The 57671-nt window shown below is 43.7% G+C and carries 51 protein-coding genes (2 of these 51 cut by a window edge); 14 read left to right on the forward strand and 37 right to left on the reverse strand.

The genetic code is table 11. The features are described from left to right. The 3 genes from AB3489_RS10845 to AB3489_RS10855 form a co-directional block, all read right to left on the reverse strand. Nucleotides 1-5, reverse strand: the beginning of a protein-coding gene (locus tag AB3489_RS10845; protein ID WP_368292886.1) for a M23 family metallopeptidase. 703 nt of this gene lie to the left of the window's left edge; only the first 5 of its 708 coding nucleotides appear in the window; it begins with the start codon at nucleotides 3-5; its stop codon lies off the left edge, out of view. A 116-nt stretch (nucleotides 6-121) separates the two neighbouring features. Then, nucleotides 122-667, reverse strand: a complete 546-nt coding sequence (locus tag AB3489_RS10850) for a hypothetical protein (RefSeq protein WP_368292888.1) — start codon at nucleotides 665-667, stop codon at nucleotides 122-124. Between the two features lie 232 nt (nucleotides 668-899). Beyond that, the gene (locus tag AB3489_RS10855) at nucleotides 900-1439 is read right to left on the reverse strand and encodes a hypothetical protein (RefSeq protein ID WP_368292889.1); all 540 of its coding nucleotides are present in this window, start codon (nucleotides 1437-1439) and stop codon (nucleotides 900-902) included. A 186-nt stretch (nucleotides 1440-1625) separates the two neighbouring features. Here AB3489_RS10855 and lexA point away from each other — a divergent pair, with 186 nt between their 5' ends. Then, a complete protein-coding gene (gene lexA, locus AB3489_RS10860) occupies nucleotides 1626-2252 on the forward strand; it encodes a transcriptional repressor LexA (RefSeq protein ID WP_368292890.1) in 627 nt (208 codons plus the stop codon). A gap of 86 nt (nucleotides 2253-2338) precedes the next feature. On the opposite strand, the gene AB3489_RS10865 is transcribed toward lexA, so the two are convergent. Beyond that, the gene (locus tag AB3489_RS10865) at nucleotides 2339-2533 is read right to left on the reverse strand and encodes a hypothetical protein (RefSeq protein ID WP_020492187.1); all 195 of its coding nucleotides are present in this window, start codon (nucleotides 2531-2533) and stop codon (nucleotides 2339-2341) included. A gap of 319 nt (nucleotides 2534-2852) precedes the next feature. Continuing rightward, nucleotides 2853-3728, reverse strand: a complete 876-nt coding sequence (locus AB3489_RS10870; protein ID WP_368292891.1) for a methylenetetrahydrofolate reductase — start codon at nucleotides 3726-3728, stop codon at nucleotides 2853-2855. Nucleotides 3729-4071: 343 nt separating this feature from the next. Here AB3489_RS10870 and carB (AB3489_RS10875) point away from each other — a divergent pair, with 343 nt between their 5' ends. Together carB (AB3489_RS10875) and AB3489_RS10880 are read left to right on the forward strand one after the other, a co-directional pair. Further along, complete coding sequence (gene carB, locus AB3489_RS10875) at nucleotides 4072-7296, forward strand: carbamoyl-phosphate synthase large subunit (protein ID WP_368292892.1); 3225 nt, start codon at nucleotides 4072-4074, stop codon at nucleotides 7294-7296. 308 nt (nucleotides 7297-7604) lie between these two features. Then, nucleotides 7605-7922, forward strand: coding sequence for a hypothetical protein (locus tag AB3489_RS10880; protein WP_368292893.1), 318 nt, complete (start codon nucleotides 7605-7607; stop codon nucleotides 7920-7922). Nucleotides 7923-7934: 12 nt separating this feature from the next. Here the strand turns inward: AB3489_RS10880 and AB3489_RS10885 are convergent, their stop codons facing one another. The 11 genes from AB3489_RS10885 to AB3489_RS10935 all read right to left on the reverse strand — a co-directional run bounded on the left by AB3489_RS10885 (nucleotide 7935) and on the right by AB3489_RS10935 (nucleotide 20855). After that, the gene (locus AB3489_RS10885; protein ID WP_038603138.1) at nucleotides 7935-8342 is read right to left on the reverse strand and encodes a response regulator; all 408 of its coding nucleotides are present in this window, start codon (nucleotides 8340-8342) and stop codon (nucleotides 7935-7937) included. Between the two features lie 64 nt (nucleotides 8343-8406). After that, nucleotides 8407-12231: a PAS domain S-box protein gene (locus AB3489_RS10890; RefSeq protein WP_368292894.1), complete on the reverse strand. Its 3825-nt coding sequence runs from the start codon at nucleotides 12229-12231 to the stop codon at nucleotides 8407-8409. Between the two features lie 13 nt (nucleotides 12232-12244). Continuing rightward, nucleotides 12245-13264: a chemotaxis response regulator protein-glutamate methylesterase gene (locus AB3489_RS10895; RefSeq protein ID WP_368292895.1), complete on the reverse strand. Its 1020-nt coding sequence runs from the start codon at nucleotides 13262-13264 to the stop codon at nucleotides 12245-12247. 22 nt (nucleotides 13265-13286) lie between these two features. Then, a complete protein-coding gene (locus AB3489_RS10900) occupies nucleotides 13287-14102 on the reverse strand; it encodes a protein-glutamate O-methyltransferase CheR (RefSeq protein WP_287895335.1) in 816 nt (271 codons plus the stop codon). A gap of 103 nt (nucleotides 14103-14205) precedes the next feature. Beyond that, entirely contained in the window at nucleotides 14206-15876 is a 1671-nt protein-coding gene (locus AB3489_RS10905; RefSeq protein ID WP_025205330.1) for a methyl-accepting chemotaxis protein, read from the reverse strand. Then, on the reverse strand, nucleotides 15873-16382 hold the full coding sequence (locus AB3489_RS10910) for a chemotaxis protein CheW (protein ID WP_015044367.1): 510 nt from the start codon (nucleotides 16380-16382) through the stop codon (nucleotides 15873-15875). The genes AB3489_RS10905 and AB3489_RS10910 overlap by 4 nt, the downstream gene beginning before the upstream one ends. A gap of 19 nt (nucleotides 16383-16401) precedes the next feature. Further along, nucleotides 16402-18549: a chemotaxis protein CheW gene (locus AB3489_RS10915; RefSeq protein WP_368292896.1), complete on the reverse strand. Its 2148-nt coding sequence runs from the start codon at nucleotides 18547-18549 to the stop codon at nucleotides 16402-16404. Nucleotides 18550-18579: 30 nt separating this feature from the next. Next, nucleotides 18580-18945: a response regulator gene (locus AB3489_RS10920; protein WP_368292897.1), complete on the reverse strand. Its 366-nt coding sequence runs from the start codon at nucleotides 18943-18945 to the stop codon at nucleotides 18580-18582. Beyond that, nucleotides 18938-19555 carry a TetR/AcrR family transcriptional regulator gene (locus AB3489_RS10925; RefSeq protein WP_368292898.1) on the reverse strand — a complete coding sequence of 206 codons (618 nt, stop codon included), beginning with the start codon at nucleotides 19553-19555 and terminating at the stop codon, nucleotides 18938-18940. The genes AB3489_RS10920 and AB3489_RS10925 overlap by 8 nt, the downstream gene beginning before the upstream one ends. A gap of 301 nt (nucleotides 19556-19856) precedes the next feature. Then, complete coding sequence (locus AB3489_RS10930; RefSeq protein ID WP_015044371.1) at nucleotides 19857-20063, reverse strand: hypothetical protein; 207 nt, start codon at nucleotides 20061-20063, stop codon at nucleotides 19857-19859. A 243-nt stretch (nucleotides 20064-20306) separates the two neighbouring features. Then, nucleotides 20307-20855: a Gx transporter family protein gene (locus AB3489_RS10935; protein WP_368292899.1), complete on the reverse strand. Its 549-nt coding sequence runs from the start codon at nucleotides 20853-20855 to the stop codon at nucleotides 20307-20309. A 117-nt stretch (nucleotides 20856-20972) separates the two neighbouring features. Here AB3489_RS10935 and AB3489_RS10940 point away from each other — a divergent pair, with 117 nt between their 5' ends. The 5 genes from AB3489_RS10940 to AB3489_RS10960 all read left to right on the forward strand — a co-directional run bounded on the left by AB3489_RS10940 (nucleotide 20973) and on the right by AB3489_RS10960 (nucleotide 26302). After that, nucleotides 20973-21770, forward strand: coding sequence for an energy-coupling factor transporter transmembrane protein EcfT (locus AB3489_RS10940; RefSeq protein WP_368292900.1), 798 nt, complete (start codon nucleotides 20973-20975; stop codon nucleotides 21768-21770). A 16-nt stretch (nucleotides 21771-21786) separates the two neighbouring features. After that, nucleotides 21787-22626, forward strand: a complete 840-nt coding sequence (locus AB3489_RS10945; protein ID WP_368292901.1) for an energy-coupling factor transporter ATPase — start codon at nucleotides 21787-21789, stop codon at nucleotides 22624-22626. Next, the gene (locus tag AB3489_RS10950) at nucleotides 22611-23477 is read left to right on the forward strand and encodes an ATP-binding cassette domain-containing protein (RefSeq protein WP_368292902.1); all 867 of its coding nucleotides are present in this window, start codon (nucleotides 22611-22613) and stop codon (nucleotides 23475-23477) included. Before AB3489_RS10945 ends, AB3489_RS10950 begins: the two co-directional genes overlap by 16 nt. Nucleotides 23478-23659: 182 nt before the next feature. Further along, nucleotides 23660-25879 carry a hypothetical protein gene (locus AB3489_RS10955; protein ID WP_368292903.1) on the forward strand — a complete coding sequence of 740 codons (2220 nt, stop codon included), beginning with the start codon at nucleotides 23660-23662 and terminating at the stop codon, nucleotides 25877-25879. Nucleotides 25880-26071: 192 nt separating this feature from the next. Beyond that, nucleotides 26072-26302 (forward strand): hypothetical protein, encoded by a 231-nt coding sequence (locus AB3489_RS10960; RefSeq protein ID WP_368292904.1) that lies wholly within the window; start codon nucleotides 26072-26074, stop codon nucleotides 26300-26302. Between the two features lie 107 nt (nucleotides 26303-26409). Here AB3489_RS10960 and AB3489_RS10965 read toward each other — a convergent pair whose 3' ends face one another. The 8 genes from AB3489_RS10965 to AB3489_RS11000 all read right to left on the reverse strand — a co-directional run bounded on the left by AB3489_RS10965 (nucleotide 26410) and on the right by AB3489_RS11000 (nucleotide 35399). Next, nucleotides 26410-27627 carry an FMN-binding protein gene (locus AB3489_RS10965; RefSeq protein WP_368292905.1) on the reverse strand — a complete coding sequence of 406 codons (1218 nt, stop codon included), beginning with the start codon at nucleotides 27625-27627 and terminating at the stop codon, nucleotides 26410-26412. A gap of 350 nt (nucleotides 27628-27977) precedes the next feature. Further along, nucleotides 27978-29297, reverse strand: a complete 1320-nt coding sequence (locus AB3489_RS10970; RefSeq protein WP_368292907.1) for a reductive dehalogenase — start codon at nucleotides 29295-29297, stop codon at nucleotides 27978-27980. A gap of 17 nt (nucleotides 29298-29314) precedes the next feature. Continuing rightward, the gene (locus AB3489_RS10975) at nucleotides 29315-29608 is read right to left on the reverse strand and encodes a hypothetical protein (protein ID WP_368292908.1); all 294 of its coding nucleotides are present in this window, start codon (nucleotides 29606-29608) and stop codon (nucleotides 29315-29317) included. A gap of 558 nt (nucleotides 29609-30166) precedes the next feature. Continuing rightward, on the reverse strand, nucleotides 30167-30862 hold the full coding sequence (locus AB3489_RS10980) for a Crp/Fnr family transcriptional regulator (RefSeq protein WP_368292910.1): 696 nt from the start codon (nucleotides 30860-30862) through the stop codon (nucleotides 30167-30169). Nucleotides 30863-30894: 32 nt separating this feature from the next. Beyond that, nucleotides 30895-31842: a trigger factor gene (locus AB3489_RS10985; RefSeq protein ID WP_368292911.1), complete on the reverse strand. Its 948-nt coding sequence runs from the start codon at nucleotides 31840-31842 to the stop codon at nucleotides 30895-30897. 125 nt (nucleotides 31843-31967) lie between these two features. After that, a complete protein-coding gene (locus AB3489_RS10990) occupies nucleotides 31968-33230 on the reverse strand; it encodes a 4Fe-4S binding protein (protein WP_368292912.1) in 1263 nt (420 codons plus the stop codon). A 157-nt stretch (nucleotides 33231-33387) separates the two neighbouring features. After that, on the reverse strand, nucleotides 33388-33705 hold the full coding sequence (locus AB3489_RS10995; protein WP_368294626.1) for a tetrachloroethene dehalogenase: 318 nt from the start codon (nucleotides 33703-33705) through the stop codon (nucleotides 33388-33390). A gap of 44 nt (nucleotides 33706-33749) precedes the next feature. Then, nucleotides 33750-35399, reverse strand: a complete 1650-nt coding sequence (locus AB3489_RS11000; protein ID WP_368292913.1) for a reductive dehalogenase — start codon at nucleotides 35397-35399, stop codon at nucleotides 33750-33752. Between the two features lie 324 nt (nucleotides 35400-35723). On the opposite strand from AB3489_RS11000, the gene AB3489_RS11005 reads away from it, so the two are divergent. Genes AB3489_RS11005 through AB3489_RS11015 form a run of 3 tightly spaced genes read left to right on the forward strand, consistent with a single transcriptional unit; the run spans nucleotide 35724 to nucleotide 39585 of the window. Then, on the forward strand, nucleotides 35724-37334 hold the full coding sequence (locus AB3489_RS11005; protein WP_368292914.1) for a spore germination protein: 1611 nt from the start codon (nucleotides 35724-35726) through the stop codon (nucleotides 37332-37334). Continuing rightward, the gene (locus AB3489_RS11010) at nucleotides 37331-38428 is read left to right on the forward strand and encodes an endospore germination permease (protein ID WP_368294627.1); all 1098 of its coding nucleotides are present in this window, start codon (nucleotides 37331-37333) and stop codon (nucleotides 38426-38428) included. Before AB3489_RS11005 ends, AB3489_RS11010 begins: the two co-directional genes overlap by 4 nt. Continuing rightward, nucleotides 38425-39585, forward strand: a complete 1161-nt coding sequence (locus AB3489_RS11015) for a Ger(x)C family spore germination protein (RefSeq protein ID WP_368292915.1) — start codon at nucleotides 38425-38427, stop codon at nucleotides 39583-39585. Before AB3489_RS11010 ends, AB3489_RS11015 begins: the two co-directional genes overlap by 4 nt. A 42-nt stretch (nucleotides 39586-39627) precedes the next feature. Here AB3489_RS11015 and carB (AB3489_RS11020) read toward each other — a convergent pair whose 3' ends face one another. Both carB (AB3489_RS11020) and AB3489_RS11025 read right to left on the reverse strand, forming a co-directional pair. After that, a complete protein-coding gene (gene carB / locus AB3489_RS11020; protein ID WP_368292916.1) occupies nucleotides 39628-43695 on the reverse strand; it encodes a carbamoyl-phosphate synthase large subunit in 4068 nt (1355 codons plus the stop codon). Then, on the reverse strand, nucleotides 43686-44885 hold the full coding sequence (locus tag AB3489_RS11025; protein ID WP_368292917.1) for a carbamoyl phosphate synthase small subunit: 1200 nt from the start codon (nucleotides 44883-44885) through the stop codon (nucleotides 43686-43688). The genes carB (AB3489_RS11020) and AB3489_RS11025 overlap by 10 nt, the downstream gene beginning before the upstream one ends. A 297-nt stretch (nucleotides 44886-45182) precedes the next feature. Here AB3489_RS11025 and AB3489_RS11030 point away from each other — a divergent pair, with 297 nt between their 5' ends. The 3 genes from AB3489_RS11030 (at nucleotide 45183) to AB3489_RS11040 (ending at nucleotide 48136) form a co-directional block, all read left to right on the forward strand. Next, on the forward strand, nucleotides 45183-46082 hold the full coding sequence (locus tag AB3489_RS11030) for a glycosyltransferase family A protein (protein ID WP_025205317.1): 900 nt from the start codon (nucleotides 45183-45185) through the stop codon (nucleotides 46080-46082). Between the two features lie 170 nt (nucleotides 46083-46252). After that, on the forward strand, nucleotides 46253-47365 hold the full coding sequence (locus AB3489_RS11035) for an LPS biosynthesis protein RfbU (RefSeq protein WP_368292918.1): 1113 nt from the start codon (nucleotides 46253-46255) through the stop codon (nucleotides 47363-47365). A gap of 51 nt (nucleotides 47366-47416) precedes the next feature. Beyond that, entirely contained in the window at nucleotides 47417-48136 is a 720-nt protein-coding gene (locus tag AB3489_RS11040) for a glycosyltransferase family 2 protein (RefSeq protein ID WP_025205315.1), read from the forward strand. Here AB3489_RS11040 and AB3489_RS11045 read toward each other — a convergent pair whose 3' ends face one another. From AB3489_RS11045 to AB3489_RS11095, 11 genes are all read right to left on the reverse strand, one after another. Next, entirely contained in the window at nucleotides 48137-50005 is a 1869-nt protein-coding gene (locus AB3489_RS11045) for a hypothetical protein (protein WP_368292919.1), read from the reverse strand. Between the two features lie 3 nt (nucleotides 50006-50008). Continuing rightward, nucleotides 50009-50782, reverse strand: a complete 774-nt coding sequence (locus AB3489_RS11050; protein WP_019225059.1) for an ABC transporter ATP-binding protein — start codon at nucleotides 50780-50782, stop codon at nucleotides 50009-50011. A 75-nt stretch (nucleotides 50783-50857) separates the two neighbouring features. After that, nucleotides 50858-52021, reverse strand: a complete 1164-nt coding sequence (gene dinB, locus AB3489_RS11055) for a DNA polymerase IV (protein ID WP_020492161.1) — start codon at nucleotides 52019-52021, stop codon at nucleotides 50858-50860. Nucleotides 52022-52217: 196 nt separating this feature from the next. Beyond that, nucleotides 52218-52562, reverse strand: a complete 345-nt coding sequence (locus tag AB3489_RS11060; RefSeq protein WP_020492160.1) for a twin-arginine translocase TatA/TatE family subunit — start codon at nucleotides 52560-52562, stop codon at nucleotides 52218-52220. Further along, on the reverse strand, nucleotides 52563-53306 hold the full coding sequence (gene tatC, locus AB3489_RS11065; RefSeq protein ID WP_368292920.1) for a twin-arginine translocase subunit TatC: 744 nt from the start codon (nucleotides 53304-53306) through the stop codon (nucleotides 52563-52565). A gap of 85 nt (nucleotides 53307-53391) precedes the next feature. Next, the gene (locus tag AB3489_RS11070; RefSeq protein WP_368292921.1) at nucleotides 53392-54420 is read right to left on the reverse strand and encodes an FAD:protein FMN transferase; all 1029 of its coding nucleotides are present in this window, start codon (nucleotides 54418-54420) and stop codon (nucleotides 53392-53394) included. A gap of 50 nt (nucleotides 54421-54470) precedes the next feature. Then, nucleotides 54471-54656, reverse strand: a complete 186-nt coding sequence (locus AB3489_RS11075) for a twin-arginine translocase TatA/TatE family subunit (RefSeq protein ID WP_287895378.1) — start codon at nucleotides 54654-54656, stop codon at nucleotides 54471-54473. A gap of 423 nt (nucleotides 54657-55079) precedes the next feature. Beyond that, a complete protein-coding gene (locus tag AB3489_RS11080; protein ID WP_368292922.1) occupies nucleotides 55080-56447 on the reverse strand; it encodes a reductive dehalogenase in 1368 nt (455 codons plus the stop codon). A 17-nt stretch (nucleotides 56448-56464) separates the two neighbouring features. Beyond that, nucleotides 56465-56776, reverse strand: a complete 312-nt coding sequence (locus AB3489_RS11085) for a dehalogenase (RefSeq protein WP_368292923.1) — start codon at nucleotides 56774-56776, stop codon at nucleotides 56465-56467. Between the two features lie 727 nt (nucleotides 56777-57503). Continuing rightward, entirely contained in the window at nucleotides 57504-57647 is a 144-nt protein-coding gene (locus tag AB3489_RS11090) for a hypothetical protein (RefSeq protein WP_368292924.1), read from the reverse strand. Nucleotides 57648-57665: 18 nt separating this feature from the next. Next, nucleotides 57666-57671, reverse strand: the final stretch of a protein-coding gene (locus tag AB3489_RS11095; RefSeq protein ID WP_368292925.1) for a uroporphyrinogen decarboxylase family protein. 1164 nt of this gene lie beyond the right edge of the window; 6 of the gene's 1170 nt are visible here — the last part of the coding sequence; its start codon lies beyond the right edge, outside the window; it ends in the stop codon at nucleotides 57666-57668.

Genomic DNA, 57671 nt, shown 5'->3' on the forward strand with positions numbered 1-57671 from the left:
ATCATCCGCCTTTCCACCTTTCCGATAGACCAAAGAAAATAAGACCTGTCCTTTATTAGATAAATATTCATAAAGTCTCAAGTCTTATGCATAATATGTGGCTTGTCTCATTTTTGTGCTATTAGCTGGATTTAACGAGATGTTTTACCTTCAAATAATCGCTGAGTTTCTGGTTAATATTTTTCCGGCGATATCTTATGGTCTTTTCGTCCATATTCAACGCCAGTCCAATTTGCAAATTACTTTTTCTTTTTAAACCATAATACTGTTCACAAATCATCCGTTCCACAGAATCCAGCAAGTTCAGCGCAAAACCAATTCCCTCAATGGAGGATTCCAGATGCATGATCTCCATTTTTAGCCTAATCTTTTTTTCAAGCAAAATCACAAGCTCCCTTTGCGATTTTTCCATGGAGCGTGTAAATTCCGCATAGGCTTGCGCTGTTGGATCACAGACCAAGCCGCTTCCTCCTCCCGTGACGGGCCGATAACTCGAAACTGTTCCTTTCGAAGGAATAAGCTGATTTACATCCAATAATATTCTTCTGATATCTTCGGCATTCTTTTCCACCGCTTCCAAAGCTCTTTTTTTGACCTGCAGTTCATCTAATTTCCGGTAATAGCTTCGCAAGGCGGTTTCCATACCTTTCATAGCGGTGTCGTTCATATTCACCCTCCTCTCCAGTTGTTCCTGTATATTCTTTATGGAGAATACTTCCACTGTAATAAGCATACGTTACTTTCAAGGATTAATTCGGCAAAAGCCAGGAAAAAATTCGGAAATCTCTTTGCATGTCTAGCACCTTGTCAACCCTAAAATGATTATATAATGACGATAACGCAGTATTACAAGAAATCTGCCGCCAGGGTATATAAGGTTCAGGGCTGACCGGTACTGGTTATTGATTCACACACAAATAATCCTGCAGGTAAAGATTGAGCTTCTGATTAATTTTTTTCCTTCTGTACCGAATCGTTTTTTCGTCCATCCGAAGTTCTTTGGCAATTTGAAGATTGCTGTGCTCCTTTAGGCCATAACACTTCTCACATATTGTCCGGTCAACAGGATCAAGTAGACCTAAGGCATAAGTAATCCCTTCAATGGCTGATTCAAGATAGATGATCTGACTCTTCAGTTTGACACCGCGATGCAGTAACGCGGCTAATCTTTTCTCAAATTTTTCTACGGATGAAGTAAATTCATAATAGTTTTGCGCAGACCTGTCGCAAACGTACACACAACCACCTGAAACAGCCATATATTGTGTAACAATCCCTCTGGAAGGCACCAGTTCGTTGACATCCAGCAAAATATTCCTGATCTCATTAGCATTTTTTCTAAGGTTTTCAATAATCGCCTTTTTTACCCACAGTTCGTTCAAGCTTCGATAGTAATTTTTCAGCATGTTCTCCGTGTCTGTCATCTGTGATTTTTGCAAAGCCTCACACCCCTTTTTTGCCCGCAACCAAATGTCCTTACGCTTTAATTCAAAGCGTATATTAATTATATTGCTACATTACGTAGCAGTCAACTTCTATTTTTGGAATTTTATATTGTTATTTATATTTTGTCCTATTGAATTGCTACTTATTGTAGAGTAGAATATTTTCTTAGAGGTGATGATGTGAGTTTTGGTGAAACTTTAAAATATCTGCGCCGGACGAAGAAAATTACGCAGAACCAGTTGGCCTTACACCTGGAGGTATCGCGTTCAGCTTTGTCTTTGTATGAGCTTGGTTTAAGAGAACCGGATTATAAATTTCTGCAGAAAGTCTCCGATTTCTTTGAGATTTCTCTGGATAGTCTGCTGGGCAAAAACCCTGCGATGAACGAACTGCCGAATTCTTATAACGGGCATACCATTCCTGGTCTTGCTATGGTTCCGATCGTCGGCCGAGTCCCCGCCGGAACCCCGGCTATTCCTTTCGAAGACATTGAAGATTATTTGCCGGTTCCCAGTTCGTTTGTCCGCGAAGATGAATTGGTCTTTGCCCTGAAGATTAAAGGCGATTCGATGATTGATTTAGATATCAATAACGGCGACCTTGTGCTGGTAAGAAAACAGCAAACGGCCCAAAATGGGCAGACAGTAATAGCCAGGATCAACGGGGAAGAAGTGACCTGCAAAAGGTTCTACAAGGTTGATAATAGAATTACGCTTGAACCGGCCAACCCTACCTACCGGGCGTTGGAACCTGATCATGTCGAAATTGTTGGTGTTGTGTTCAAAGTCATCAAAGATATCTTCTAAAAAGGAAGTAAAGAAGAATAAAAAAGCAAAGACTTCGTTTCATTTAATTCGAAACGGAGTCTTTTGTTTGAGGAATAAGCTGTTAACTATTGATCCATCAGCTTATTTCTAGATAAGTATTTTCTTGCTTCCTTTTTTGTATAGATAATTGCTTCAACAAGCATTTTTTTATTTTCAAAGACTTTTGGTCCTGCTAATATTTCCGGCGTATTGTCATCCTCAGACAGGCAGAGTCTGGCTTTTTCCCCCATGCAGTCAATGATCCAAACTCTTATCTTCATAATGATTTCCTCCTCCTGATGTAAAAGAAGATCACGAAAGGAAATATTAATGGTTTTACTGCCGTGAAGTTATAACTTTTTTATTAATGTCAATTTTGTTAAGACAGATCTTCATGTTGAAATTGACTAAAAATTTATATGTTATCTCCTCCCTTTGTATTTGGCTCAAAATCTTAATGAGTAAAAGTAATTATACCATTTACTTCCTGCGAAAATTGTAGAAATACTTGATTATCATAAAAAAATGACCTTAGGATAGTACTTTCGTCCTAAGATCAATCTTCGGAATAGAATAAATAAATCTATTCAAAAATCATATTTACAGCAAGCCCTTCTCTCGCAGGATTTTAACAATACCGGCTGTTGATTCGCTTCGGTCCATCGTGTAGAAATGGAGGCCGCAGGCTCCTTCTTGGAGGAGTTCTTCGCACTGTGCCACAGCGTATTGAATACCAAATTCCAACAAGGCATCCGCATCACCTTCCGGCAATGCAGCGATTCCTCTTTTCAATTGTTCCGGTATGGTAGCCCCGCAGTTTGTTGCAAGCATTTCCATCATTTTGACACTATAAACAGGCATCAGACCGGGAATAACAGGAACGGTAATGCCGCTCTTTTGGCAGCGCTCCAGCAGATGATAGAAGTAAATATTGTCATGAAAGAAGTTGGCAATGACAAAATCCGCGCCTTGATCCACCTTATACTTTAAATATTCAATATCCTTTTCCAAGCTTGGCGCCTCAAGATGACCTTCGGGATATCCTGCTACCCCTATACAAAAGTTATAATTCTTTTTGGCAAACGTTACGAGTTCATAAGCGTAGTGAATGGTATCCGCAGGAATTTCCTTCGCTCCGTCTTTGCCCAGATCTCCGCGCAATGCCAGGATGTTCTCAATCCCAAGGTCCTGGTAAGCATCCAGCACTGCAGCCACTTCGTCCGGCCTTAAACCATAAGCCGCCAGATAAGCAACAACTTCGAGCTTTTTCTCCTGCTTCAATTTCTTGACCAGTTCATAAGATCCTTCCCTTGTTGACCCACCTGCCCCGAAGGTGATCGAAACAAAACTCGGATTAAGGCTTGCTAAGACATCGAGTGTCTTTTCGAGTGTTTCCGCATTTTTTTCCGTCCGTGCGGGAAAATATTCAAAAGACAAGGTTGGCTTGCCAGTTTTGAATAATTCAGATATTTTCATACTTCTCTCCTTATCCATTTTCTTATTGTTATTACTGCGTCAAGCATATTGCGTTAAGGTTTAGCCGGTTGCCAGATCATGGTGATTGACAGCTGCTAGTGATATATTAATTCAGAACGATGATTTCTGCAAGCATATACTCTTATAACAAATACTTTTATGCAGATACTTTTATAGCAATACTTTTGGACATTAACGGCATTTCATTATTATGTATATAGAATACATAATTCTTTATATAAAGCATCATCTTGTCTTCTTTTTTCTGATAAAATGGCTGTGAGGCTCTTACATCAAAATACACTATTTCAGCTTTATTTTTTATAAAGAAAGGAAATACAACATGCCAAAAAGAACCGATATTAATAAGATCCTGATTATTGGGTCAGGCCCCATCGTGATCGGACAAGCCTGCGAGTTTGACTATTCGGGAACCCAGGCCTGTAAAGCGCTTCGCAAACTGGGATATAAGATCGTACTGGTCAATTCCAATCCTGCCACCATCATGACAGACCCCGGAATTGCTGATGTCACCTATATCGAACCATTAAACCTTGAAAGTCTGACAAAGATCATTGCCAAAGAACGTCCCGATGCCCTGCTGCCGAATTTGGGCGGTCAGTCGGCCTTGAACCTTTCCTCCGAGTTGCACCAGGCAGGCGTCCTTACGAAGTATAACGTCAAGGTCATCGGCGTTCAGCTGGACGCGATTGAACGTGGTGAAGACCGGATTGCTTTCAAAGAGACCATGAATAGGCTCGGCATTGAAATGCCCCGCAGCAAAGCAGCCTACAGCGTAGAAGAAGCTGAAACGATTGCCCAGGAACTCGGGTATCCGGTGGTTATCCGCCCGGCCTACACCATGGGCGGAACAGGCGGCGGTCTGGTTTACAATGCTGAAGAACTGACCGTGATTGCGAGCCGCGGTATTGCCACAAGCCTGGTCGGTCAGATCCTGGTGGAAGAATCCGTACTTGGCTGGGAAGAACTCGAGCTCGAAGTCATCCGTGATGCCAAAAACCAGATGATCACCGTATGTTTTATTGAAAATATTGATGCGATCGGTGTCCACACCGGCGATTCCTTTTGTTCGGCCCCAATGCTGACGATCAGTCCCGAGCTTCAGGAGCGCCTGCAAAAATATTCTTATTCTGTCGTCGAAGCCATTGAAGTTATTGGCGGCACCAATGTGCAGTTTGCGCATGATCCGAAGACCGGTAGGGTCGTCATCATTGAGATCAACCCGCGTACTTCCCGATCCTCAGCATTGGCCTCCAAAGCAACAGGTTTGCCGATTGCGCTGATCTCTTCCATGCTGGCGGCAGGGCTGACCCTGGACGAAATACCGTACTGGAGAGACGGCTCTCTGGACAAATACACACCTTCAGGCGACTACGTTGTCATCAAGTTTGCGCGCTGGGCCTTCGAAAAATTCCCGGGTTCAGTGGACAAGCTTGGAACTCAGATGCGCGCCGTCGGTGAAGTCATGAGTATCGGGAAAAACTACAAAGAAGCGGTGCAAAAGTCTATTCGCTCTCTCGAGATCAACCGTTACGGCCTAGGCTTTGCGAAAGATTTCCATCAGCGGTCTCTGGAAGAACTGATGGCCATGCTGGCCGAACCGACCAGCGAGCGTCAGTTTATCCTTTACGAAGCGCTGCGCAAAGGCGCAGATATCCATGATCTATACGCTTTGACCTATATCAAGCCTTACTTCCTGCAGCAAATGAAAGAACTTGTACTGCTGGAAGAAGAGATCTTAAAATACAGCGGCCAAAAGCTGCCGGATGAACTGCTGACTCAGGCCAAAAAGGACGGCTTTGCAGACCGCTACCTTGCAATGCTCTTAAACTTAAGTGAAGTGGAAATTCGCAAACAGAGAGTTGCCCTGGGGGTAGTGGAAGGTTGGGAAGCTGTTCCGGTAAGTGGCGTTGAAGATGCCTACTATTATTTCTCTACCTATAATGCTCCCGACAAGACCACAAGCAGCAACCAGCCAAAGGTAATGATCCTCGGCGGCGGACCGAACCGCATCGGTCAGGGCATAGAGTTTGACTACTGCTGCGTGCATACCGCCTTTGCGCTGCGTGATCTTGGCTATGAGACCGTCATCGTGAACTGCAATCCCGAAACGGTCTCCACGGACTACGATACTTCTGATAAACTTTATTTTGAACCGCTTACCGTCGAAGATGTCCTGAGCATCTACGAAAAAGAAAAACCGCTCGGCGTAATCGTGCAGTTTGGCGGCCAGACACCACTGAACATTGCAGATGAGCTCAAAAAAGCCGGTGTCAAGATTCTCGGCACAACCCCGGAAACTATCGCGCTGGCTGAAGACCGTGATTTATTCCGTAAGATGATGGAAAAGCTGGATATTCCGATGCCGGAATCCGGAATGGCCGTCAACCTGGAAGAGGCGCTTGTTATCGCTGACCGGATTGGTTACCCTTTGATGGTTCGTCCTTCATTTGTTCTAGGTGGACGCGGAATGGAAGTTGTTCACGACGCAGAGATGCTAAGCCGCTACATGGCGGCTGCGGTAGGCGTGACGCCCGACCGGCCGATTCTGATCGACCGTTTTCTAAGCAATGCGATCGAAGCGGAAGCCGACGCGATCGCGGACGGAAAGGATGCTTTTGTACCGACCGTCATGGAACATATCGAACTGGCCGGTATCCACTCCGGAGACTCGGCCTGCGTCATCCCGCCGATCAGCATCCCTGAAAGACACCTCGCGACGATTGTGGAATACACAAAAAAAATTGCCCAAGAGATGAACGTTATCGGGCTGATGAACATGCAGTATGCGATTGCCGACGACAAGGTTTATGTTCTGGAAGCAAATCCTAGAGCCTCAAGGACTGTACCGCTCGTATCCAAAGTCTGTAATATTTCCATGGCCCGGATCGCGACCGAAATTATGATGGCTGTCAATGACGGTAAGGAAACATCCGTTAAAAACTTGACTTCCAAAACAGTACCTTATTACGGAGTCAAGGAAGCAGTCTTCCCGTTTAATATGTTTACCGAAGTTGACCCTGTGCTCGGACCGGAAATGCGTTCAACCGGTGAAGTGCTCGGCCTAGCCGATTCGTTTGGTTTGGCTTACTACAAAGCGCAGGAAGCAACCAAGTCCCCACTGCCGGAATCAGGTACTGTGCTGATCAGCGTCAATGACGACGATAAGCCCGCAGCGCCCGAGATAGCCAGGAATTTTACCCAGATCGGCTTTAAGATTATGGCTACGGAAGGGACCCACAAATTCCTACTGGAAAACGGAATCGAAGCCGAAAAAATTAAGAAGCTGTATGAAGGCCGTCCGAACATCGTGGATAGCATCACCAACAAGGAAATCCATCTGGTGATCAATTCGCCATCCGGCAAACGCAGCAAACATGAGGATGCCTATATCCGCAAAGCGGCGATCAAGTATAAGGTCCCGTATATCACTACGATGACCGCTGCAGCGGCAAGCGCCAAAGGCATTGCCGCCTATGACGCGAATGGTGCATCTGGAATTACCTTAAAGTCCCTGCAGGAATATCACGCTGAGATTAAAAGGTAATACAGGTTCCCTGTCAAATATTGAAGTTCCAATAACACCAAATTACTCTCCGTATAATTTCAGAAGTGAAGCAAGTGTATAACAAGAAATCCTCAGCGTTAGATATGCCAACGATTTCCGCTCATAACCGTCCTACTGTCGCGGTGCCATGGATGATAAGGAGCGGCGGCTTGCAATAAGCCCAGAAGTTTTGGCATATTTGCTGAGGATTATTGTCCAAGAAAAAAAGTACTTGTTGCGTTTATCTTAAGCTTAATTTATACTTATTTACAACTAATAATAATTCTAATATATAAGGATGTGAAGCCATGATCAAGGTATCTGTTAACGGCGGCGCCTGCGGCTTTATGACCAATATTGAAGTCAACGCTGAGCGCAGGAATGCGAATATCAAGATTATTACGGAATGCCCCAGCCTGAAACCTTTAAGCGAAGAACTGAAAACAGTCAATGGTTATGAAGAATGCTTCGGCAAAATCGGTGATACCTCTGTCTTTCAAATCGCGCGCCAATACTGCAAGCATGCCGCCTGCCCAGTTCCTACCGCAATTATCAAAGGTGCGGAAGCAGCCTGCAGCCTTGCTTTGCCCAGAGATATTGAGATTAAGATCACCAAGGAAGACTAGCTCATCAAGCACCTATTTCGTATTCTTCACCACTCCGAGCTTTTCCATGACCTCCAGAAATTTGACGGAATCGATGGGTTTGGATGCATACGCGTCACACCCATATTCAAAGGCCTTTTGCACATAATCCGATTCAGCCAGAACGGTCGTCATAATGATCTTGGCTTGTTTTTCACACGGAATCCCTTTTTGTATTTCCAGATCCCGAATAGCCTTTAACGCCCTGACTCCATCGACCTTCGGCATCATGACATCGAGACAGATCAGCTCATAAGGGCTCTCTTCCTTGAGCGACATCAGATAAGCATCGATTGCTTCCAGTCCGTCAACAACCAGATCGCACTCACCATATTCTGATAATAATTTGTACAAATATTTTCTGCTGGCTAAATCGTCTTCAGCTATGAGTATCTTTAACATCCGAATCCCTCCTATTACGTCGTTACGTCGTTATTTTGTACTTCATTGCCAAATAGCTTATAACTCAATTATTGCTAAGTGACTTTTTAAAAACATCATACGCTTCTTTAAATAAGCTGAAATACTCAATCTCATCTCCAATATTATTTTTTCTTCTCGCCAGTTCGATTTTAAAAGCACAGAATTTCAATTCATCTGCTTCAATCTGATTGCACAGGTTTTTCAGCCGGTTGGCAATCGATTCTATCGCTTCATATTGCATGCTTTCGAAATGATCGTCGAGTTCTTTGATGCAATGCTCGATTTCCTGCATTACGGAAGTATAATGTTCAGTGTCTTTATTCTCAGATTTACTTGTAAAAATAATTTCGCCGTGATCCCCCAGCTCAACCTTATCCGGAAATTCTTGCCGGTTTTGACCCACCGAACCAATTTTTTTCATTAGATCGTTGATGTCAATCGGTTTTGCCAGATAACTATCCATTCCCATCGCCAGAAACCTTTGTTCGTCACCCTGCAACGCATAGGCAGATACTGCAATGATCGGTGTATGGGTTCGGCAGCCTTCAGATTCCCTGATAATTTTCGTTGCTTCTATCCCGTCCATCACGGGCATCTGGATATCCATCAGGATCAAGTCATATTTTTTTTTCTTAAAAAGATCCAGGACCTCCAAACCATTGTCTGCAGTATCAACCTGATGGCCCCTTTCCTTCAGCATGCGGCGAAGAAAGACTTGACTTACCTTATCATCCTCAGCAAGAAGAACATGCAAGGGCCGGATCATTGGGCTGATGTCAGGTCTAAGGAACGGCACTGTTTCGCCTTGTTTTCCTATTTTAAATTTGATCGGAAAATAGAATGTGCTTCCTCTTCCTTTTTGACTGCTAACCCGCATGGTTCCACCCATCAGCTCGACTAGCTGCTTGGAAATTGCCAACCCCAGGCCTGTTCCGCCATATTTTCGGGTAATAGAGCTGTCGACTTGGGTAAATGTTTTGAACAGGAAGGTCTGATCTTCTTCGGAAATACCAATTCCGGTATCCTGGACAGCAAATTTCAGTTCAATGTCCTGATCTGTCTTCAGAACGTTGTTTACAGTGACAGATATTTTACCGGTGTCCGTGAATTTTATTGCGTTATCAACCAGGTTATTCAGGACCTGCCTAAGTCTGTTCGGATCACCGATCAGATACTTCGGGATGCTGGGATCGAGATCATACGTTAATTGAAGCCTCTTTTTACTGGCCCGCAGCGTATGCACCTTCGAATTCTTCTCAACCAGATCATGCATGTCAAAATTGATGTTCTCAACAACGAGTTTCCTGGCCTCAATCTTGGAGAAATCAAGGATATCGCTGATCAACGCCAGCAGGGAATTGGCACAGATTTTGGCCGTTTCGAGATTATCCCGCTGTTCAGGATTCAAGTCAGTGGCCAGCGTTAAATCAATCATGCCGTTGATGCCGTTCACCGGTGTCCGGATCTCATGACTCATATTGGCGAGGAATTCACTTTTGGCCCGATTCGCGGCTTCAGCTTCTTCTTTAGCCGTGATGAATCTCTCCTCATTCTTTTTTCTCTCCGTAATATCCCGTGCAATGAGAATGAGATAGTCTATATGATTAAGTTTAAATTGCCGTATATTGATCTCAACGGGAATCTCTCTGCCATTTTTGGAAATGTGGATATCTTCAAACACATAGGTTTGATAGTTTCGAACTTGAGTCATCAATATATCCACTTCCGCTTTGCCTATTCTGGAGATCATCTTTGGCGAATGTCCGATCAGCTCATCCCGCGTATATTCGAGTCCTTTGCAAGCGACTTCATTTACTTCGACAATCGTGACTTCACCTTTTTCATTAAACTGCTCCAGGAAAATGGCATCTTTGGCATTTTCAAAAACGCTTCGGAATTTTTCTTCACTCTCGATTAGTGCCCGCTCCGAAGCTCTCCGCTCGGATATATCCCGTGCCAGGCAATATATGCACGTTTTGCCGTTAATATTTATCAGATGCATACTGACTTCAACCGGGATCTCCCTTCCGTCTTTAGTGACATGCACATGTTCGGCTGTATCGAATCCCTGCTGTATCAGCTTTTCCAATTGTTCAATTTGATCTTTCGTATCGTATTTAACGATATCCGGCAGATATAGCTGAAAGAGTTCCTCTCTCGTATAGCCGAGTCTTTGACAGGTAATATCATTGACTTCAATTATTTTCCCAATCCGGTCATCATTCTCGATAATTTCAACGATGTAGATTGCATCCGTGACATTGTTATATAAATTTCGATACCGGGTTTCACTGTCCAGCAGCTGTTTTTCAATTTTTTTACGTTCGGTTATTTCTCTAAGCACGCACAACAACACCTGTTGGCCATTGATCATCGTGGTCTGTGCACTCACTTCAACAGGAACTATACTTCCATCTTTCCGTTTGGTGTTTGTTTCAATAAAGAATCCTTTTTCCACGGCAATCTTCAGTTGTTCTCCGGCAAACGTCACATCTTCTGCAAAATCAAAAACTGTTTTTTTCACAATTTCAAGATCATCATAGCCGTAAGCTTTCAAAGCTGCTTTGTTGGCTTCGAGAATTTTCCCATCCTGTGAGACGAACATAATCATATCCCTGGCATTTTCCGACAACAGTTGATAGCGCTTTAAAGCGTCTTCAGCAATCTTTCTGTCGGTGATATCCAGTATAATGCCGATTAGGCCGGCATACTCTCCTTCAAGATCATAATATGGGCCGCCTGAACTGAGACACCATCGATACTCCACGTCATGATATCTTAAGCGATGCTCATATTCAAAAGATGTATGGTTCGCTTCTGCATTTTTTAGTATTTCTTTATAAGCGGCTCTGTCTTCGGGATGTATGACTGATAACCAGTGAATATTCATGCACTCTTCAAAGTTCATACCCAAAAAATCCAGCAGATTTTTATTTACGTAAGTCATTTCTTTTTCTGCGGAACGCCAGATAGAAACCGGGAAATAATCCAGCAGCTTCAGCTGGAAATCGCGGGACTTAATCAGTGACTCTTCAAGTATCTTTTCTTCGGTGATGTCATTTAACGCAATAACAATATTTCTTTTGCCGTCTACGATCAGCGGGGAGATGCTGACATGAAACCATAATTGTTTTGTCTTGCCGTTAAGGATAAATGATTGGGAGAACTCCAACCCCTCGATAGATTCATTGTTTTTAAGCGCCCGCAAGCCGGCATGTGTAATCTCACACTGCTTACATTTCGCTGCGTAGCCGCAACCCCTGGGATGTTCCAAGCTGGCTGCACATTTGAAAGCTTCGCCAAATGTTTTACCAAGCACATCTTGTTTTTCCACATGCATCAGTTCGAGCGCTGCGTTATTTACGCAGCTAATGTGCGCCAGTTCATCAATAATAACCATATTAACTGGAGACGAATAAAAGATTGTCCTAAAATTTTCTGCTTCATTTTTATAGTCGTTTTCAATTTCTTTGATTCTGGTGATGTCCCTGAAGACAAAGATGACCCCTCTGACTTGGCCGTCTTGTTCGATCACTGGGGAACTGCTGGCCGAAATGCAGATGATTTGGCCATCTTTTTTGATCAGTGCCGAATGGTTTTTTAAGCCCAGAGCTTTCTTTTTTTTAATGGTCAGCTCTATCGGAGAATCCATTATTTCTTCGGTTTCTTTATTAATAACTGGAAAGACTTCTTCAAATATTTTACCCCGAGCCTCTTCTGGCAACCAGCCCGAAAGCCTGGCAGTGGAATCATTGATGTATAAAATGGTTCCCAGATGATCCGTATACACGACACCATCTCCGATGCACGCCAAAGCCAACGCCATTTCATTTGTTGTGACATTGTAGCTCTTTTTGCTTTTATTCATTGGCCTTCATTCCTTACTTCAGCATCGTACAAATTAACTGAGGGATGTTCATTAAAGAAGTTTGTCTTTCAACGGCCCCGATATCATGAGCAACTTTCGGCATGCCGTAGACCACACAGGAATCCTGATCCTGACCGATCGTTCTGGCCCCTTTTCTTCTCATCTGCAGGAGTCCCTTGGCCCCGTCATACCCCATACCGGTCAAAATGACACCCAGCGCATTTTTGCCTGCTTCCTTGGCCACAGATTCAAATAAGACATCAACGGAAGGACAATGACCGTTGACCTTTTCTCCTGCGAAGCACTCAATCCTGTATCGATTGGCTATCTTTTTGATTCTAACATGCTGGTCTCCAGGCGCAACTAAGGCCACTCCCTGTTCCAGGTAATCCCCGGTCCGAGCTTCCTTGACCTTCAGTTTGGTCTGATTATTCAGCCGCTCGGCAAACATCCGGGAAAAAACAGGAGGGATATGCTGGACGATAACGATCCCGGGCATATTCGCAGGCAGTCGCTTCATGATATTGCAGACGGCTTCCGTTCCGCCGGTGGAAGCGCCGATCGCAATGATTTTTTCCGAATTCTCGGCATGCTGACTTTCAACTTTTTCAGTCGTATCCTTCATCGACGGGATAATCCGGGCGACGGAGGCTACCTTGATCTTAATCTTCAACTCATTCAAAAAGGTTTCCACTCTCTGCGCAGCCTTCATATCCGGCTTGCCGACAAATTCGACAGCCCCGGCATTCATCGCATCAAAAACAGCATCGCTCACCGTACTGATCACAATCACCGGAATCGGATATTGCGGCAGCAGCTTGCAGATAAATTCAATCCCGTTCATTTTGGGCATCTGGACATCACAGGTCATGACGTCCGGTTCAACTTCCAGGATTTTATCCCTGGCTTCAAACGGGTCTGCGGCCATACCCACGACTTCGATCTCCGGGTCACTGGCAATTCCTCTGGCCAGAATCTCCCGGAAAACGATGGAATCATCTACAATTAAAACCCTAATCTTTTTTTTGGCCATGATATCAACCTACTTCTAAATATTATTCTTTTCTGTATACGGCTGGCATGACATATTTATATTGGGTTGTATCTTTGTTGAGTGATTCCGAATGACCGATGAACAGGTAGCCGCCATACTCAGTCATGTCATAAAATTTCTGAACAAGCTGTTCTTTGGTTGGCCCGTCAAAGTAAATCATCACATTTCGGCAAAAGATCACATGGAACTTCTTTTTAAAAGGAAATACCTTTTCCATCAGATTAAAGTTGCGGAAGATCACTTCATTCTTAATTTTTTCTACAACAATTGATTTTTCCCTGTCGAGCTTTTTAAAATAATTTGTTCTCCACAGCGCTGGCAGCGCCGCAACCTTATCATTGGCGTATTCGCCATTTCTGGCAATCGTTAAGGCTTTATCGGAAATGTCCGTTGCAAGAATCTTCGTATCCCACCAGACTTTTTCTCTGCCAAAAAACTCATCAATGATCATCGCGAGGGTATACGGTTCTTCACCACTGGAGCACGCCGCGCTCCATATCCGTAGATCCTTATCCCGGCAATGGGCCGCCAGCACAGGCAGAACGTTCTCTTTTAAGAAAGTAAAATGCTCCGCTTCCCGCATAAAAAACGTATGGTTGGTGGTAATCTTATTAATAAAGGTGGTCATGGCCTCCCCGCCGTTATGTGAAGTAATGAAATCGTAATATTCCGAGAAACTTTTAAAGCCGTTCTCGATAAGGACACCCTGCAGTCTGCCGTTAATCAGCGATTGCTTTTCTTTTTTTAGATGAATCCCATAATTAGCTTCGATATACGCTGCAAACTTCACAAATTCTTTTTCCGTTATTGTTATCATAACAGACCACCATCTTCTTCAGGCGTTTTTTATAGAAACTTCTAATTTCTGTTATTCTGAAGAGAGAGCCTCGAATCAGGCCCTCTCTTCTCTTGCATTTCACTTAGTACTTGCCGAATTCGTCGTCACTCAGAACAATTTTCTTTTTTGGCTTTTCCTTTGGTGCAAGAGTCGGACTACTACTGTTCATATTCTCGAGCATTTTCAGAATATCCGGGCTCATGTTTTCGATTCCTTTTAAGGAAGCGTACTGGCCGTTTTTCCGCAGTTTGAATTTGGCAACCTGAACATTCAGCAGCTCGGACTGGCTCGCCAGTTCCTCACTTGCAGCGGCACTCTCTTCAGCAGTTGCCGAGTTGGTCTGAACGACTTCCGCGACCTGAGCAATACCCTGGTTGATTTGGTTGATGCCAATGGCCTGTTCATTGGAAGCCACTGCAATGTTGTTCACCAGGTTGGCTACCTTCGAAATTCCTTCGACAATGTTGTTTAATTCTTTTGCCGTGTCGCTGGCAATCCGGGTGCCGTTATCAACATTCTTGATCGAACCCTCGATCATATCCGTTGTTTCCTTAGCAGCGTTGGCTGAGCGAGCTGCGAGGTTTCTGACTTCTTCTGCCACAACGGCGAACCCTTTGCCGTGCTGTCCTGCCCTTGCAGCTTCAACAGCAGCATTCAGGGCCAAGATATTGGTCTGGAAGGCAATATCGTCGATGACTTTGATAATTTTGGAGATATTATTGGAAGAATTATTGATTTCATCCATTGCGCTAAGCATTTCCTTCATCTGGCTGTTGCCCTGGGCCGCATTCTTCTTGGCTTCTTCCGCCAGCTGGTTTGCTTCATTGGCATTTTGGGCATTGAGTTTGGTCTGGGAACTGATTTCTTCCAGAGAGGCCGTCAGCTCTTCAATCGAACTAGCCTGCTCGGTTGCGCCCTGGGAAAGGGCCATACTGGAATCGGACAGTTGCTTCGAGCCTGAAGCGACCTGCTCGGAAGCACTGTTGATATTACTGATCACTTCATTCAGGGTCAGCGTCATGGTCGAGAACGATTTGGCAAGCGCTCCGATCTCATCTTTGCCGTGGACATCGATATCGACATTCAAATCGCCGTCAGCAATTTTATCGGAAACTCCTACCAGTTTGCGGACAGGGTTTGTGATCGAGCGAGCCATAAAAAATCCGAGGATGATCGACAGAACGATTGCGGTCAAGGTGGAGACGGCCAGTATAATTATAGTTCTGGTTTCTTTGGATGCAATACGATCCTTTGCCGCACCAATGTTTTGAGCTCTTTGCTCTGCCATTTGCGTATTTAATTCGATTAGGGCTTTTGTTTCCGGTGCAATTTTTGCTCCAACTGCCGTGATTTGTGCAGCATTGCCTCCTTTGACTGCCGCAAACAGCTCTCCACTTACTGCAGCGGTCCAGGCGTTGCTTCTCTCTACCATGGCCTTGTTCTCAGGCGTATTCTCCATGGCTAACAATTCCTCTTGCAGTTTGGTGCACTTCTGGGAAATCGCATTGAAATCGTCAACATAGGACTGTTTTCCATACAACATGTAGGCTCTGGCAAGACTTGCTCCATCGGTGAAGCTTAAGGCCAGGTCTTCATTAATTTGGAATTTCACAAATTCGACTTCGGTCATCTGATTAACATCTTTGACCATAGAATTAACCTGGGTATAAGTGACTACAGAAATGACTGCCAGGATGACGACAATGACAATATAGCCAGCTAAAATCTTGGTTTGAAGCTTGTTGAAATTCATGATATTACCCCCTCACTAAGTGTAGATGTCAGATTAGACAGTTCTTCTTCTTTTAATAATTTGTCGCAATCAAGAATGAGCTTGATACTGTTATCGACCTTGCCGATTCCTTTAATGTATTTGTTACTGGCACCTCCGTTAACACTGGGAGGAGGCACTATTTCGTCTTCAGGGATGACAAGCACCTCGCATACGCTGTCCACGATCAGACCAATTGATATTTCCTGAATGTCGATCACGATGATACAGGTCCGGTCACTGTATTCCATAAATGGCTTTTTGAAACGCAGGCGCACATCGATGACCGGAATGATCTTCCCTCTCAAATTGACAATTCCACGAACATAATTGGGCAGCTCCGGCACTTCAGTAACCGGCTGGATACCGATAATTTCTGTCACGTACTTAATTTCAATCCCGTAGATTTCGTTGCCTAGAGAAAAGGTCAAAAACTTGTTTTTCTGAGTATCTTCTTCCAAATAATCTTCTGCAATCATTTCTGCCATTAAAATCACTCCTTTCTTGTTATTTCTTCACAAGTCTGGTTATACTCTGGATGTCAAGGATTAAACTAATGCTTCCGTCACCTAAAAGCGTACACCCTCCTAACACGTTATCTTTTTTAAAATTTTGAATGTAATACGGCAGTGCTTTAACAACGACCTGTTGTTCTCCAAGCAGTTCATCAGCAAATATACAACAAGATGTTTCTTCATCTTCAACCATGATAAATATGCCCTGGCTTAATTCCGTAATTTCAGTTTTGACTTTGTACAGCGTATGGAGCCTGATAACCGGATAACACTCACCCCTTACCATAATCATTTCATTTTCGTCAGGGTCTCTGATAATATCGGATTCTTTCGGCCTGAATGATTCTCTGATGGATATTGTCGGTATGGTATACCTTGAATTTCCGACTTTAATATTCATTCCGCCGATAATCGCCAATGTTAATGGGATCTTCATCGTAATGGCAGTGCCTGCACCTTCAGTGCTGTCTACCGAAACGGATCCGCCTACCGTCTGGATATTCTTGGAGACGACATCCATGCCGACGCCTCTTCCGGAAAATTCCGTGATGTTCTCTTTGGTTGAAAATCCGGGCAGAAAGATCAGATTAAAGATTTCGCGGTCGCTTATCTCCTGTTCCGATTTGGTCAGAAGGCCATTCTGTCTGGCTCTGCCCAGGATTTTTTCTTTATTCAGTCCTTTACCATCATCCCTGACAATGATCAGAACATCGCTTCCAGCGTTTTTTGCTTCCAGGGTGATTGTCCCAGCTTTGGACTTCTCTGCCGCAACCCGTTCCCCAGCCGCCTCAATCCCATGATCAATCGCGTTGCGGATCAGATGCATCAGCGGATCAGAAATATGTTCAATGATATTTTTGTCAACTTCCGTTTCCTCACCGATGATCTCTAAACGCACTTCTTTGTTCAACTTCTTACTCATATCGCGTACGATTCTGTGCATTTTGTGAAAGGTTGTCGACAGCGGAACCATCCGGATCGCCATGACCATATCCTGCAATTCCCCGGTGATTTTTCCGAACTGCCGGGCTGCCTTATAGAAATTATCTAGCTGCAGCCCTTTAAGGTCAGGGTTTTGGGTAACCATGGCCTCGGCAATCACCATTTCTCCGACCAGGTCCATCAGTCTGTCCAGCTTGGCGACATTGACACTGATGATGCTCTGCTGGGCAGAAGAAAGAGAGACTTCCTTCTCGGCCTTTTCCTCCCTTTCAACTGCCCGTAGGACAGGAATCTGTGGGGTTAAAGCATTCTCATGCTGATTCATCACCGGTTCGTCTTCCTGATCTTCGATCTGCTCCAACTTCAGCTCTCTGAGGAAAATCGTCTGCATGAAGAATTCATGCATTTCTTCATAGCTTTTATCTGTCCTTAAGACTACTGTAAAGCCCTGTTCTTTAATGACCTGAGCACTCAGATCATTTTCAATAATATCTTCCGGGGTGAAAATGTACTTGTCCACAATTTCTTTCAAATTATGGATGACGGTGTAGGCTCTGATATTTTCCATTTCACAGCCGTCCTGATAGAAAATTACAGCCTTGTACCAGTTCTTTTTAGACAGGGCCGCTGGGGGCTCTGTTATGTTCGGGGCAATATAATATCTGGGTTTTTCTTCAGGTATTTTTTCAGTTATTTCTTCTATGTCTTCTGGTATGTCCTTCAGATCTTCTACTGAATTTTTCTTCGTTTCTTTCCTGGATGTAAATACTTTTTCTGCTGAAGAATTTTGTAATTTCAGTTTGTTCAGGAAATCTGCAATCGTCTCTTTCAGACGCTGTGCATCTCCGTCAACGGGGTCTTTGGCTTTGACTTTTTCCAGTTCGACTTTGAGAAAATCGACACCTTCGAGCACAATATCCGAAAGCGCGGAGCAGTCGACCTCCCGTGGATCGTTTTCGCGGATGAAATAAAACAAGTCCTCGATTGAATGGGCGAGAGAAGCGATGTTGTCAAAAAGCATCATTGCAGATGAGCCCTTAATGGTATGCATGATCCGGAAGATCTCATTGACATCATCTTTGGAAATATGATTGGATTTTTCACTGGCCAGAATGGAATGCTCTAGCTGTTCAAGCAGATTGGACGTTTCGAAAATATACAGGTCTAACATGGATTCATTGGAATAATTACCAGCCATTTTTATCTGCCCCCCAAACATATCAACTGACTATTTTAATGCATTCACCTGATTTAAGGTTTTGACTACGACATCCTCTTTGAACGGTTTGATAATAAAGGACTTCGCACCAAGCGCAACAGCCTGCCTTACCATACTTTCCTGTCCCATCGCGGAAACCATCACGACCTTGGCTTTCGGATCAAATTTCATGATTTCAGGTAATGCTTCCAAACCGGACATTTCAGGCATCGTAATATCCATGGTAACGACATCAGGTTGCAATTGTTTATAGCTTTCCAGGCCTTCCAACCCGTTCGCAGCCTCACCGACGACCTCAAAACCGTTGTTCTGAAGCATATTTCTGATCGCCAGCCGCATAAATGCCGCATCATCTACAATCAGTACTTTAATCAATGGACTCCCTCCTTTGAGGATTAATCTTGTCTTGAATGAAAGAACCCAGGATCGTGTTAACTGCCTCCAGGCATTTTCCCCGTAAAGAGAAAGAATACTGCTGTAGTCTCCACCTCGCACAAAGCGCTACGCAGGTTCCGATAATAATATCAGTTAGCATCTCACTCGATAGTTTCGGAGATATTTCCCCTGTCTCCTGGCCTTTCTGAATAATTTTCTTTAAAAAAACAAATCGCGTTGAATAAATGTCTTGGACTTTTGATTTTAACGCTTCGTCATAGCGCATAATTTCCAAAGATAGAAGTACTGCGGTGATTGACGGGTAATTTTCGTAATACGAAGAAAGTGATTCGACAAGAAAAATAATCGCTTCTTCCGTGGTTTCTTTCTGCTGGGCCGTAAGGAACAGGTCGCTGTCATACTGCGAGAAATAATCCAGGACGCCGAGCATCAGTTCATTTTTGCTTTTAAAATGCTTATAGATGGCTCCCTCAGTGATATTCTGCTTTTTTGCAATCTCGCGTGTCGAAATTTGGTGGATTCCGTATTTATCGATCAGATCAATTGTCGTTAAGATGATGCTTTCTTTCCGATGTATTAGTAAATTCATATGGTAATAAACTCCTTCCTTGGAAAGTAAGTGTTTACTTACCATCTTTTACACCTAATATACTGCATAATTTGTCGAATGTCTACAATTTTTGACATAATATTTTAAATATTTTGATATATTCTTCGTATGGCTAAATATATTTGGATTGGCTTACATACAATTTTAGGGAATAAAAAAAGGCTTCCTGTTAAATCAGATAAGCCTGTTTCCCTATTTAATATTTTTTCGTTGGATTTGGATTAAAGGAATCAAAAAAGAGATTGATGCAATTTGATTGATTCAATCTCTTTTTTGAGCTTTATGATTCGCAGCTTCCGGAACTGCAGTCCGATCCGCACTCACCTTTTAAGGGTGATTTGATTTCAAATTGATCCCCATCGGGGGTGTCAATATAATTGATTACAACACCCTCAAGAACTTCTGTAAATTGCTTGTCTGCGACAATTTTTAGTCCATGCTGTTCATCAAATATATCGTCAGGGGTCTTTGACTCATCCAGAGTCATGCCGTAATTCGGCCCCCTTCAGCCAATGCCGGCTACATAGAGCCGCAAGTAAGAATCATCCATATTCTGAGTCACCATGATGTCTTTAATTCTCTTGGCCGCGATTTCAGTAACTTCAAACATAATCGCACCTCCTTTTTAGTCTGACAATCATCATTCATATTACATGAATGAGAAATGCTTGTCAAAAATGATTGAAAAACAAATTGAAAAGTTGTAGTATGTCTAATTAATTAGCAGATTTTACGTGTCGTCGAGCAGGTTATTAAACCGGTTTGTTGCCTTGATATATTTCACCAGTTCATTAATGATAATTCCGGTTATGATTCCGGTAGGCACTGAAAACAGTAGCATAACAGGCAAGTAAAAAAAGATCCCTGAAAACCTTAGAACCAAGGCTGCCATGGCCAATTGCCCGAGATTATGGGCTACAGCCCCTGCTACACTGATACCAACCATACTCAGACCTGTAAATAGATGTAACAGCACTGCCATGACGATCGCAGCTGCAACAGCGCCTAAAAAGCTCATAAAAAAACCCATGCCGAATAAGGTCCCACTGAGCAGAGAGCCGAGAATTGTCCGCATTACGGTAATCTGCAGGGCCGTCTTAAAATCAAAGACGACCAAAGCCACCAAGGTAATAATATTGGCCAAACCCAGCTTCACTCCCGGTATAGGCAGCGGACTAGGGAACATACTCTCAAGATAATGAAGAACGGAGGCTTGCGCCACGAGAATGGCAATAACAGCCAGTTTCTTTGTTGATATCACATTTTTGACATATTCCATAACTGGATCTTCCTCCGAATTATGCAATCCCTTTAGATCATGCAATTTTTATTTGCATTAAACCCATATAAGTACTATTATTCATACGAAACAGAAATTGTCAAAGGAGCCTTTTCAATGACCGGTATGAAATTAGGCCAATACGTCTATGGGAATTCCCTGCTCCATTTATTGGATCCCCGAACGAAAATATTGAGCTGCTTATTGGTCATTTTTTCCGTCATAATTACCGATAATTTGTATTTTCTGCTTTTCTTGATTCTATTAATGGCTGCTGCCATTATTTCTTCCGGATTAAGCTATCAATTAATTCTGAGCAGTTTATTGAAATTAAGATATCTGCTTCTTTTTACGCTGGTTTTCCAGGGATTTCTCACGCCGGGCGAGACCGTTTTGATGGTTGGAAAGCTCAGTATGACCAGAGAAGGTCTGATCTTAGGGCTGATCAATATATCTCGGCTGGTTATTTTATTTTTAGGCTCTATGATTCTACTGATGACAACATCGTCCCTCAAATTGTCCGCAGGAATCGAATACTTGCTGCTACCATTAAGGAAATTACATATTCCTATTCATAATTATACAACCATCCTCAGCATTTCTTTTCGCTTTCTTCCTACTTTATTTGAAGAAGCGGCCATCATAAAAAATGCTCAAAAATCAAGGGGAGCCCAATTTGATTCATCAAATATTGCCGTCCGGATAAAGAGCTATACTGCCATTCTCATCCCCTTATTTGAAGCGTCCCTGGTTCGGGCCGCTGACTTGGGTGAAGCGATGGACAGCAGGTGCTTTACTTCCCATCCCAATAAGTTAAGATTAAACCGTTTGCAAATGAAACGTCGGGATATCCTGTTCTTAATCCAAATGACCGCCGTTTTAGGCACAGGTATTACGATTAGCATTCTTCTATAAGTCAGGAGCCGAAAGTATGACTGCTCAAGGTATCGAATTCGTCAAGGTCACAAAGCATTATATAGATTACTCCCAAGGGAAAACACCTGCGCTGAAAGATATCTCCTTGTCGATCAAGAAGGGCGAATATGTCGGTTTGCTTGGGATGAATGGTTCGGGAAAATCTACCCTGGCCAAACTATTAAATGGCCTGCTTAAACCGACGGATGGAAAGGTCTTTATCAATGGGCTTGATACGGCAAACATTGAACAACTGCCTGAAATCCGCAGACTCGTCGGTATGGTTTTCCAAAACCCCGATAATCAATTAATCAGTCCTGTCATTGAGGAAGAAATTGCTTTTGGCCCTGAAAATTTAGGGCTACCAATTTCAGAAATCAATCGCCGGATTAATTGGGCACTTCAGGTGTGCGGCCTCGAAGACAAAAGGCATCATGCACCGCATCTGCTTTCAGGCGGACAAAAACAAAAAGTGGCTCTGGCCTCGGCCTTGGCGATGCTGCCGGAATACCTCGTTCTTGATGAGCCAACTTCGATGCTGGATCCGACAGGAAGGAAGGAACTGCTCGAACAGCTGAAGGTCTTAAATAAACAGGAAAACATGACCATTCTGATCATCAGCCATAATCCTGAGGATTTGGTCCAGGCAGACAGGTTGATTGTTCTGGATCACGGATCAATCTTTTTACAGGGAACCCCAAGGGAAGTCTATGCCAGTGCAAAGTTGGCAGAACTGGGACTGGATACCCCAACGGTTTACCAATTGATCAACCAATTAGGATCAAACGGATATTCTGTTCCTGAAAATGTCAAATCTGTCCGGGAGTTGGTGGATTATCTATGCCTGCAGTTGTAGAAACGAATCATCTTTCTTATACATACTTACCCGGTTCAGTTTACGAACATCAAGCCCTCAAAGACATTAATATCTCTCTACCAAAAGGAGAGTTCCTTGGCATACTCGGACCTAATGGTTCTGGTAAATCGACACTCGCCCAGCATTTCAACGGATTAATCCGGCCTACCTCCGGTCATATGACTGTATGCGGGATTCCAACTTTGGACCCCAAATTAAGTAAAGATCTCTGGAAAAAAGCAGGGCTGGTTTTTCAATATCCCGAACAGCAGATTTTTCAAGTTACGGTCTTTGATGAAGTGGCCTATGGCCCGAGGAACTTAGGCCTGCCTGAAACAGAAGTCGCAGAAAGAGTCTATGATGCCCTGCGGCAGGTTGGTATAAACCAGGAAAATATCAACCAACTGTCCCCGGTCACACTGAGCGGCGGCATGCGAAGAAGGGTCGCCATTGCCGGGATGCTGGCCATTCAGCCGGAAATACTCATCCTTGATGAACCCATGGCAGGTTTGGACGCTGCCGGCCGGAAGCTGCTTTCGGATATACTCAAAAAACGTCACGAAAAAAAAGAAACGACGGTCATGATCTCTCATAACCTTAAAGAAATCATGGCCATCACGGATAAGATTGCTATTTTGGACAGTGGATCCATAATCTTTTTCGGAGACGTTAAAGACCTGCTGATGAAACCTGAAATTCTTGGTCGATATCAACTGGAATTGCCGGAGTACTTGCAAGTTATATATTGCCTGGCTGAGAAAGGGTTTGCTATCAAAACGGACATCAGCAGTATGCAAGAAGCCGGCGAAGAAATCCTAAGATTTCTTCAAGAAAATAAACATGGGGCGTAACGAAACTTTAGTTTAAGTTTCGTTACGCCCCATGTTTCTGTTATAAGCTTCGAAAACGGCAAAAAGTAAAATGAATCGATAGAATACTTCTTTAGGGGTAGTTGCGTTTTGTCCATTTTCCAAGCCTGAACATATCATATTCCAGCAAATGTTTGGAATATTTTTTGTTTCAGGAGGAATGAATGCAAAGCATGTTTTTTGAACGGGAAGACTGGAAATTATTCAGAAATATGGAAACCTTGCCCCAAAAAGCGGGAGTACCGAGAAGTAAATTGTCCAGGCTGGTTTGCAAGGAACTCACGGATAATGCGCTGGATCTGGGCGGCGATTGTGAAATCGGTTATGAGGGCGATTTTTTTTATGTTAAGGATCACGGCAGCGGCCTGGATCCGGAATTGTTTTCCATCAACAGACCGCTTCGGTCCTCCAAGTATTTAAGACTGCCCACCCGGGGGGCATTGGGTAACGGTCTGCGCGTGGTAGCCGGGGCGGTAGTGGCGTCGGGCGGCGAACTCTATGTTTCAACCCGAGGCAAAAATTATAAAATCCATTTTCAAAACGACGGTACAGCCTTCCCGGAAAGCTTAAGCGATTATCACGAAGCCGGGACAAAAATCAGATTTACTCTGGGCGGAATGCCTATCGATTCAAGCTGGGCCAGTCTGGCAATGGAATATGCCCAAGGTGAAACCTACCGGGGAAAGACCTCGCCCTATTGGTATACCAGTGAAAACTTTTTTGAATTATTTCAGTCCTATAGCGGATCAGTCCGGGAACTAATCACACAGTTCGACGGTTGTACCGGTGGGAAAGCCGGGAAGATAGCCGCAGAATATACCAAGACGTCAGCCGCAGCCTTGGAGTTCGACGAGACGGAAGCGCTTTTGGCTGAGCTCCGGGCAGCGGTAAAAAATGTCAGTCCCGAGAGGCTGGGGCGGATCGGCAAGCTGGATGGGTACAGTGGCTATTGTAAATCAGCCGGCACCTTAAAGGCCAGGACCGTTAAAGGGGAACACGACGCGGAAATAGCATTTGTCCTTGAAGTGTACGCGATACCCTCCGATACGCCCCATATAACGGTACTGCTCAATAAATCCCCTGTGACCGGCAATGTCAATATCGACCACTACAAAAATTTGCTCAGTATTTTCGGCTGCGGTTTAATCCTATGTATGAAAGCCAAACCTGCCGTTATTCTGATCAATATCATAACGCCCTATATCCCGATTGTGACAGATGGGAAAGAACCGGATCCCTCGATCATCAGCGACACCATCGCAGAAAGCATTCAAAAGGCGGTCAGCAGAGCCCAAAAATCCCTGCCGGGCGATGTGGTGGAACGAAAAAAATCCCAAAAAGAAGTCGTGGCGGCATGCCTGGAACAAGCCATTGCTAAAGCCAGCGGCAACGGTGAATACCGTTTCAGCCTGCGTCAGCTTTATTATGCCGTCCGGCCGTATGTGATCAAAGAAAGTGGCAAAGAACCGGATTACGCCTATTTCTGCACGGAATTGATCAGCAGTTATGAAGCACAGCACGGTGACATTCCGCTAATGTACCGGGATGAGCGGGGGACGCTGTACCATCCCCACTCAGGCCAAGATATTCCCATCGGCACGATCGCGGTGGAAAACTATCAGAAGCCCGTTTGGACGTTCAATAAAATCCTGTATATTGAAAAAGAAGGCTTCTTCAATGTGCTCAAAGAAAAGAAAATCCCGGAGAAATATGATATGGCTTTACTCACCAGCAAAGGTTATGCTAGTCGAGCGGTCAAGGATTTGCTGGATGCGCTCGGAGAGAATTCGGAGGAAGAGATTACTTTTTTCTGCATTCATGACGCGGACGCATATGGCACGACGATCTATGATACCCTGCAAAATGAAACCAAAGCCAGGCCCGGCAGAAAAGTGAAGATCATCAATCTGGGGCTGGATCCGGAAGAAGCCGTCAGCATGGGGCTGGAAATCGAAAAGGCAGGAAAAACAGGCCGCAAGAAGGGCGTGGCCAGCTATATTGATCCCGAGTGGGAGAGCTGGCTGCAGTACTACAGAGTGGAACTGAACGCCATGAGTACGCCACAGTTTCTTGCCTGGTTGGAGGGAAAAATCAGGCTTTACGATAAAGGCAAAGTGATACCGCCTGAAAGTACCATGCTGGAGAGCCTGGATCACAGCCTTCAGGATAAACTCGGCCAAAAGCTTGTAGCGGAAATATTGGAACAAAACCACTATGCTGATCAGGTTACTCAAGCGGTCCGGCAAGTTAAAGAGCGCTGCGGCGACAGCCAAACCCGGTTAGCTGAGACAGTGCAGGCGGAGCTTAAGAAGGAGCCGGTCAATCTATGGAAGGATGTCATTAAGGCCGTGTCTGAGGATATGATTAAAAATTGCCGTTTTTGAGATTTGACTACACTAGTGTAATTAATCTTAAAACAACCGAATTTTAAAACAGAGGCTGTGATGACCCTCAGGGAAAACCAGACTTGCACAGATCCACAAGTGGACGTTAGTGGCAGCAGCGTAAAGAAAACAGAAAACCTCAGCGTTAAAACATGCCAACGATTAGTATGCAGAAAGCAGCGAGGTTTTGGCATGTTAGCGAGGATTTCTGTTTTTAGCTGCGAAAACGAGGGAACGGTGGATCTGTGCAAGGCTGCATCACCTAAGAAAGGAAAGACAGTTCTGATTGACGTCTTTAGTTTGGGGCTAAGTTGTGATACAGCCCCATGCTGCAAGAAACCTAAAGACAATCTCTCGGGGGGCAAAAGGCTTAACGATATAATTGTCAACTCCCAGCTGGAAGCCAAGTGTTACCTGACATAGATTGCTTAAGAGAAGGAATGATAGATTTGAACTTTATAAAATCCCGGCATTTTGTAATAACACAATTATGACCACCACTCCGCAAAACAGAATAAAACAATCAAAAATTAGGCTTGTTCCTGACCGCTTTGCGCCGCTGAACTTTGGTTCAACTGCTTGATTGTTTTCGGCTGATCCAGCTTGTTTTTCCTTAATATGTTTTTCAACCATTTCACCCAACTCCTTCTACACTTTACTAAATAATCTAAAATACCGCCAACCGGACAGAAAAAATGGCACCAAAATCGGAAGATAAACACACAAGCAAACAACATAATAGGCAATAACAGCCATTGAGCAGACGTCCCTTCCCAGGCAAAAAGGGGCGCAAAAATCTCATAACTGCTGATACTTGGATTATTCATCAAAAAGGCAAATACCAGAGCACCCCAAGCCAATAACAAACGCAAACTCGAAAATCTCTTTACACTCTCCTTACAAGGTTTATAGTTCAATCGTCCAAATTTCCCCAGAACTGCCAACAGTTCGGACAATGCCCCATAAGGACATAGCCAAAAGCAATAGAGATTATGTCCCGTTATCAGAATCAGGAATAATACTCCGATCAACAAGATAATCCAGAAGGGAGGGTTAAACCAAGAAATATTACCCGCCAGAACAGATGAGAAGTCTCCTAATGAAAGCAGCGATTTTTGCCAAAAGCCAATCAGTAGAAACCCTGCCAGTAAAGTTAGGTATCTTAGTTTACTCCATTTTAATTTCTGAACAATGAATACTCCCAACAATAAGACTAAAACCAGATAGTCTTGTAAAGGCATATTGAAACCAACTGTCTTGGGTACTTCCATTTTTAATTGGGTAACGGCAATATTATGTGAAGCTTTGCTTACAGCCTGGGCAATTGCCCTGGAAGTATAGGTGGCGTTCGTGATTGCATCTAAATCCTGACCTAGCTCAAATGGACTATTGGCTTTTTTGTCTATAAACTGCTTCACAAAACCTTTGGCAATAACTCTATTAAAAAAAGAAGGCGTCTCTATTTGCCGAACGATTTTTACATTCTTAACCAGGCCGTCCTTGTCGACAAAAACAATGACATCTACTGGTCCGGCATAGCCGATAGCACTCTGCAGGTCGAAGTAGCCGATAACTTGGCCATTCTTAGTGACCGCATAGATATGACCGGAAATTAAGTTCATTCCAGTGCCTTTCCCAGCCATTTCCTTCATGTCCGGCAGATAGTTTTTACTAGTTTGGGTGTTATATAATGCTACAGAAGCAACCAGAACTAGGATCATAATTATGGATAAATATTTTGTCTTCATCCCATTTTCCCTTCTTAATGCAAATATTAGAATTTATCTATCTATGAATCTTCATCCATGAGTGTTTACATAGTCTTAAGATTGAGATAGAAAAATATTGTTTCAAATATTGCCGAGTAATAGAAATTCACATTTTTAAATATCCATCAAATTTGTATACCCAAGTAAGTTTCCGATCTTCTTCTCATAAAAATAGTTATGAAATTAGCACTTAGTCATAATTAACTTTTGATGACAACGCCATAAAATGCTGGTCAAAAAGATACGAAATCGGGTAGAACGCTGACTCTTATTGGATCAGCCTCCTACCCGATTAAGGCTAAGTTGTGATACAGCCTCTTAGAAGTAATTTATTTTATTGGCTTTTTCCAATAGTCATCGCATGAAAGCTGCTTACCATAGCCCATCCAATCATCAATTGTAGCTAAAGTTGTACCACCTACAATTGGAGCTATTTTGCTTCCTAAGCTATGCGTCCAGTAACCTTGCGGTTTATTGAAAGGACATGCTGCAACACAACGGATACAAGCATTTTCAGCGCACTCGCTCCAATAAACTCTGCACTTTTCACAATCAACATACCACTTCTTAATTCCATTCATGCTGGATATATTTGGACCTTCCGTGGTCATATCATCGTGTGAAATTGCCTGACTTGGGCATGCTACTGCACACCTTTTGCAGCTTTGACAAAAACTACGCACACCTAAGTTAATAGGTTTATCTACAGTAAGTGGTAAATCTGTTATTACTTTGGAGATTCGTACTCCGGGACCTATTGGCGTAACTAATAAGCCGTTTCTTCCGATTTCACCTAAACCTGCTTGAATTGCCAGGGGTACGCTAATTGTGGTATCATTTCCCATCGGAATTGCAGTGTAACCTAAGCCGCGAATAAACTCAGCCATACTGGCTGCACAATAAGCCATCATTGAATAGCCCACTCCTGTCCCGGCATGGCCAACTGCCGAAGGAGCTGTTTTAACCATTTCATAAGGCATCGGGTGAAGCATGACTATACAGTATTTTAGCCTGGAAGGAATTACTTTCGTTCCGTCTTCCAAAATTTCTGGCTTTTGGGCAGTATCGCTCCACTCTATGCCACCACTCTTTCGAGTGCCTCTATGGTAATATTCGCTATAAATCCATCGGGAATCAACCGTTGTGATTCCTGTCATTCCGGCACCATTGTCCTTAGCAAAAAGCTTTACCGCATGAGCTGCTTCTTCAGGAGATGCCTGCCAAGGTTGTTGGGGTGGTTTAGTAACTCCTAATGAATTCCAACTATATAAGCCTTCATCACCACTTCTCCAACCAAAGTATGTTCCTAAAGAATTGGCTACTGTCCAAGCAGCAGTGCCAGCAGCAATGTCGCGAATTGAATATCCGGGAGTACTTGTATTTACGGTAGGTTTCGGAGGAGGTATAAACTTTGCATCCCAGAACACCCGGCAAAACATGTCATTCTTCTGGTTAAATCTTTTAATATCCTTAGAAATTTGATATACATCATCAATGCTATTATAAGAAGCGGCATCTGCTATTTGATTCTCTCCAAAAGGTAATTGAGTCATTGCAGCTGTAGCAGCTAATAACCCAGCACCTTTAAAGAAAGTTCTGCGGCTAATCTCTGTATTACCGTTTTTCATAGATTCTCTAGAATCTTGCATTTTGAGTCCTCCTTAAGTTATTTTCCACTTAAAGGTACATTATTTTCTACCTTTGTTACGCCTGAAAATCTTTTTAATAGGGCAAAAAGAAAAATTTCTATAATACCAAATAATAAAACGGAAACTGCGGCAGCTTGCGGCATCCCTTCTATCAAGGAAGTAATAGCGAAATCAACCAGAAATACAGTCCAAACAATTAATATTACAGCCAATACACATATGGACCATTTCTGTTGACTCTTCTCTTTAATAAATAACCAATAAACCATAAGACTTGCCAATATACCAAGAAAAAATCCCAAAACTCCCATATGATTACACATCCTCCCATTTATTATTTAATTTAAGGTAATTCTAGTTCAAAACTAAATAACAAACCTCCCTTTGGTTCCAATTTAAAGCCTTTTCATAATGTTTAATGATTTTTAACGACTATGTATCATACAAAACCCACTCCCTTTTTTGATTTATTGAAATCTCTTAGATACCCCCCTGGACATGGTAATCCTGCTTCGTGATCAAAGGCTAACTCTTCTGAAGTAAAAATAGCATAAATTTAACTTATTATACTTTATTTACAATTATTAAACCTATAAAACACTTTACATTACCAGCGTTGCATAAAAACATTTAACACATGTCAAGCAAAAAGCAAGGAAAACAATTTATGCAAAACTAATGACTCTACATAAAAAATCTTTTGATCAAACCAATATAGCATGTTGCTTCCTACACTAAGCTTGTTAGGATACGTAATATGGCTGACGAACTCTGCTTAGCACAAAAAAATGCCGATAAAGTCTAGACTATTATCAGCATCATAAGCGTTATTTAGTTACTGTTATTTAGGAGTTGGGTTGTGTCTATGATTAGGTATCTAAAAATAAATTAATATATTCATCATCAATTAATTGATTGGAAACAAAAAGCTTTCCCTTGGAAAATTTAATTTTCCCTTCCGCTCTGTGCTGGTTAAAAATATTGCACACTGAAACCCTTGATAAGCCAATGAGTTGCCCAATTTCTGTATGTGACAAGTTAAGCGGCAACTCGTACCAATCCGTTGGTTCCTGATAATCCGTGTATTGAAGCAAAGTCATAAAGTAATATATGACCTTCTTTTCTGCAGGAAAAGAAGTAGATAAATTAATCGTTTGATACGCACTTTTGCATCTGGCAAATATATTTTTAAACATCTCGAGAGCTAAATTGGTATCCTCACTTATTCCCTTAATCAGATCGTCCCGGGAAACCAAGTACAGCTCACAGTCCCGAATCGCTTTGAAAGCCAGCGGAATAGGAACCTGTTCAAAAGCTGAGGCTAGGCCGAAAGGCCTTCTAGGCCCAAGTATCGAGGCAAATCTATAATCCCCTGTTGATTGATTGAAACAAAGAGCAACCCAACCTTTATCAATGTAGTATCCATGTTGTACAATTTCACCTACATGCAAGATGGTAGTTCCTTTTTTGAAGTATGCCACAAAACCCTTTTTTTGGACAAAATCGAGAAATCGGTCACTGACCGGTGGATTCTCCCACTCTAAATACATAGAAGAATGCAACATTTTCATTCCTCCTCGAAGCGTTTGAGAAATCCTTAATTCACTATATTGGCATCAATCAAGAAATCCATTCCTTTTTTTCTTAAATACTGAATCTGGACAACATGAATATCATTAAATATTTCATATAATTGCCCATTTTCCTGGTCTCTTCTCAGACGATCTTCCAGATATCCGTACTCTTCTGCTGTAAGTTCAATTTTTTCCGTCTCAATCACTGCATCTAAGATTTGATCCCGGATCATTCTCTTCGCAGCTTCTTCCTTACATTCCTTCAAAAATTCGTCGGCTTTTATCTTTCTGCCATTTAAATAATTGATCATTTCCATCCCATCGACATTTTTTAGTTCCTTGGTAAAACTCTTGTACAATTCCTCTGCTGCTTGATTAAGAGATTCTTCGTCAAATTCATATTTACTCCGCTCAATTATTGCTTGAAAGACAATATTCAGATTTCCTTCCCATTCTTGGGCCTTTTTTTCCTGAAAGATTTTCTCAGTCAATTTCTGCTTTAAATCCTGAAGCGTCTTCAGACTGGGATCAATTTCTTGAACAATGTCTTCAGTTAGTTCTGGTTTTTCATTTCTAAACACACGTATGATTTCAATAGTAAAAGTGAGTTTACGCCCATGTAACTCTTGAAATTGAAGAAAATCCGGTTGTATAGTTTGTTGGAAGGTTACTGTATCTCCTTTCTTCTTGCCTAGTATATTTTCGTTTAATCCTGCCATTAGTCCATCGTTACCAACCTTGATTTGGAAATCGTATTCTTTTATCACCGGAAAAGATCTATTCGTATCCAAACCTTCTATATTGAGTATGGCATAATCTCCAATTTCAATACTATCATTTTTTTCTACTTCGGTTTTTTTCAAAGAGCTTTTTAAATAGTTCATTGCCTCGTCTATTTCATGCTCTTTAACAGACGTATCAAAACACTTGAGGTTTAGTCCTTTATACTGTCCGAGCTCGAATTGCTTCATTTCTACATTCCTCCGTATTTATTCTCCGCTTATTAATTGCCCTACTCTGAAAGATCAGCGATCCCCCTGGAGTATTCCTACCGATTGAAGCATTACAAGGATATGGGCTGAAGCAAGAAAAAGAATCAAGATTGTGAAGAGCAGGTCTTTTGCCCTTCCTCTTTTTTGTTCTTCCAGTGGTCCCAAGTTTTGTTCCATGTCCTTACCCCCTTATTTCGACAGCGATTCAAGAGATTATATATAAAACCGACCGGACAGAAAAATTGACAATAAAAGCGATTGAAAAATAAACTCATAAATAAGAAAACAGGCAGCATCAGCCACATCACCCACGTAGCCCTTAACAGGAAAAAAGCACCAAAAGGCTGGTAATTGATTGTCCCATAGTTTCCTAAACAGGTTCCGAGTATAAGGGCAACCCACAGAATAGTCGGTGGAACTAACTTGAGTTTTTTTATTACTGTCTGCGATATTTTTAGTGGTTTGAAGCCAGCTATTTTGTTAAGAAACTCCTGCGTTGCTCCGAAAGGACATATCCAGGTGCAGTATAGGTTTTTCCCCAAAAAAATAATTACTCCCAGTGACCCGGACATCAAGACATACCATTTGAAGTTGGTTATCCGGGGAATTTGTAAATTGACCAAGGAGAACAACAAATTGGCCGTTACAAATTGGTTGATGAGAAATCCCAATACACCGATGCTAACCAGTAGAACCCAGATCCGTATACGGGCCAATTTTTTGACATAGACTCCTGCTAGCGCGATGAGGTACATTACAATCATCGCTAATTCCTTCCAGGTAAGTTGGAACACATCATATGGATTAGCCCATGCTGTGTAAAATATCTGCCTGGAAAGGTATAAGTTCCCGCCGTTAACAGCTTCGGCCACTGCATGCGAAGAAACGGTTGAACCGCTTATCCGATCAATATAGTTGCCCGTTTGCTTATCGGCTAGGTAGCCGGAATACCCGGAAGCCCCTCCCAGAAAAATCGGTTCCTTAACAGAAAGACCATTAAAGCTATTAAAGTAATCTTGCTTATACAGCCTTTCAAAAAAATCCGGAGTCTCGCCTTGCTTTGTAACCAGTACTTTTTCCACCATACCTTTTTCATCGATGATACTCATGGTTTCAACTTTTGACTGATACCCCATCGCCGAATCACAAACCGCATAGTAACATCCTCCCGCTGCTTCCACTTTGTAAGCGGGTTTCGTTCCAATGATTTTCTCAATCGACGTGACATTCGCAATGTTTTGTTGGATCAATGCCTTGTAGTCCACAGCCTGGCCTTCCCAAAAAACGCTATAAATAATTGCTGCAATGGCTGTTATGGATAAAAAAAACAAATAATAAAACTTTAGACCTCTCTTTTTTCCTTTCATTTTTTATCCCCTGCTGTCCTTTAGATTAATGAGTCAAGGAAGCAAGCCACTTAATACCCTTGAAGATATCAAGTGGCTTTCTTGTTTGTCGTAGATTATTTTAACCTCAATGGTCATTTGTGTTTATCTTTGATTGAGCGTACCTTTTCGTATGCTTCTAAGCTGAAATAGCATCTGCTTTTTCTTTTTTTGCCTTTTCCCCGCGGTTAGCCAACCTATAGGTAATAATAGCAGGAATAAGGGCAGTGCCTCCAAAGAACATAAATCCCATGGCTATCGCTTGGTATTCATGTTCCAGAAAGCTTTGATATCCCCAGGCGACAGAAAATAACAGGAAAAAATTTGCTAGAAATCCACAGAGTTGCAGGGGTATAGTAGCTTTTCCCTTGCCTTTTAAATACCACCAAATACCGTATTGAATAAGCACAAAGATGATACCCAAACTCATCCAAATTATCACATTAGAAATTATCATCATTTTTCTCTCCTTTCAAAGCCGCTGTTTTATCAATAGAAAACTTATCGAATAGGATCAGGATTATTCCAAAAGTCTCTTACCTTATTTTCAACATAGCCCGATGAAATTCTTTCCTCAGGATCTACCGGTCCGCCGTAGCCGAACCATTCATCAAACTTACGGGCTGCATTCTGTACCACCGGAATTTTTGTTGCAATTCTAGCGACATCGTGGTTCCATGTTTTGAGCTTATTCCATGAGCATACTGATATGCAGTTTGCGCAGGTAGAATAGTTATAACTCCAAAAAGAATTACACCGAATAGGATCAACATGCCATTTGTCAGTATATGGGTTATTGGATACCCCACAATCCTCTGGTTGCAGGACTTTGGCTTCTTTCTCATGGGAGATGGCCTGCCCGGGACAAGCATCTGCACACTTTTTACATAGGCGGCAAAATTCACGTACCCCGAATTTGACCGGCTTATCAGGAGTAATTTCCAGATCAGTATATACTTTAGCAATGCGTATCCTAGGACCATACTTCTGGGTAATCAGGAGTCCGTTTCTTCCTACCTCTCCCAGTCCGGCCTGAACAGCAATCGGAACTTCCAAGCCTGTATCGTTTCCTGACGGAACAGCGCCGTAACCGAGATTTCTCAGGAAGGCCGCAATTTTATAAGCCACTTCTGCCATGTTTGAGTAACCTAAGCCCGCGCTTGCATCGCCAATAGCTGAGGGACTGGCGAGGCATGCTTCATAATCCATCTCTACAGCAAATGCTATGATACTTTTCGGCTTAAAACCTGCATATTTTTCAAAGTCGGCTTCAAAAATATCATTTCCGTAAACTTCTGCCCCCTGACCCGCTATAAACTTTTGCTTATTATAAGGCAAATATGCGGTTCTACCAGTCGGAAGTGGAAATTCTTTATTTCTCGGTCTCGCCCATCGGGAATAGGTCCAACGTTCGTCATAGGGTGCAATTCCGACAAGAGCTGCTCCGAAGAATCTAGATGCTTTTTTTATAATTTTACTAGCTTCTTCTGGAGATTTGAATTTCCAGTTTTTACCTTTCTTTTGCAGGGCCAATGCAGCTGAGCTGTCCCAATTGCACAATCCCTGGACATATACTGGTCGTTTAGCAAGTTCATTGGTTACCGGGTCGATGGGATATCTTTGGATTATACCATTCGGGCCACTAGCTGTTGCTGTATACCCGTTATACTCCTTTTCTAGCAACCAGGCTGCACCAGCAAAAGCTTGATCTAATAGAGTCCAACCCGCTTCATTTACGGGGGAGTTAGGGCCGTAATACTTAGCATAAAAATTAATTGTTGTTTCAACAAGGGTTGCCGGACGTCCTTTGATTCCCAATCTTTCAGCGTTCAACAGGGGTAAATCTTTCCCTGTATCTTTCTTGCCAGTGATTTTGGAAACATCATCGATGACAAATTTAACAGGTTCCTTGTTCTCTTCAGGATCATAAGCCCTTAAAAACACCACCTTATCTGCCGGAAAACGCTTGTAATTTTCAGTCACCTTATAAGGGAATTCTGACATTTCCTGAACCGGAGCTACTACGTCTGCCGCCTCTGCCACTAAAGGACTAAATGTTTCCTTTGCCACCGCAGCTGAGGCAACCGCGGCTGCAGCGGCACCCAGTAACGAGGCTTTCAAAAAACCTCGTCTGTTGATGTTATTTCCCATGCAATTTTTCCTCCCTTTTAAAAAATATAATAATCGTTATGATTATACTTCTTCTAAAATGTTGTACCTATCAAATGCTTTACAATTTGCAAAATATACGCCTTCTGATCATAGCTACCCGAATTAAGAAAAGCCACTTATTAACACAAAAGTATTAAGTGCCTTTTTTGTCTACTTTAAATGAACACTCAATTCAACGTCCTGAAGGCTACCGAATATATTGTTAGAATCTAAGTGTTACGGTATAAAAATATTTGAAAAGGTAATTATAGTAAAAATATTAATTAGTACTTAGGGCGAAATGCAAGATATTTGAGGGGCGGTATGTTTAAAAAACTGTTGAAGAGCGCCTTGGGCTTTAGCGGCAAAAAAGGCTCTGGCAAGACAACTTCCCGACAACCTGTAGAAGAACTGCCCCTCTCTGCAAATTATGATGATAATTTACAGGCTTTACGGCAAGTTTTCGACCAGTGTTTTGATATTCTCTTCCGCGAATTTTTCATTAATTCCGATATGCCTCTACGGGCTTTTATTGTTTATGTAGCCGGATTAACTAATCATGAAATGGTAAATGATCACTTATTGAAGAGTATCATGCAGGAAACGGCTAATTTACCGTCATCTGTGCATCTGTCCAAGGCAAATGCACAACAAGTCATTCAGGAACGTTTAATCAATTTGGACGAAACCAGCACGACGACTGATTTAATTGAACTCGTCCAAAAAGTTTTAGAAGGCAATACCGTCCTGATTCTGGACGGATCGTCTACTGCGATTATTGCCGGTGTACGGGGTGTAGAGAGTAGAGCAATCGACGAGCCTGACAGTGAACCTGGAGTGAGGGGACCGAAAGACGGATTTGTGGAAGCGCTCAATACAAACATGAGTTTAATCCGGCGCCGGATAAAAACCAGCCGTCTCAAAGCGGAAACTTTCGAGATAGGATTGTTGACAAAAACCAAACTGGCAGTATGTTACATCAAAGGGATCGCCAATGATAAAGTTGTGCAAGAGGTGAAGCAGCGGATTGGCAGGATTAATATTGATAGTGTGCTTAGTAGCAACCAGATTGAAGAATTAATTATGGATGAGGCTTTCTCTTTATTCCCCCTTGTGCAGTACACCGAGCGGCCGGACAAAGCAGCGGCTTCCTTATTGGAAGGACGGATTGTTATCTTAGTGGATAATTCTCCAATGCCCCTGATTGTTCCGGTAACGTTTATTTCTCTGCTCCAGGCTGCCGAGGATTATTATAATAATGCGGTATTTGCCACTTCAGTCCGGCTTTTACGTTTCATTGCCTTGAACATTGCGTTATTGCTCCCGGCCTTGACTGTGGCAGCCTTCTCATTTCACCAGGAGTTGCTGCCAACAGCGTTAATAAATACTGTTGCAGGCGCCCGACAAGGTTTGCCTCTGCCAATCGTCTTAGAAATCCTGATGATTGAATTCGCCTTTGAACTTTTGCGTGAAGCCGGAGTACGCCTGCCCAAGACGATTGGTCAAGCTATCAGCACTGTCGGCGGTTTGGTCATTGGGCAGGCGGCAGTAAACGCTGGCCTGGTCTCACCAATCTCGGTCATTGTTGTGGCGACTACGGCCATCGCTTCATTCACAATTCCGAATTATGCCGCAGGTACTGCGCTGAGAATTTTGCGGTTTGTTTTGATCATTCTTGCAGGTTTTCTCGGCGGAGTGGGAATCATCTCCGGTCTGATGGTTATTCTATTTCATCTCTGCAGCTTACGTTCTTTCGGTATTCCCTACTTGTCACCAATTGCTCCCTTAAGCCCAGGTGACTTAAAGGACACCATGATACGTGCGCCCTGGTGGGCTATGCTCAGGCGGCCATGGATGTCCGTCAGCAATGAGCCGGTCAGGCAGGACCCTGATCAAGGTCCGCAAAAACCGGACAAGGGAGGGCAAACGTCATAAATACGGAAAAGCTTTCAAGTAGGCAGATTACTGTGCTGCTGTACATAATCATCATTATTTCAGCGCTCCTGTTAGTGCCCGGGTTGACGGCTGAAAAAGCCAAACAATCCGCCTGGATAGCGATCGGTTTAGCCTCACTTCCCAGTTTCCTTTGCCTATGGATCGTTTGGAAATTGGGTAAAAGGTTTCCAAAAAATACTTTGCCTGAATATACTGAGATCATCCTGGGTAAAGTCTTAGGCAAGGTTATAGGCGGAGCCTATATTCTATTTTTTCTTTTAGTTAACATTTTATCCGTATGTGAGTTTTCCAAATTTCTGACGGACAGCTTTATGCCACAAACCCCTGAAATGGTTTTTAATGCCATTTTTTTCCTCATTGGGGCTTATGCGGCATCTAAAGGAATTGAAGTCATTGCCCGTGCAGCTCAATTTGTCTTTCCTCTATTCATGATTTCTCTACTTATTCTATTTGTATCTATATTACCCGCGGTCAAATTAGGAAAATTACTGCCTTTTCTAGAGGGTGGGATTAACCCTGTGATTTGGGGATCTGTCCCCTCCATCGTCATGTATGGTGAGATTATTGTATTGGCTATCCTGCTTCCCATGGTCAACAAGCCTGAGGAAATAAAGCGTAAAGGAGCTTTCACCTTATTGACAGTAGCTATTTTTCTCTCAGCAGGTATGATGTTCATCTTGATGATATTTGGGTCAAACCTTTCTGGGGATTTGTTGTATCCTTTTTGGTATCTCAGCAAATATATTGAATTCAGCAATTATCTACAACGTATAGAGGGTATAATAATGCTCCTTTGGATGATCGGGTTTATCATTAAAATTGCAGTTTTCTATTATTTAACATGTTTTGCAACAGCCAAAACCTTGGGTCTGAAAAGCTATCTACCTGTTATTTACCCAATGGCGCTTATCTACATCCCAGCGGCAACTTTTCTGTTTAGTAATATGATAGAATTCCGTAAATTCCTTGAACTGTACTGGCCGTATTTAGGATTCATTTTCGAACTGGTGTTGCCTTTGTTTCTTTTGTTCGTAGCCGTAATCAGAAAAAAGCAAGGGGGATCTAGGCAATGAAAAAAAATTACCGTATTTTAGGCCTATTCATATTGATTATCTTACAGTCTGCTATAAGCACCGGCTGTTGGAGCAGTAAGGAAGTTGAAAGCCTTGCCGTTGTCACACTCATGGGAGTGGACTATACGAATGAAAATGGCAGCGACATGTGGACAATATCTGCAACAATCTTAAATCCACTCGGCCAGGATAAAGAAGGAGGGCAATCAAGCGGAAAAGGTAATCAAGAAACACTATTGGTAGGTACCGGAAGGACTATAAATGAGACTATTTCAGCATTTTCTGCCCATTCATCTCGTACACCGTTTTACGGTCATATTAGTGCTTATATCATTGGTGAGAAGGCTGCAATGGAAAAAATGTGCGAATTCACTGAGGCCGCCATACGGTATTGGGGAAACCGTCCAAGGCTATTAATACTTGTGACAAAGGGAAAAGCCCTTGAGGTATTGCAAGCGGGACCGGCAGTCGATAAGCTGCTCTCAAAAGAATTGAAGGAATTGGGCATGAACAAAGCGTCAGCCACTGGTTATTCCTACGGTGTAACTTTGACTGATTTTGCGGATTGGTTAAAAAGTCCTGACAGGGATCCGGTAGCGACTCTGGTCAATGTCGTTCCTCCGGAAGTTCCGGGATTGAGCCAGCAAAATCTGATGGAGGGATTAGCTGTTTTCCAAGGGGGTAGACTCATAGGTTGGTTGAATAAAGACGAAGCCATGGGATATTTATTAATAACACAAAATATAAATGGGCATATTCCGTTAACGTTTATGAAAGATGATAAACTATTCTCATATTACATTAGTACTGCAAAAAGTAAAGTTCTGTCGGTGGTAACCGGTGATAAAATATCTTACCATGTACAAATTAAAGTTATGGGTGGAATTGCTGAAAATTCAGGACTTAGACTAAATGTAGAAGATATTAAAGTGCTTGAAAATGTAATCGAAGACAGGCTGCGGGATCTGTCCATGCAGGCAGTTGATAAGGCCAAGAAATACGATTCAGATTTTCTTGGTTTTACAGAAAAACTCCATCGTACTAACCTCTCGGCATGGCAGACGCTAGGACCGGACTGGCGGAAAGCTTTTCGTACAGCGGAAGTAGAAATCGTGGTCGATGCTAAGATCGTCCAAACCGGGATGATGGGTGAATAAATTATATTGCAATATCAATTACAATTGATATTGTATCGTTAATTAAATCTCTACGCTTCCTTCGAATACCTTTTCCGGTTTTCCTGTCATATAGACCGTCTCATCCGTATATTTGACGACCAGATCGCCGCCTTTTAGCTTCACCAGAATATGCTGGTCTTTTTGGCAGAAACCGTTCAGAACTGCAGCAACGACAGCCGCGCAGGCGCTGGTACCGGCCGCAAGCGTTTCGCCGTTGCCACGTTCCCAGACCCTCATTTTGAGGGTATTTCGGTCAATCATCGTGACGAATTCCACATTGACTCTTTCCTGGAATAACGGAGAATATTCGAAGGCCGGTCCTTCTGTCTCCATATCGATGCTTTCCTGATTCGCAACAAAAATCGCACAATGCGGATTTCCCATAGAGACACAGGTGATGTTGTAATCACGGCCAGCGATCGTTACCGGCTGGTTCACAATGACTTCTCCGGGCAGTCTGACCGGAATCTTCTGAGGCGCCAGCTCCGCCGGGCCCATATCCACGCAGACTGAATCCACTTTCCCGTTTTGGATATAGAGTTTCAGCCTCTTAACCCCGCTCAGAGTTTCAATGGAAATCTGATCCTTTTCCACAATCCGGTTGTCGTACAGATATTTCCCGATGCATGTAAGTGCATTGCCGCTCATTTTACCTTCGCTGCCATCCAGATTGAACATCTGCATCCTAGCATCCGCTTTGTCGGACGGGCAGATCAGCACGATCCCGTCCCCGCCGATACCATAGTGCCTATCGGATAAATAAACACTCAGGGATTCCGGGCTGACGATTTGTTGATCGAAGCAGTTGAAATAGATATAATCGTTGCCGCAGGACTGCATTTTTGTAAAGGTAAGCTGCCGGCGTTCGCTGCGCATATGGTTGATGTCCACAAGCTCCGTGTTGTTCTGGGAATACCGGCTCTTCAGACTGTTGGCTAACGCATTGGCGGTATCCAGCGAGGTCAGGCACGGAATTGCTGTCTCAACTGCCTTGCGGCGGATTTTGACACTGTCCAGGCCTGGCAGCCTGCCTTTGGCGGAAGTCGAAATAATGTAATGGATCTTGCCGCTTTCCAGCAGCGTTTGGATATTGTCATGCTCTGATTCATGAATCTTCTTGACCGAAATTACCTGCAGGCCCGCTTGCTCCAGCACTTTGGCCGTTCCGCCGGTCGCATAGAGTTTAAAGCCCAGCTCGCTGTATTTCCTAGCGATATCAACCATCTCCGGCTTATCGCCGTTGCGAACCGTAATTAAAACGCCACCCTGCTTCACCATCTTATACCCGGCAGCCACAAGTCCCTTATAAAGCGCCTCGGCCAGCGATTTGCCGATACCCAGCACCTCGCCCGTCGACTTCATCTCCGGGCCCAGCTGCACATCGACGTCGATCAGTTTTTCAAACGAAAACACCGGAACCTTAACCGCGACATAAGGCGGGGTTTTATACAGCCCTGTACCGAAGCCCATATCGGTCAGTTTTTCGCCAAGCATGGCCCGGGTCGCGAGGTCAACCATCGGCACGCCGGTCACTTTGCTGATATACGGGATCGTCCTTGAGGAACGCGGGTTGACTTCAATCACGTAAATTTCTCCGGCATGCACAACATACTGAATATTGACCAGTCCCTGGGTATTTAAGGCCAGGGCCAATTTTCTGGAATAGTCAATGACCCGTTCCGTCAGTTCTCCGCTTAAGTTCCAGGCGGGATAGACTGCAATCGAATCACCGGAATGGATACCGGCCCGCTCAATATGCTCCATGATCCCGGGGATCAGAATCTCTTCACCATCACAGATCGCATCGACTTCGATTTCAATACCTGACAGGTACTTATCGATCAGTACAGGATTTTCGATGTTGTAAGTTAGGATAATGTCCATGTATTCACAGATATCCTGATCACTAAACGCAATAATCATATTCTGGCCGCCCAGCACATAGGAAGGGCGCATCAGAACCGGATAGTCGAGCTTATTTGCCGCCTGCAACGCTTCATTGGTGTTCATGACGGTATGTCCCTGAGGCCGTTTAATGGAGAGTCGTTCCAACAAAGCGTCAAACCGTTCCCTGTCCTCGGCTGCATCGATGCTGTCGGCCGGTGTGCCCAGAATCCTTATCCCCTGGGCTTCCAGGAACTTCGTCAGCTTAATGGCCGTCTGTCCGCCAAAAGCTACGACGACGCCATAGGGCTGCTCCGTCTGAATCACATTCAAAACGTCCTCATTGGTCAGTGGTTCAAAATACAGCCGGTCGGCCGTGTCAAAGTCGGTCGAGACGGTCTCCGGGTTATTATTGACGATCACGACCTCATAGCCTGCTTTTTTCAACGCCCACACACAATGTACGGAAGCATAGTCAAACTCGATCCCCTGACCGATTCGAATCGGGCCGGAGCCAAAGACAATAATTGTCTTCTTGCTGCTGTTCCTGGCTTTAATAAACTGCTGGGCCTCATTGGCTTCATCGTACGTCGAGTAAAAATACGGGGTCTCCGCCTCAAATTCAGCTGCGCAGGTATCGACCATTTTGTAAGAAGCCCAGCGTTTCTGATAGATCCCCTGCGCAATCCCCTGTTCAATCCTGCAGCCTGAAAGCCGTTCAATCACTTTATCAGGATACCCAAGTTTCTTGGCCTCTTCGTACAGCTCCTGCGTTAGAGGTCCGACGGCTAGCTCTTTCTCCAAAGCTTTAAGGTGAGCCAGTTTGTATAAGAACCAGAGGTCAATCTTGGTGATCTCATGAATCAATTCGCAAGAAATGTCCCTCTGCAACGCTTCAAATATCACAAAAAGCCGTTCATCGTTGCACACCGCAAGCAGCTGTTCAATCTCGGCATCCGTCAGTTTCTTGAGTTTGGGCAGGTTTAAGCTGTCCAGGGAAATCTCCGCTCCCCTGACCGCTTTCATAATGGCCTGCTCAAAGCTCACGCCGATCGCCATCACTTCACCGGTTGCTTTCATCTGCGTACCCAGTGTGCGTTTCGCGTAAACAAATTTATCAAACGGCCACTTGGGCAGTTTCACCACGACATAATCCAGCGCCGGTTCAAAACAGGCATAGGTCTTCCCTGTAACGGCGTTTTTAATCTCATCGAGTGTATAGCCGACCGCAATTTTTGCGGCAACCTTAGCAATCGGATACCCCGTCGCCTTGGAGGCCAGAGCTGAGGAACGGGATACCCTCGGGTTCACCTCAATGACGGCATAGTCAAAGCTGTCCGGATGCAGCGCGAACTGGCAGTTGCAGCCGCCTTCCACTTCCAGGGCTGTAATAATATTCAGCGCAGCCGAACGCAGCATTTGGTATTCTTTATCCGAAAGCGTAACGGCCGGCGCGATAACGATGCTATCCCCGGTATGCACCCCGACCGGATCGAAATTCTCCATACTGCAGACGGTAATAACATTCCCCACCCGGTCCCGCATCACTTCAAACTCAATCTCTTTCCACCCGGAAATACATTTTTCAATTAGGACCTGGGTAATCGGTGAAAGCCTCAGACCGTTGGCCGCAATTTCCTGCAGCTCAATTTCATTATAGGCAATCCCCCCGCCTGTTCCACCCAGCGTAAAGGCTGGACGGACGATGACCGGATAGGAGATCTCCTCCGCAAAGGCGAGGGCAGCAGGGACATCCGTCACGACCAGAGAAGGGATGACAGGCTCGCTGATCGCTGCCATGGTATCCTTAAACATCTGCCGGTCTTCAGCTTTATCGATGGTTACCGGATTTGCGCCCAACAGCTTGACACCTTGCTTTTCTAGAAATCCTTCTTTGGCAAGCTGCATGGAAAGTGTCAGACCGGTCTGACCTCCTAACGTAGATAAAATGCTGTCCGGTCTTTCCTTGATGATGATTCTTTTGATGGTCTCCAGCGTTAACGGCTCGATGTAAATTTGATCGGCCATTGCGTTATCCGTCATGATCGTAGCTGGATTGGAGTTGATCAGAACGACTTCCAGCCCCTCTTCTTTCAAGGCCCTGCACGCCTGGGTCCCCGCGTAATCAAATTCAGCAGCCTGCCCGATGACGATCGGACCTGAGCCAATGACCAGTACTTTTTTTATTGTTTTATTTAACGGCATGTTGAGCAGTCCTTCCTCATCAAATCAATAAATTGATCAAATAAATAGCTGGTATCCAAGGGTCCTGCCGAAGCTTCCGGATGAAACTGTGCCGAGAAAGCTGGCATATTCAGATATTCAATTCCTTCGCAAGTCCCGTCATTGGCATTCTCAAAACGCATGCGGGCATGAGCAGGAAGGCTGTTGGCAACAACCGCATAGCCATGGTTCTGGCTTGTAATGTAGACCCTGCCGGTTTTCAAATCCTTCACCGGCTGGTTGGCGCCCCGGTGCCCGTATTTCAGCTTGGACGTTTCGGCACCCTGCGCCAGCGCCAGCAGCTGATGTCCGAGACATATCCCGAAGATCGGCAGACCGGAGGCAGAAAGCTTCTTCAGTTCTGCGATAATTCCCTTATTGTCGGCCGGATCTCCCGGTCCGTTGGAAAGCATGATCCCGTCCGGGTGCAAAGCCAGGATACTTTCGGTGGATGTCTCAGCAGGCACCGTGATAACCTCACAGCCGCGTTTAATGAGCTCACGCCGGATATTTTCCTTCGCTCCGAAATCCCACAGGACCACCCGGTATTTGCCGGTTACTTCTTTGGCGGTCGCTACATCTCTAGATGTGGCAACGTCAACGGGCTTACCTATGTCTCTGGTTGGGACTATTTCAATGGATGAGATACTCTTCCGTGTTACATCGGTGTTCTCGGTCGGTATTGTTTCCCTGCAGGAAACTGTCTGGACCGCGTCCGTAATTTTATAAGCATTGATTTCAGCCAGATCTTTCTCAAGATTGTCCAGGGTTGCGGTGATTTTGGCGTTCATTACGCCGACCTCGCGGATGATCTTGGTGAGTTCCCGGGTGTCAACCCCATAAACCCCGACAATATTCTGTGCTCTTAAAAAAGCGTCAAGCTCACCCTCACAGCGAAAGTTGGAGGGAACTTGACACCACTCCCGGACAACATAGGCTTTCAATTTCGGGGAATCACTTTCAAAATCGTTCGGAATAATCCCATAATTTCCGATCAAAGGGAACGTCTGAACCACAATCTGCCCGTAATAGCTCGAGTCAGTCAGGGTTTCTAGATATCCGGTCATTGCAGTAGTAAAGACAATCTCACCGACTGCCTCTCCTGCTGCCCCGAAAGGCTTCCCTTTAAAAACCTGGCCATTGGCCAGGATAATATACACATTCTGCTGCACGCGGATCCCTCCGTTGTTCTTATTTCGATCGGCTGATCATCAGCCTGTTTGCCGTCGCTAAGTAAAATGATCTGAAGAGCAAAATCAATGGAATAGAGTTCTCCAAATAGCATTATATCACGGGAATCGCTGAAGATAAAATTTCTAAACGCCGCACTTTCATGAATACTGTATTCTCTTGGTGCCGGAATCGAATATCAAGCTTTTTATAGCAACATAAATTGAGAACATTTTTGTAACCTCTTGTCCACAGAACAACATATGATGTTATTGGAAAAAATTGGAGGTAGAATAAATATGACACCACCTTTTATCACCTATTCGACATTTCACAGGCTGGGGTTAAATGCTAGAAATTTAAACTCCCTATTCAATACCACAGATGATTTTGAACTCCATATCATTGATAGCAATTCGCAGGACGGAACATGGGATTATATTCAAAGTCTTAATGACAGCCGCATCAAATCTAAAACAAGGCTACCCGTAAATTATGGTCCCATTTACGCGCTTAATTACAATCTGGCCCGCAGAAAACCAGACCAGTATTTTATTGTCCTCGAAAGTGATGTGTATTTTTATGTCCCGGATTGGATAAGCCGGTTTATGAAAATATTTAAAACTTTCCCGGAGGTAGGGCTGCTGGGGTTGTCCAAGGCCCACCCGTATCCAGCCTATTATCCGGAGGTTTCCCTTCAAGAGAGAAGCGGTGTAAGCTACCTGCAGTTAATGCATACTGAGGTCGGTAATGTCCTTGATTTTGTACCCGGGCAATGCCAGATCCTAAGACCTGAGCTTATTAACCTTATCGGCTATTGGTCCGAGGAAAACGGCTACGGGGATGCCGAACTGTCGCTCAGAATTAATAAATATACGCCGTTTAAAGCAGGATATGCAATCGACATCCCGATTGATATGCTCCAGACTGTACCTTGTGCGACCTGTGAGGGCAGCCGATGGTGCATCTGCAATAGAATAAATCTTACCTGCTTTGACCTTAGAAACACCAAGCATAAGAATGAATCTTTTGTCTTGACCCACGGATGGAAATACCTTGAATGCTTCAAGGAACTTCGTGAAGGTAAGCGAACAGTATACTGCGCATCAATTCATGATCCGGAATCCTACAAGAATCACCTTTACCATATGGATTGGGCCCTGGAGAATTTCAACTTCTATGTAAGTAATGCCAACTAGGTAGATTGATTCGTAAATCCGGCGCTTCACACTCCATGCTCCGCTCAATGCTGGCTATCCATTACAGAGACTTGGTCTGGAGCTAATGAAATCAACGTTACTCTAGAGAGATAGAAATTAAAAAAGCATTGCTAAGAATAATGTTAAGAAGAATGAAAGGACAAAAATTAATGAATACAATCAATCAAAAAAAAATAGCAATTCTCGATGACTATTTTCCTAATCTGACGACGGGTTTTAGGATATCTGAATTTAATTACTATTTGGAGAAGTATCCGAACTGTGAAGTGTACGCGACCAGATATGACATGCATCATCATGAATATGCTGCTGTATATCCGCAGTATAAGGATAAAGTAAAGCCGTTTACCCAGTTTGACTGGACCGGCCAGTCTTACGCGCTGTATTATATGGTATTTTTAAGTAACGCCGCTGCTTTTCATTTTGTCTATGAAATGTTTAACACGCCGTTTATATTTGAACTCTATCCCGGAGGGGGATTTTGGATCAATGATGACGAAATTGATGCCAGGCTGATCAAAGTCCTGCAATCCCCTCTTTTGAGAAAAGTCATTGTTACGCAGAAGAGGACGTACGACTATATTACCAGCCGCGGTTTTGTTACGCCGGACAAGATTGCCTATATTTATGGGATGGTGACGTATCCGGAGTATTTCCACTCGACCGTACCCAAGCGATTCTACGGAAAAGATAAAAATACGCTCGACATCTGCTTTGTGGCTCACAAATATATGCCAACAGGAATGGATAAGGGGTATCCCATATTTATCGAGATGTGCAAAAAGCTCGCTTCAATAACAGAGGATATCAGGTTCCATGTCGTCGGCAATTTTGACCGGGATGAAATTGATGTCAATGAGCTGGGCAGCCGAATTGTATTTTATGGTCTTAGAGATAAAAGCTTTTTCCCGCAATTCTTTTCCGGAATGGACATGATCGTTTCACCGAATCTTCCGTTTGTTCTGATACCGGGTAAGAACTTTGACGGCTTCCCTACAGGCTGCTGCATCGATGCTGCTTTGCACAACGTTGCTGTTTTCTGTACCGACGAACTGAATATGAACGACCATTTTGAACACAAAAAGGACCTTTTTATTATCCACGCTGATGCCGGCAAGATTGCTGAAAGTATCATGGAATATTACCAAAGCCCCGAAAAGTTATACAGTATGTCGGCGTGCGGACAGGCAAAATTCAGAGAGATCTTTGACTTTGAAAAACAAATGAGAGACAGAGTATCAGTCATTGAACAATATGTGTAATCAAATAATCGAACAAATATCAAATAGAATCATTCAATTTGGGAGCCACCAATGACAAAGCCGGATGGCATATCCATTATTACCTGTACGCACTTCCCTTTTTACCTGGACAATATCTTCGCGAATTATGCCAGACAAACCTACCCTGTCAAGGAACTTATTATCATCCTGAATGGCCCTGGTATTAATCTTTCCGATTTTTACAAGAGGGCGGAATTGCATCCTCATGTAAGGATCATTCAGCTGCCTGAAAGCTGCTCGGCAGGAACGTGTTTAAATTATGCTGTCAGGCAGACCCATTATCCTTACATCGCTAATTTTGATCATGACGATTATTATGCTCCAGAATACTTGAATGATTTTATGAAAATAGCGCCTTCCAGCGAGGCGGGTGTTTTCGGAAAGAAAACGCACTTCGTCTTTTTTGAAGAGCAAAGAATCCTGGCGCTTTTGCATCCTGGCAGAGAAAACAGCTATGTTGACTATCTTATCGGCTGTACCCTTTTTATGAAAAAAAATATTTTTGAAAAAGTACAGTTTATTGATGCCAATATTGCGGACGAACAATTTGGTGCAGACTGTACCAAAAACGGCATCAAAATTTATGCGATTGATAAATACAATTTTGCTTATATTCGCCGAAATGATCTCAGCCTGCATACCTACAAATTAGATAATCAGCAATTAATGGAACAATATTGTCAGGTTGTCGCACAGGTTTCTGACTTTAAGCCCTGGGTATTAGGGTCATTTACTTTTCATGCTTGTTGATTACCTGAGCCGGTTCTTGCTGCTGGTCGTCACGAGCTCCACCCGGAAACCTTTGCGGCTTTGCCGGACTGTCGCAGTCATAAATCCGAAGAAAATAAGTAACCACAGCCCGCCGGTCAACAGAATTCCGAGTAAAGTCCTGAACAGAACGGGCCAAAATAACGGACGGCTGAGAAAATACAATCCACTGAGCAGTCCTGACTGTACATTCCATTCGAAGGTGACCGGCGGAAGCATCTGAAGCGCTGAGACCAACTCAGCAGGAGGGAATAAATAGCATAGACTTAAACCCAGAATAAGGATGAAACAAAAATTGATCAGATACATCATTAGCGAAGCACTTGGCGATATCCGCATTTGTGGCTTGTCCGGATTATAGCGGCAGTTCTTGATGGAATAATACAGCCCGATGGCACTGGAACCCAGGCTTAAGAAAATCGCCGCCAGCGCCAGGATAAGCGTTAAGCTCGTTGAAACTCCGACTGCCAATGAAGTGCCAACCAGAAGAGCCTCCATCAATAGTAACGTGGGAAGCACGGCTGCAGTTAATTTCCCCCAGACGACAGGCCACCCTGCCAGGGGCACACTATTTAGCAGCCAGTCGGACTCTCCTTCCCTGCCAAACGCCTGCAAGGCCAAATTGCCGCTGAACATAATCGTGTACATGATAAGAACCATTACCAAACTGGATACACTCGATGCCGAAGCATTGAACAGAAACTGAACCACAAAGAAGGCCATAATGATCAGAGGGATCAAATAGCTAAACCATTCTCTGGTATCCCTTTTCAAGGTTAGCAAATCTTTTTTGGCCACTGCCCACATGCCTGCCCACGTCGAGGCCGGCAAGACTACTGCTTCCTGCTCCTGGCCAACAGTCCCGAAGAAAATCTTTTCCTGTTGGCGGTTCGTCGTATCAACGCTGGAAACTGAACGTTTTTTGCGCCGTCTTCCGCCATCTCCCTGGCTGATGGAAATGAAGCCCTGCCGGAATCCCCGTTCCAAAAGAATCAAGGCAATCAAAAAAAGAAACGCACTGAAAATAAGGATCAGGAGGCTCCATCCCAGCCCCGTGGCAAAGCTGTCGGTTATTCCGCTGGTTAAAGCAAGTGAACCCCATCCCCACGGGAAAAAATTCATGACGTGAATCAGCTGCTCTTTGCCTGCCAGCATGGTCCCAATATCCAAGTTACCTTGGCTTCCCAGCATCATTCCCGGAATCTGAAACACTAACGCGATCAAGACACCTGCCAGCCCTCCCATGAGTCCGACGGCTTCTTTGCTCCTGTGAGGCGGAACAATACGCATGACCAAAAGGTTCAGCAGTTCGGCCAGGGCTGTCCCGCTAAGCCATAAACCGCAGCCTGACAGGAAAACAAGAAGATAATAGGATGCTTTGGCCTCAAAAAGCAGACCGCAGAACACCCCCGGCAAAAAAACAAACAAGAACGCAACTAAAAGATTGCTCACAAGTACAGAGACTGTTTTTACGGCAAAAACGACCCGGAGAGGAACCGGTGCCATGAAAAGAAGTTCCAAATCTTCGGACATATACAGCGCTGCAAAAGCTGCCGTAAGACCAAAGAATATCTGGCTGGCCAGTCCCACCAGAAAGAACAAGGAGAGAAAACCCTGAACGGTCTCAGGCTGCATTGATTTCAACATTCCATAGGATATGGCCCCCATGGAAATCAGAAAACTCAAAAACACAATCATCAGGATACCCATTCCGATGAAAGTTCTCTTTCGTTGATGTTTCAGCGTGTTAAGTGTCACCCGCAGCTGATTTGTTAGCAGCAGGACAAAATCCTGAACAAACGACTTTTCCGCAGGCGGGGTATCCAGAGGCGGCGGTATGATCATTTTCACCGTTTATTCCTCCTCCAGGCTTTTGATTAATTCAGCATTCTCACGGACTCCGGTAAGTTCCAGGAAAATATCTTCCAGGCTTTCCCCACCGTGCCCAACTTTTTGCCGGAGTTCTTCAGGGCTGCCCTGCGCAATCAGCATGCCATCTTTCAGAATACCGACCCGATGGCACATTCTCTCGGCAATCTCAAGAATATGGGTCGAAACAAATACCGCAGCACCCTGCCGGGCCATCTCCTGAAGAATATCTTTGAGGAGGCGTGCGCTGGCCGGGTCAAGACCCACAGTCGGCTCATCCAAAAGAATCACCTTAGGCTGATGAATTAAGGCCCCCGCCAGAACAACCTTTTGTCTCATACCGTGAGAGTAACCCTCCAATAGCTCATCTGCACGCTCCATGAGACCGAACATTCCTAAGAGCTGCTCAGCCCGCTCTTTGGCAATGCCTTTTGGGACTCGGTATAGGGCTGAAATAAGGTGCAAAAATTCACGGGCTGACAGTTTGTTATACAATTTTGGCTGGTCCGGTACATAAGCCATTAAGGCTTTGGCCTGAGTGGGCTGCCTGCGGATATCGTAATCACAGATGGATATCTCCCCCTCGCTGGGATCCAGCAATCCAGTAAGCATTTTAATCGTTGTTGTTTTACCGGCACCGTTCGGTCCCAAGAAACCGAAAATCTCTCCGCTTCTTACCTCCAGGTTTAGATCGTTGACAACCGGCACTGAACCATACCTTTTGGTTAAACGATTTGTTCTGATCAAGACCCTTTCCATTGCGTACCTCCTGCTAACTTTTTGGCTTAAGACCTATTCATAAATTGAAGGTTAAATCTCGCTCCTCACTCTTCATTATAGTAATCGTGCCCTTGTGATACTGTTCTTTCCATATTTCGCGTTAACTTGATCAATCACTTTTGTCAGGTTTCCCATATCTTTTTGAGATTCATCAAACAACGTCAGTTGCTCAGTTTGATCCGTTAAGTTATTCAAGGTAATTCCAATTAGTCTAAGCGGCTGATTCATGGAGAGCCCGCGTAAGAGCGTACAGGCTTCATGGTAGATCAGATCATCCAGATCTGTGGCCTGAGGGAGGGTGCTGGAACGGGAGAGGGTCCTGAAATCTGGATAACGTGCTTTCAGCGTGATTGTTTTCGCTCTCAGCGCATGTTTGCGCAGGCGTCTTCCGACATCCACCGCCAGCTTCAGCAGCTCTTTTTCAAGTACGTCAACATCAGCAATATCTGATGAGAATGTCGTCTCCCTGCCAACGGATTTCGCCATTCTGTCGGTTTCTACGGAGCGGTTGTCAATACCTCGGGCGAGTTCGTAAAGCTGTTTGCCCAAGGCACCGAATCGTTTCGAGAGAGCACTTTCATCCAAGGCACGCAGATCTCTCACTGTTTTGACCCGAAGCTCATGCAGCTGTTCCGCCGTTTTGATGCCGACCCCCCACACTCTTTCCACAGCCAGAGGATCGAGAAATTCCTGTACTTTATCCGGAGGGACAACGACAAAGCCGTCCGGCTTCTGCAGATCGGAAGCAATCTTGGCGAGGAATTTATTGGGGGCTAAACCCACTGAAGCTGTCAGGCCAAGTTCCTGCCGGATACGTTGTTTGATCAGCACGGCGATATTTTGGGCAAATCCAAAAAGAGCCGTTGATCGCGTAACGTCCAAAAAAGCTTCATCAAGGGACAAGGGCTCGACGAGCGGCGTGTAGGACAAAAATATTTCGTGTATCCGGTCTGAGGCTTCCTGATATTTTTGCATATTAACAGGGAGAAATGCGGCCTGCGGACAGCGTCTGAAGGCCTCGGTCATGGGCATCGCCGAATGAATGCCAAATTTACGGGCCTCATAAGAAGCAGCAGAAACAACACCCCGGCTGTTTGGCTTGCCGCCCACGATAACAGGCTTTCCGAGTAAGGCTGGATGATCTCTCTGTTCTACCGCGGCATAGAAAGCATCCATATCGATATGGAGTATTTTTCGATGGTCTTGCCATTGTTCCATAAATCAATTATACCACTATGCGCCCGGCGTTTTCCATGCCATCCGTGGTGATTGGTGATTCTCGGTCTAATGAATCATCTTGCCGGTTCAGCATGCAGAAGCGCCATATGAAAGTTGGGCTGGAATCATAAAAAGATGACCCCCGCGCAAGACAGAGATCATCTTCTAAGTGCATCACGCCTTTTTAAATTATCCTTCACATAGGGTCGGCTTCATTGGTTCCATCATGTTTTACAGCTGCCTCATTATCCTCAGCTTTTTTCTCTGCTCCTTCATCATTGCTCTGTAACACATTCTCGTCTTCCTTTTGTTTTGGTTCTTCTTGGGAGACCTTTTCTTTGGGGGATGTATCTTTTAAGCTGTCCATTATCGTGTCACTCTGCATACTAATTGTATTTGTAAATTCTCTTGTCAATTCATTCATTATCTTGCGACCTTGTCTAACCATTTTTCCAATTGTTTTTGCAATTACGGGCAAATCATCGGGGCCAAAAAGAACCAAGGCGACAAATAAGATTAATGCAATTTCTGTTAAACCCATTTAAATCACCTCTTCCTCTTCTCGCTTCAGCATTTTTGTTCTTCTTCTTACTACAATATAACCTATCCAAATACTGATTTCATAGAGAAGATACATCGGACCGATGATCAAAACCTGGGTCATCAGATCGGGGGTTGGAGAAAGAACAACAGCCAATATCACAATCACAAAAAAGGCCCATTTTCTATATTTTGCGAGAGCCTGAGGAGATACGACGCCTATTCGAATTAACAGTATCAATACAACGGGCAGTTGGAAAAACAACCCAAAGCTGAGTGCCAAAGTGAAAACAAAATTAATATAGGAAGACTTGGTGACAAATGGTGTTGTATCGATTGCCCCTATCCCTGCCAAAAGTAAAAACTTTAAGCAGATAGGCAGCACAAATAAAATAACAAAAGCTGCACCTGCAAAAAAAAGAAGAAGAGATGAAGGAAAGATGAAATAGAGGTATTTCCGTTCATTCGATTTTAAAGCCGGCAGGATAAAACTCCATAACTGCCATATGATGATGGGCAAAGCTATAACTACACCCGCAATGAGTGATACTTTTAACTTAACCATTAATGGTTCCATCGGTGTTGTCGTAATGAAATGCACCTCACTGAGACCGGACATGGGTATAGCCAGGAAGCGAAATACATAATCACTGAACGCCCATCCCGCTATTGCTCCGATGGCAATCGCATATGCAGAAAATAAAAGCACTTTGCGCATTTCTTTAAAGTGGCCAAAGAAAGACATTTCGTCACTTTGCTTCTTCCTACGTTGCACAGTACAAACCCCTTCCTTTTCCTGATCTAATTAAAACTAATTCTTCCAAATACGGTCACTCAGGAGTCTCTGGTTTAAACATTTCTTTCATTTTATCAGATAATTCCATCTTGCCGTCAGTATCAATGATCAGGCCCCATGCGTTATTCTTTTCGATTAATTGCAAGCCCTTTTCAGGACCTAATACGAAAGCTGCTGTAGCCAAAGCATCCGCCATTATCGGATTCTCCGTGACGACAGTACAACCGCTGACCTCTTTTGAAGGATACCCAGTACGAGGATCAAGAATATGACTGTATTGTATTCCGTCAACAGTAAAAAACCGCTCATAGTTGCCTGATGTATCAATTGTGAGATTCTCCAATTCAACATAGCCAATGATCTGTCCTTTGTTTAAAGGATCTCTAATTCCGATGTGCCAAGGCGTCCCTCCGTCTTTTTTGCCTATGGCATAAATATTTCCGCCTGCCGATACCATCCCTGATAGAATATTACGGCTCTTAAAGGTCTCTAATGCTTTGCTTACAGCGTAGCCCTTAGCAATTGCTCCTAGATCTAAACTCATTCCCTTTTTAACTAAAAAGACAGTCTTTTGTTCTTTATTCAAAATTACTTTTTTGTAATCAACAAGTTGAATTGTTTTCGTAATCTGTTCCTGCGATGGTACAAATTTGTCAGAACTATCCCTTTCTCCAAATTTCCATAATTTAGCTAAAGGTCCTATCGTCGGATCAAATGCACCATTGCTTAAATCCGCAATTTTCAAGGACTGTTCAATAACATCAAAGGTTAGTTCCGATACCGTGACAGGTTGTTCTCCTGCATGAATATTGATAGCGTATATTTCACTATGAGGTGAGAACTTATTAAGCTTGGAATCTAGTTCTTCCATAATGCCGAGAGCTTCAGTTACTGCCTTCTTTGCTCCCCAGCCATGAGCCTCAACATATACTTCTGTGTCAAAAAACAATTTGGTTTCTTGATAATTAACATTACGTTGATAATACTCATAACCTTGCCAAGATGATAAACCGATAATGATTAACAGAAATAATAGTATCTTAAAGCTCTTTTTATGATACATGCTGAACTTATCCTTTATTTGCATTTAAATAACATTTCTATCGCGTTATGCTATGCCTCTTTTATTGTTTCGCTTCCTTCCTTTTCACCCTCAACAGAGGCATCCCTGAATTCCTTGATACCCCCGCCTAAAGCTTTTCCTAATTGGGGCAGCTTTCCTGGTCCAAATATGACTAGGGCGATGACCAAACCTATTACAGCTACAGTTGGGGTAATCATTCCAAAAATTAATTGCATTTTTATCTCCTCCATTTTATATGATTAGTATGAACTCACAAAAACATTAAGAATTCCCCTGCTTATAGATTATCTCTAGATGAAAAGTATTATTCAATACATCCTAAAGTAAATAATAATTGTTTGAAGAGTTAGTGTCAATATTCGCCCACCAAAAGCTCGTAAAAACCATCTAACTGTTCCTGATGTTAAGCACAAAAAATGATTTAAAAAGAGCGTTCCTTATACAAATGGTTATTCAGATCCCGCATTCTCTAGTATGATAGGTTAATTAGGCCAGATACTAACGGCATGGTGTCATTCGCAGCAAAATTTATAAAAATGCTGATAATAGTCTGTAAGGGCTATTACCAGCATTACATCAATTTAGAATTACTCTTGTTTAGGGGGGTACCCCAACATTTAGCAGAGAGCCTTTAACTATTAATGCGTCTGTGGCGCTTGAGCAACCGCCGGATACTTGTACATCTCCGGCCACTCCAGCCACCATCTGTATTTCTCGATGCTTTCTGTACCGTACCCAAACATATCGTCAATTGTTTTCAGCAATTTTGCGGAAGCTTCATTTTTACTTCCAATCCAGGTCCCAGCCTGGTGGAACCAGGAATCCTCCTTGGAGTTCCAGGGGCAGACCTTCATGCACCGTCCGCAGGACACTCCGTCTTCGTTGAGTATCCTGAATTCTGCACATTTTTTCATGTCGCTGTTCCAACGCAGGTATCCGTTATACTCCACAAGATCCGAATCATACGTAATGGATTGGTTTGGACAGTTTTCAGCGCATTTTTTACATACTCTGCAGAAATCCTGGAGGCCAAAGTCAATTGGTTTGTCGGGCGCCAGCGGCAAATCAGTGGTAACAGCAGCAACCTTATGCCGGAATCCCAAGCGGGGATGAATCGAGCAGTCTCCGGTACGGGAAAGCTCCCCCAACCCTGCTGAAATAACTGCGGGCGGCATGACTGCGTTATAGTTAAACGCATGCTGCGCCCGGGCATTATACCCAAGGCTCCGGATATAGGTAGCTAAAATCACTGCGATGTTACCGGTTGCATGATAACTCTTCATAGACATTGCACCGCTGATTCCGTCATACCCAGTGGATCCCAACATGGTTAGAAGATTTTGGTCGACCATCACGACGATGACGTAAGGCAAGCGTTCTGTTACCGGTATGACACATTCTTCTACAGGCTTGGTCATCAAACCAGCTTTATCCGTAAGCTTCTGGGAATAATAAGCATATTCCGGCATCTTGCCGATACCGACTTCATCAGCGCGCAAAAAATAGGCGGCATCTTTAATATGCTGGGACATTTGTTCCGGATCAGGGATCTCCAGTTTTTTGGGAGACGGCTTTCCTTCAACCGCAGCGGGCGGAGCAATAAACATGCCTGCATTGGCTATTGCCGCTCCAAAAGGATGCCTGAAAAAGAAACTCAAAGACGCCGCTTGTGTCTTTTTATTAGGAAGCATCCCCCTGGTAGCCAAATTGAATCCCATATCAGCTTCGCTGAAGTTCTTAACTTTTCCAACTATTTTTGTGGTACCCAACCACTGATCATTGCTTTCTACAAAACGTACTGTAGCACTGCCGTAGTCATGTTCCGGATGAAGTTTTGACCATTGTCCCTTCGCTGCAGCAGTATACTTCAGACTTGCTCCGGCTGCGTTGGCCACTTTAGCCGGAGCTGCGATTGCTCCAATCACTCCCATCGCAGAGGCTGCAACGCCAGCTTTGAGAAAATTCCTGCGGCTTAGCTGAAACTTTTTCTCTTGTCCATCAATCACCGAATTTTCACATCCTATCAAACTTGTAATTCACTTTTATTTCCCGCTTTTTTCACACCAATGAAGCCCAGCAGGCGGGCCTGAACAACGGCAAGAACCACAGATATCCCCAGAAACAGGAATATTGCTGTGCTTGTGGCTTTGACATGTCCAACCGATGCGTTAATGTAGATAAAGGAAACCCCCATCCAGGTAATCCCATACCAGATAACAAACAAGGCCCAATTAACTACTGTTTTCCACATTTGTTCACGTTTAGCACGAGGTTTAATAAATAAAATACCCGCTAAGAATAATACGCCCGCTAAAAAAATTAAGAATGTGCCCATCATTTTCACCTCCCTTTTGATAAATTATGACTATAGGTACATTGTATTTAATAATTTTGAGTGAAGTTTAGTTGTATAACTAAAACGATACATTTGGAAAAAAATTTTTTAAATATTTAGCTAATACCTAAAGGTATTACTGCTAAAACAATTGGTCTATTCACAGGCGTACTAACATGGCTGTAGCCAAATGGAACAAAACAAAAGGCGGTGTTGCAAAACTACTAAAGTAGTTGGCGACATCGCCCTTTTTATATCTATTATTTAATCCCGGACCTGAAAAATATAAGTTTTATGAAAAACAAAAAACTCAAGAAGGTAGGGCTATGCAATGTACAACCGCTTTCGGCAGTTGCGCCCTCCATGGCGCAAATTTCCGCGCTGCGCAATCCGTGCTCCACTTGTCGCTGGATGTACATTGCATAGCCTAGTCTCTGGTTTTATGTAATCGTTCTTTAAGACCCCGAAGGCTCCTTCAGCCTGGATAGAGCGATTTTTTGATTCCCGTCAAGATATTCGGTATAATTTTTGCTGTGTGATTTATTTAGTAGCATAACTAAATTATACAGTATTTGCGGGATCTTCGAGCCCGCATTTGCTATATTTTCAGCAATAAAAGTAGGGCTGTTGCCCTCGAACGATCACGTTTATTGTGCAACAGCCCCTTAATAACAGTGTATCTCATGATTTTATGACGAGTTTGTTAGGCTTCCGCTTTTTCTTTGTTCTATAAGATTCCCAGCATAATCAAATAGCTAAAAACCATTTCCTGTCCCATATCCCAACTCCTTCCAATAGCGGGATCTTGGTCTGCAAGTTCCGGGTGCTGTTTAAGTATATCATTCCAAGAGATTAATAATTTATCTTCCATTACAAAGCGCACCTCCTATTAATA

The sequence above is a fragment of the Dehalobacter sp. TBBPA1 genome (assembly GCF_040931655.1).
Taxonomy (GTDB): Bacteria; Bacillota; Desulfitobacteriia; order Desulfitobacteriales; family Syntrophobotulaceae; genus Dehalobacter; species Dehalobacter restrictus.

Bases quoted from the DNA above. Each gene is read 5' to 3' on its own strand.
- AB3489_RS10990 (WP_368292912.1), bottom strand. From the start codon at position 33,230: ATGAAAGGAAAAAAGAGAGGTCTAAAGTTTTATTATTTGTTTTTTTTA.
- AB3489_RS10940 (WP_368292900.1), top strand. From the start codon at position 20,973: ATGACCGGTATGAAATTAGGCCAATACGTCTATGGGAATTCCCTGCTC.
- AB3489_RS10895 (WP_368292895.1), bottom strand. From the start codon at position 13,264: ATGGCCAAAAAAAAGATTAGGGTTTTAATTGTAGATGATTCCATCGTT.
- AB3489_RS10945 (WP_368292901.1), top strand. From the start codon at position 21,787: ATGACTGCTCAAGGTATCGAATTCGTCAAGGTCACAAAGCATTATATA.
- AB3489_RS11000 (WP_368292913.1), bottom strand. From the start codon at position 35,399: ATGGGAAATAACATCAACAGACGAGGTTTTTTGAAAGCCTCGTTACTG.
- AB3489_RS10870 (WP_368292891.1), bottom strand. From the start codon at position 3,728: ATGAAAATATCTGAATTATTCAAAACTGGCAAGCCAACCTTGTCTTTT.
- AB3489_RS11060 (WP_020492160.1), bottom strand. From the start codon at position 52,562: ATGGGTTTAACAGAAATTGCATTAATCTTATTTGTCGCCTTGGTTCTT.
- AB3489_RS10915 (WP_368292896.1), bottom strand. From the start codon at position 18,549: ATGGCTGGTAATTATTCCAATGAATCCATGTTAGACCTGTATATTTTC.
- AB3489_RS11005 (WP_368292914.1), top strand. From the start codon at position 35,724: ATGTTTAAAAAACTGTTGAAGAGCGCCTTGGGCTTTAGCGGCAAAAAA.
- AB3489_RS10995 (WP_368294626.1), bottom strand. From the start codon at position 33,705: ATGATAATTTCTAATGTGATAATTTGGATGAGTTTGGGTATCATCTTT.
- AB3489_RS10850 (WP_368292888.1), bottom strand. From the start codon at position 667: ATGAACGACACCGCTATGAAAGGTATGGAAACCGCCTTGCGAAGCTAT.
- AB3489_RS10980 (WP_368292910.1), bottom strand. From the start codon at position 30,862: ATGTTGCATTCTTCTATGTATTTAGAGTGGGAGAATCCACCGGTCAGT.
- dinB (WP_020492161.1), bottom strand. From the start codon at position 52,021: ATGGAACAATGGCAAGACCATCGAAAAATACTCCATATCGATATGGAT.
- AB3489_RS10905 (WP_025205330.1), bottom strand. From the start codon at position 15,876: ATGAATTTCAACAAGCTTCAAACCAAGATTTTAGCTGGCTATATTGTC.
- tatC (WP_368292920.1), bottom strand. From the start codon at position 53,306: ATGTCTTTCTTTGGCCACTTTAAAGAAATGCGCAAAGTGCTTTTATTT.
- AB3489_RS10900 (WP_287895335.1), bottom strand. From the start codon at position 14,102: ATGATAACAATAACGGAAAAAGAATTTGTGAAGTTTGCAGCGTATATC.
- AB3489_RS11090 (WP_368292924.1), bottom strand. From the start codon at position 57,647: ATGGAAGATAAATTATTAATCTCTTGGAATGATATACTTAAACAGCAC.
- AB3489_RS10885 (WP_038603138.1), bottom strand. From the start codon at position 8,342: ATGTTAAAGATACTCATAGCTGAAGACGATTTAGCCAGCAGAAAATAT.
- AB3489_RS11070 (WP_368292921.1), bottom strand. From the start codon at position 54,420: ATGTATCATAAAAAGAGCTTTAAGATACTATTATTTCTGTTAATCATT.
- AB3489_RS10960 (WP_368292904.1), top strand. From the start codon at position 26,072: ATGTTAGCGAGGATTTCTGTTTTTAGCTGCGAAAACGAGGGAACGGTG.
- carB (WP_368292916.1), bottom strand. From the start codon at position 43,695: ATGCCGTTAAATAAAACAATAAAAAAAGTACTGGTCATTGGCTCAGGT.
- AB3489_RS10865 (WP_020492187.1), bottom strand. From the start codon at position 2,533: ATGAAGATAAGAGTTTGGATCATTGACTGCATGGGGGAAAAAGCCAGA.
- AB3489_RS10925 (WP_368292898.1), bottom strand. From the start codon at position 19,555: ATGAATTTACTAATACATCGGAAAGAAAGCATCATCTTAACGACAATT.
- AB3489_RS11075 (WP_287895378.1), bottom strand. From the start codon at position 54,656: ATGCAATTAATTTTTGGAATGATTACCCCAACTGTAGCTGTAATAGGT.
- AB3489_RS11030 (WP_025205317.1), top strand. From the start codon at position 45,183: ATGACACCACCTTTTATCACCTATTCGACATTTCACAGGCTGGGGTTA.
- AB3489_RS10935 (WP_368292899.1), bottom strand. From the start codon at position 20,855: ATGGAATATGTCAAAAATGTGATATCAACAAAGAAACTGGCTGTTATT.
- AB3489_RS10970 (WP_368292907.1), bottom strand. From the start codon at position 29,297: ATGCAAGATTCTAGAGAATCTATGAAAAACGGTAATACAGAGATTAGC.
- AB3489_RS11015 (WP_368292915.1), top strand. From the start codon at position 38,425: ATGAAAAAAAATTACCGTATTTTAGGCCTATTCATATTGATTATCTTA.
- AB3489_RS11040 (WP_025205315.1), top strand. From the start codon at position 47,417: ATGACAAAGCCGGATGGCATATCCATTATTACCTGTACGCACTTCCCT.
- carB (WP_368292892.1), top strand. From the start codon at position 4,072: ATGCCAAAAAGAACCGATATTAATAAGATCCTGATTATTGGGTCAGGC.
- AB3489_RS10975 (WP_368292908.1), bottom strand. From the start codon at position 29,608: ATGGGAGTTTTGGGATTTTTTCTTGGTATATTGGCAAGTCTTATGGTT.
- AB3489_RS11050 (WP_019225059.1), bottom strand. From the start codon at position 50,782: ATGGAAAGGGTCTTGATCAGAACAAATCGTTTAACCAAAAGGTATGGT.
- AB3489_RS10890 (WP_368292894.1), bottom strand. From the start codon at position 12,231: ATGAATAAAAGCAAAAAGAGCTACAATGTCACAACAAATGAAATGGCG.
- AB3489_RS11035 (WP_368292918.1), top strand. From the start codon at position 46,253: ATGAATACAATCAATCAAAAAAAAATAGCAATTCTCGATGACTATTTT.
- AB3489_RS10965 (WP_368292905.1), bottom strand. From the start codon at position 27,627: ATGAAGACAAAATATTTATCCATAATTATGATCCTAGTTCTGGTTGCT.
- AB3489_RS10955 (WP_368292903.1), top strand. From the start codon at position 23,660: ATGCAAAGCATGTTTTTTGAACGGGAAGACTGGAAATTATTCAGAAAT.
- AB3489_RS10910 (WP_015044367.1), bottom strand. From the start codon at position 16,382: ATGGCAGAAATGATTGCAGAAGATTATTTGGAAGAAGATACTCAGAAA.
- AB3489_RS10985 (WP_368292911.1), bottom strand. From the start codon at position 31,842: ATGAAGCAATTCGAGCTCGGACAGTATAAAGGACTAAACCTCAAGTGT.
- AB3489_RS10880 (WP_368292893.1), top strand. From the start codon at position 7,605: ATGATCAAGGTATCTGTTAACGGCGGCGCCTGCGGCTTTATGACCAAT.
- AB3489_RS11085 (WP_368292923.1), bottom strand. From the start codon at position 56,776: ATGGGCACATTCTTAATTTTTTTAGCGGGCGTATTATTCTTAGCGGGT.
- AB3489_RS10930 (WP_015044371.1), bottom strand. From the start codon at position 20,063: ATGACTCTGGATGAGTCAAAGACCCCTGACGATATATTTGATGAACAG.
- AB3489_RS10950 (WP_368292902.1), top strand. From the start codon at position 22,611: ATGCCTGCAGTTGTAGAAACGAATCATCTTTCTTATACATACTTACCC.